At 44.2% G+C, this 57,671-nt stretch carries 51 protein-coding genes, 1 pseudogene and 1 other annotated feature (1 of these 53 running past the window's edge); of the genes and pseudogenes, 40 read left to right on the forward strand and 12 right to left on the reverse strand.

Translation table 11 applies throughout. The features are described 5' to 3' along the window. The 11 genes from NSQ57_RS10170 to NSQ57_RS10220 form a co-directional block, all read left to right on the forward strand. Positions 1–713, forward strand: partial view of a TIGR00282 family metallophosphoesterase gene (locus tag NSQ57_RS10170; RefSeq protein ID WP_013309959.1) — the 3' portion only. 82 nt of this gene lie to the left of the window's left edge; 713 of the gene's 795 nt are visible here — the last part of the coding sequence; its start codon lies beyond the left edge, outside the window; the stop codon is at positions 711–713. Between the two features lie 129 nt (positions 714–842). Further along, complete coding sequence (locus NSQ57_RS10175; RefSeq protein ID WP_007430104.1) at positions 843–1,103, forward strand: stage V sporulation protein S; 261 nt, start codon at positions 843–845, stop codon at positions 1,101–1,103. 122 nt (positions 1,104–1,225) lie between these two features. Next, positions 1,226–2,293 (forward strand): membrane dipeptidase, encoded by a 1,068-nt coding sequence (locus NSQ57_RS10180; RefSeq protein ID WP_029517043.1) that lies wholly within the window; start codon positions 1,226–1,228, stop codon positions 2,291–2,293. A 177-nt stretch (positions 2,294–2,470) separates the two neighbouring features. Beyond that, positions 2,471–3,559: a low temperature requirement protein A gene (locus NSQ57_RS10185; RefSeq protein ID WP_029517044.1), complete on the forward strand. Its 1,089-nt coding sequence runs from the start codon at positions 2,471–2,473 to the stop codon at positions 3,557–3,559. A 142-nt stretch (positions 3,560–3,701) separates the two neighbouring features. Continuing rightward, on the forward strand, positions 3,702–4,274 hold the full coding sequence (locus NSQ57_RS10190) for a phosphate propanoyltransferase (RefSeq protein WP_013309962.1): 573 nt from the start codon (positions 3,702–3,704) through the stop codon (positions 4,272–4,274). A 299-nt stretch (positions 4,275–4,573) separates the two neighbouring features. Then, complete coding sequence (miaB, locus tag NSQ57_RS10195) at positions 4,574–6,127, forward strand: tRNA (N6-isopentenyl adenosine(37)-C2)-methylthiotransferase MiaB (protein WP_029517045.1); 1,554 nt, start codon at positions 4,574–4,576, stop codon at positions 6,125–6,127. A gap of 80 nt (positions 6,128–6,207) precedes the next feature. Then, the gene (locus NSQ57_RS10200; protein WP_023988245.1) at positions 6,208–6,660 is read left to right on the forward strand and encodes a YlbF family regulator; all 453 of its coding nucleotides are present in this window, start codon (positions 6,208–6,210) and stop codon (positions 6,658–6,660) included. A 122-nt stretch (positions 6,661–6,782) separates the two neighbouring features. Beyond that, entirely contained in the window at positions 6,783–7,205 is a 423-nt protein-coding gene (locus NSQ57_RS10205) for a PaaI family thioesterase (protein WP_029517046.1), read from the forward strand. A 65-nt stretch (positions 7,206–7,270) separates the two neighbouring features. Continuing rightward, entirely contained in the window at positions 7,271–8,059 is a 789-nt protein-coding gene (locus NSQ57_RS10210; protein ID WP_023988247.1) for an NUDIX hydrolase, read from the forward strand. Positions 8,060–8,126: 67 nt separating this feature from the next. Beyond that, positions 8,127–8,693: an isochorismatase family cysteine hydrolase gene (locus tag NSQ57_RS10215; RefSeq protein WP_029517047.1), complete on the forward strand. Its 567-nt coding sequence runs from the start codon at positions 8,127–8,129 to the stop codon at positions 8,691–8,693. A 118-nt stretch (positions 8,694–8,811) separates the two neighbouring features. Continuing rightward, positions 8,812–10,275, forward strand: a complete 1,464-nt coding sequence (locus NSQ57_RS10220; RefSeq protein ID WP_023988249.1) for a nicotinate phosphoribosyltransferase — start codon at positions 8,812–8,814, stop codon at positions 10,273–10,275. A 66-nt stretch (positions 10,276–10,341) separates the two neighbouring features. On the opposite strand, the gene NSQ57_RS10225 is transcribed toward NSQ57_RS10220, so the two are convergent. Continuing rightward, complete coding sequence (locus tag NSQ57_RS10225) at positions 10,342–10,857, reverse strand: MogA/MoaB family molybdenum cofactor biosynthesis protein (protein ID WP_029517048.1); 516 nt, start codon at positions 10,855–10,857, stop codon at positions 10,342–10,344. A 264-nt stretch (positions 10,858–11,121) separates the two neighbouring features. Between NSQ57_RS10225 and NSQ57_RS10230 the strand changes: the two genes are divergently transcribed. From NSQ57_RS10230 to NSQ57_RS10240, 3 genes are all read left to right on the forward strand, one after another. Then, positions 11,122–11,451, forward strand: coding sequence for a four-helix bundle copper-binding protein (locus NSQ57_RS10230; RefSeq protein WP_023988251.1), 330 nt, complete (start codon positions 11,122–11,124; stop codon positions 11,449–11,451). A 77-nt stretch (positions 11,452–11,528) separates the two neighbouring features. Continuing rightward, positions 11,529–11,785 (forward strand) — a binding site (T-box leader). Between the two features lie 62 nt (positions 11,786–11,847). Then, on the forward strand, positions 11,848–13,578 hold the full coding sequence (gene argS / locus NSQ57_RS10235) for an arginine--tRNA ligase (protein WP_340931993.1): 1,731 nt from the start codon (positions 11,848–11,850) through the stop codon (positions 13,576–13,578). A 262-nt stretch (positions 13,579–13,840) separates the two neighbouring features. Continuing rightward, positions 13,841–14,809, forward strand: a complete 969-nt coding sequence (locus tag NSQ57_RS10240; RefSeq protein WP_318626638.1) for an S-layer homology domain-containing protein — start codon at positions 13,841–13,843, stop codon at positions 14,807–14,809. 124 nt (positions 14,810–14,933) lie between these two features. Here NSQ57_RS10240 and NSQ57_RS10245 read toward each other — a convergent pair whose 3' ends face one another. Together NSQ57_RS10245 and NSQ57_RS10250 are read right to left on the reverse strand one after the other, a co-directional pair. Then, the gene (locus NSQ57_RS10245; protein WP_342425967.1) at positions 14,934–17,021 is read right to left on the reverse strand and encodes an ABC transporter ATP-binding protein; all 2,088 of its coding nucleotides are present in this window, start codon (positions 17,019–17,021) and stop codon (positions 14,934–14,936) included. Continuing rightward, positions 17,021–18,778 (reverse strand): ABC transporter transmembrane domain-containing protein, encoded by a 1,758-nt coding sequence (locus NSQ57_RS10250; protein ID WP_342425968.1) that lies wholly within the window; start codon positions 18,776–18,778, stop codon positions 17,021–17,023. The genes NSQ57_RS10245 and NSQ57_RS10250 overlap by 1 nt, the downstream gene beginning before the upstream one ends. A 582-nt stretch (positions 18,779–19,360) precedes the next feature. Here NSQ57_RS10250 and NSQ57_RS10255 point away from each other — a divergent pair. Further along, entirely contained in the window at positions 19,361–19,663 is a 303-nt protein-coding gene (locus NSQ57_RS10255; protein ID WP_039273555.1) for a HesB/YadR/YfhF family protein, read from the forward strand. A gap of 133 nt (positions 19,664–19,796) precedes the next feature. On the opposite strand, the gene NSQ57_RS10260 is transcribed toward NSQ57_RS10255, so the two are convergent. From NSQ57_RS10260 to NSQ57_RS10270, 3 genes are all read right to left on the reverse strand, one after another. Continuing rightward, the gene (locus tag NSQ57_RS10260) at positions 19,797–20,309 is read right to left on the reverse strand and encodes an ADP-heptose synthase (RefSeq protein WP_342425969.1); all 513 of its coding nucleotides are present in this window, start codon (positions 20,307–20,309) and stop codon (positions 19,797–19,799) included. A gap of 115 nt (positions 20,310–20,424) precedes the next feature. After that, positions 20,425–20,868: a DUF441 domain-containing protein gene (locus NSQ57_RS10265; protein ID WP_039273550.1), complete on the reverse strand. Its 444-nt coding sequence runs from the start codon at positions 20,866–20,868 to the stop codon at positions 20,425–20,427. Positions 20,869–20,890: 22 nt separating this feature from the next. Continuing rightward, entirely contained in the window at positions 20,891–21,862 is a 972-nt protein-coding gene (locus NSQ57_RS10270; RefSeq protein ID WP_029517056.1) for a YpdA family putative bacillithiol disulfide reductase, read from the reverse strand. A 294-nt stretch (positions 21,863–22,156) separates the two neighbouring features. Between NSQ57_RS10270 and NSQ57_RS10275 the strand changes: the two genes are divergently transcribed. The 3 genes from NSQ57_RS10275 (at position 22,157) to NSQ57_RS10285 (ending at position 24,749) form a co-directional block, all read left to right on the forward strand. Then, on the forward strand, positions 22,157–22,753 hold the full coding sequence (locus NSQ57_RS10275) for a metalloregulator ArsR/SmtB family transcription factor (RefSeq protein ID WP_029517057.1): 597 nt from the start codon (positions 22,157–22,159) through the stop codon (positions 22,751–22,753). Positions 22,754–23,230: 477 nt separating this feature from the next. Beyond that, a complete protein-coding gene (rsgA, locus tag NSQ57_RS10280; protein WP_342425970.1) occupies positions 23,231–24,328 on the forward strand; it encodes a ribosome small subunit-dependent GTPase A in 1,098 nt (365 codons plus the stop codon). 82 nt (positions 24,329–24,410) lie between these two features. After that, positions 24,411–24,749 (forward strand): L,D-transpeptidase, encoded by a 339-nt coding sequence (locus tag NSQ57_RS10285; RefSeq protein ID WP_029517059.1) that lies wholly within the window; start codon positions 24,411–24,413, stop codon positions 24,747–24,749. A 118-nt stretch (positions 24,750–24,867) separates the two neighbouring features. Here the strand turns inward: NSQ57_RS10285 and NSQ57_RS10290 are convergent, their stop codons facing one another. Beyond that, positions 24,868–25,887 carry a flagellar motor protein MotB gene (locus NSQ57_RS10290; RefSeq protein ID WP_342425971.1) on the reverse strand — a complete coding sequence of 340 codons (1,020 nt, stop codon included), beginning with the start codon at positions 25,885–25,887 and terminating at the stop codon, positions 24,868–24,870. A gap of 216 nt (positions 25,888–26,103) precedes the next feature. On the opposite strand from NSQ57_RS10290, the gene NSQ57_RS10295 reads away from it, so the two are divergent. Further along, positions 26,104–26,253 carry a hypothetical protein gene (locus tag NSQ57_RS10295; RefSeq protein ID WP_023988262.1) on the forward strand — a complete coding sequence of 50 codons (150 nt, stop codon included), beginning with the start codon at positions 26,104–26,106 and terminating at the stop codon, positions 26,251–26,253. Between the two features lie 129 nt (positions 26,254–26,382). On the opposite strand, the gene NSQ57_RS10300 is transcribed toward NSQ57_RS10295, so the two are convergent. After that, positions 26,383–26,622, reverse strand: a complete 240-nt coding sequence (locus tag NSQ57_RS10300; RefSeq protein WP_013370782.1) for a hypothetical protein — start codon at positions 26,620–26,622, stop codon at positions 26,383–26,385. Positions 26,623–27,011: 389 nt separating this feature from the next. On the opposite strand from NSQ57_RS10300, the gene NSQ57_RS10305 reads away from it, so the two are divergent. The 9 genes from NSQ57_RS10305 to NSQ57_RS10345 all read left to right on the forward strand — a co-directional run bounded on the left by NSQ57_RS10305 (position 27,012) and on the right by NSQ57_RS10345 (position 38,320). After that, the gene (locus NSQ57_RS10305; protein WP_029517061.1) at positions 27,012–27,332 is read left to right on the forward strand and encodes a hypothetical protein; all 321 of its coding nucleotides are present in this window, start codon (positions 27,012–27,014) and stop codon (positions 27,330–27,332) included. A gap of 67 nt (positions 27,333–27,399) precedes the next feature. Further along, the gene (essC, locus tag NSQ57_RS10310; protein WP_029517062.1) at positions 27,400–31,395 is read left to right on the forward strand and encodes a type VII secretion protein EssC; all 3,996 of its coding nucleotides are present in this window, start codon (positions 27,400–27,402) and stop codon (positions 31,393–31,395) included. Between the two features lie 16 nt (positions 31,396–31,411). Further along, positions 31,412–32,254, forward strand: a complete 843-nt coding sequence (locus NSQ57_RS10315; protein ID WP_029517063.1) for a hypothetical protein — start codon at positions 31,412–31,414, stop codon at positions 32,252–32,254. A gap of 5 nt (positions 32,255–32,259) precedes the next feature. Beyond that, the gene (locus tag NSQ57_RS10320) at positions 32,260–32,796 is read left to right on the forward strand and encodes a WXG100 family type VII secretion target (RefSeq protein WP_342425972.1); all 537 of its coding nucleotides are present in this window, start codon (positions 32,260–32,262) and stop codon (positions 32,794–32,796) included. Between the two features lie 248 nt (positions 32,797–33,044). Continuing rightward, positions 33,045–33,320 (forward strand): WXG100 family type VII secretion target, encoded by a 276-nt coding sequence (locus NSQ57_RS10325; RefSeq protein ID WP_013309990.1) that lies wholly within the window; start codon positions 33,045–33,047, stop codon positions 33,318–33,320. Between the two features lie 201 nt (positions 33,321–33,521). Next, positions 33,522–35,567, forward strand: a complete 2,046-nt coding sequence (locus tag NSQ57_RS10330; protein WP_342425973.1) for a hypothetical protein — start codon at positions 33,522–33,524, stop codon at positions 35,565–35,567. An 84-nt stretch (positions 35,568–35,651) separates the two neighbouring features. Further along, positions 35,652–36,404 (forward strand): vWA domain-containing protein, encoded by a 753-nt coding sequence (locus NSQ57_RS10335; RefSeq protein ID WP_013309992.1) that lies wholly within the window; start codon positions 35,652–35,654, stop codon positions 36,402–36,404. 12 nt (positions 36,405–36,416) lie between these two features. After that, the gene (locus tag NSQ57_RS10340; RefSeq protein ID WP_342425974.1) at positions 36,417–37,253 is read left to right on the forward strand and encodes a hypothetical protein; all 837 of its coding nucleotides are present in this window, start codon (positions 36,417–36,419) and stop codon (positions 37,251–37,253) included. A gap of 257 nt (positions 37,254–37,510) precedes the next feature. Next, positions 37,511–38,320: an SDR family NAD(P)-dependent oxidoreductase gene (locus NSQ57_RS10345; RefSeq protein ID WP_023988269.1), complete on the forward strand. Its 810-nt coding sequence runs from the start codon at positions 37,511–37,513 to the stop codon at positions 38,318–38,320. A gap of 680 nt (positions 38,321–39,000) precedes the next feature. On the opposite strand, the gene NSQ57_RS10350 is transcribed toward NSQ57_RS10345, so the two are convergent. Further along, entirely contained in the window at positions 39,001–39,837 is an 837-nt protein-coding gene (locus tag NSQ57_RS10350) for a copper amine oxidase N-terminal domain-containing protein (protein WP_342425975.1), read from the reverse strand. Positions 39,838–41,132: 1,295 nt separating this feature from the next. Beyond that, positions 41,133–42,107, reverse strand: a complete 975-nt coding sequence (locus tag NSQ57_RS10355) for a stalk domain-containing protein (RefSeq protein WP_342425976.1) — start codon at positions 42,105–42,107, stop codon at positions 41,133–41,135. Positions 42,108–42,985: 878 nt separating this feature from the next. On the opposite strand from NSQ57_RS10355, the gene NSQ57_RS10360 reads away from it, so the two are divergent. Next, on the forward strand, positions 42,986–43,756 hold the full coding sequence (locus NSQ57_RS10360; RefSeq protein WP_069011427.1) for an SDR family oxidoreductase: 771 nt from the start codon (positions 42,986–42,988) through the stop codon (positions 43,754–43,756). 136 nt (positions 43,757–43,892) lie between these two features. On the opposite strand, the gene NSQ57_RS10365 is transcribed toward NSQ57_RS10360, so the two are convergent. Continuing rightward, complete coding sequence (locus tag NSQ57_RS10365) at positions 43,893–45,101, reverse strand: helix-turn-helix domain-containing protein (protein ID WP_342425977.1); 1,209 nt, start codon at positions 45,099–45,101, stop codon at positions 43,893–43,895. Positions 45,102–45,711: 610 nt separating this feature from the next. Here NSQ57_RS10365 and NSQ57_RS10370 point away from each other — a divergent pair. From NSQ57_RS10370 to NSQ57_RS10420, 11 genes and pseudogenes are all read left to right on the forward strand, one after another. Then, positions 45,712–46,287, forward strand: coding sequence for a sigma-70 family RNA polymerase sigma factor (locus NSQ57_RS10370; protein ID WP_039273518.1), 576 nt, complete (start codon positions 45,712–45,714; stop codon positions 46,285–46,287). Continuing rightward, the gene (locus NSQ57_RS10375; RefSeq protein ID WP_340955257.1) at positions 46,277–47,347 is read left to right on the forward strand and encodes a hypothetical protein; all 1,071 of its coding nucleotides are present in this window, start codon (positions 46,277–46,279) and stop codon (positions 47,345–47,347) included. The genes NSQ57_RS10370 and NSQ57_RS10375 overlap by 11 nt, the downstream gene beginning before the upstream one ends. 2,085 nt (positions 47,348–49,432) lie before the next feature. Next, positions 49,433–49,717: a hypothetical protein gene (locus NSQ57_RS10380; RefSeq protein WP_029517074.1), complete on the forward strand. Its 285-nt coding sequence runs from the start codon at positions 49,433–49,435 to the stop codon at positions 49,715–49,717. 470 nt (positions 49,718–50,187) lie between these two features. Beyond that, complete coding sequence (locus NSQ57_RS10385; protein ID WP_342425978.1) at positions 50,188–51,078, forward strand: copper amine oxidase N-terminal domain-containing protein; 891 nt, start codon at positions 50,188–50,190, stop codon at positions 51,076–51,078. A gap of 86 nt (positions 51,079–51,164) precedes the next feature. Further along, positions 51,165–52,070 (forward strand): copper amine oxidase N-terminal domain-containing protein, encoded by a 906-nt coding sequence (locus NSQ57_RS10390; RefSeq protein ID WP_342425979.1) that lies wholly within the window; start codon positions 51,165–51,167, stop codon positions 52,068–52,070. Between the two features lie 46 nt (positions 52,071–52,116). Beyond that, positions 52,117–53,001: a PD40 domain-containing protein gene (locus NSQ57_RS10395; protein WP_069010249.1), complete on the forward strand. Its 885-nt coding sequence runs from the start codon at positions 52,117–52,119 to the stop codon at positions 52,999–53,001. Between the two features lie 338 nt (positions 53,002–53,339). Next, positions 53,340–53,522 carry a hypothetical protein gene (locus NSQ57_RS10400; RefSeq protein ID WP_342425980.1) on the forward strand — a complete coding sequence of 61 codons (183 nt, stop codon included), beginning with the start codon at positions 53,340–53,342 and terminating at the stop codon, positions 53,520–53,522. A gap of 332 nt (positions 53,523–53,854) precedes the next feature. Further along, positions 53,855–55,252 (forward strand): annotated as a pseudogene (locus NSQ57_RS10405) (helix-turn-helix transcriptional regulator). Between the two features lie 220 nt (positions 55,253–55,472). Next, a complete protein-coding gene (locus NSQ57_RS10410; RefSeq protein WP_342425981.1) occupies positions 55,473–55,640 on the forward strand; it encodes an aspartyl-phosphate phosphatase Spo0E family protein in 168 nt (55 codons plus the stop codon). A 112-nt stretch (positions 55,641–55,752) separates the two neighbouring features. Continuing rightward, positions 55,753–55,947 (forward strand): XRE family transcriptional regulator, encoded by a 195-nt coding sequence (locus tag NSQ57_RS10415; RefSeq protein WP_342425982.1) that lies wholly within the window; start codon positions 55,753–55,755, stop codon positions 55,945–55,947. A gap of 123 nt (positions 55,948–56,070) precedes the next feature. Continuing rightward, complete coding sequence (locus NSQ57_RS10420) at positions 56,071–56,445, forward strand: DnaJ family domain-containing protein (protein ID WP_029517082.1); 375 nt, start codon at positions 56,071–56,073, stop codon at positions 56,443–56,445. A gap of 64 nt (positions 56,446–56,509) precedes the next feature. Here NSQ57_RS10420 and gluQRS read toward each other — a convergent pair whose 3' ends face one another. Then, positions 56,510–57,505: a tRNA glutamyl-Q(34) synthetase GluQRS gene (gluQRS, locus tag NSQ57_RS10425; protein ID WP_029517083.1), complete on the reverse strand. Its 996-nt coding sequence runs from the start codon at positions 57,503–57,505 to the stop codon at positions 56,510–56,512. Positions 57,506–57,671 lie beyond the last annotated feature (166 nt).

Below are 57,671 nucleotides of genomic sequence, written 5' to 3' on the forward strand. Positions count from 1 at the left end.
AATACAATCCGCATGTTATTATCGTGAACGGAGAAAATGCAGCTTCGGGAAGAGGCATAACTCCTGCTATCGCCAGAGAGTTTTTTGATTGGGGCGTCCATGGGATTACGATGGGAAATCATACTTGGGACAATAAGGAAATATTTGATTTTATAGATGATGAGCCACGGATCATTCGCCCGGCTAACTTTCCACCAGGAACACCGGGCCGGGGTTATACCGTTGTAAAGGGTGGAGGTAAGGAGCTGGCTATTGTTAATCTGCAAGGTAGAACCTTTTTGCCAGCTATTGACGATCCATTCCGTGCAGCAGATGAAATTGTCGATGAGTTGCGCAAAAAACATAAACATATCCTAGTTGATTTTCACGCCGAAGCAACCTCGGAAAAAATCGCTATGGGTTGGCATTTGGATGGACGTGCTTCAATCGTGGTAGGTACGCACACACATGTACAGAGCAATGACGATACAATTTTGCCACAAGGAACTGCGTATCAGACAGATGCGGGAATGGTAGGTCCTTATGAGGGAGTGCTTGGAATGCAGAAAGAGGCTGTGTTACAGAAATTCCAGACCCAGCTTCCGGTGCGTTTTCAAGTGGACATGGGCAAATGGCATTTCCATGCCATCAGCGTAGAGCTGAATGATAACGATGGAAAAGCCCGCAAAATTCAGAAAATCAGACTCAAAGAAGATGAATGGCGGATGGATTAACTTTTTTGTAAGCTGCTTAAGGAAAGAATAAGGAAAACTGTCACCAAAAAGCAGGAATTTTTTGCTGACCCTCGAATAACATCTAATAGTGGAATCAAACCATCATCATTCCCAGGGGAGGTACTTACTATGGATGTATTAAAAGTATCAGCAAAATCCAATCCTAATTCAGTTGCAGGCGCACTCGCAGGAGTACTGCGTGAACGCGGAAATGCAGAATTACAGGCGATTGGAGCGGGTGCACTAAACCAAGCCATTAAAGCGGTAGCCATTGCCCGGGGATTTGTCGCACCAAGCGGAGTGGATTTGATTTGTATTCCTGCTTTTACAGACATTGTTATTGATGGAGAAGATCGGACTGCGATCAAATTGATTGTAGAGCCAAGATAATAAATGTAAGTTGCCTGAGCCTGTTTACGATTTGTAAACGGGCTTTTTTGCATTGTGAGTCTGTTACTATGATTTTTAAAATAAATTTGTGGTGCTTCAATCTATAAATGGAGGTAAGATGCATGAATGATAAGCTAAAAGTGAATTGGCCAGTTGTTGACTTTCATTGTGATGTGTTATGTAAAATGCAGCTCGATGCGCAGATCGATTTCAGTCATCCATCGCTTGATGTCACAAAAGAACGTTTGCTAGAAGGTAACGTGCAGTTGCAAACGTTTGCTATATATATTTCACAGGTATTAGGCACACCAAGATTTGAGCATGTGGTACGTCAAATTGAGCTGTTCAGGCAGCATGTTACCTCTATCTCCGGTGGGTTGAGACCATTGCTGTGGAAGGAAGACTTGGCAATGTGGAAAAATGCGTCCGCAGTGCATCAGGAAGAGCAAGTAAAGCAGGCAGGAGAAGAGAAGCGCACGGAAAAGATAACGTATTTGGATGGTAATGGGACGGATCATATATGGGCACCTTGGGCTTTGCTCTCACTGGAGGGGGTAGATGCGCTGGAAGGGAACCCTTTTTATGCAGAATTATGCTATGCCATGGGAATACGATTGATTGGGCTGACATGGAATTATGCGAACTGGGCAGCTGACGGCATTATGGAACATAGAGGTGGCGGGCTGACTAGCAAGGGGCGCGATTTGGTCAATCGCTGTAATGACCTGGGACTGCTGTTAGATGTGTCGCATCTGTCCGTACAGGGCTTCTGGGAGGTGCTGGAGGAAGCTACTCTACCGCCCATCGCCTCGCATTCGAATGTCTTTGCGAGATGTGCTCATCCTCGTAATCTGCGGGATGAACAGATTCGTGCACTGATCGCCCGTAACGGACGGATTGGTTTGACCTTCGTCACCATGTTTCTCAAAGAGCAGGATACAGTAACTGCTGAGGATCTGCTACCGCATATTGAGCATATTTGTTCATTAGGGGGCGAAAGGCATTTGATGTTTGGCTCTGATTTTGACGGTATCGAGCACCATGTGCAAGGCTTGGAACACTCGGGGAAATATCCGGCTTTTGCAGAACTGCTGCTGAAGCATTACCCTGAGGAGCTAGTCAAAGGATGGCTGGGAGGTCATGCCCTGGAATACCTGCAAACGAATCTGCCTTCTAAAATGTCTTCTTAAATAGCTATTTAAGGGGATGTTTTGGCTGCGAACACTCTTGACAAAGCGAGAACGATTACGAAATAATGAGAAGTATCTTAGATTTTAAATAATATTTGCAGAAATACGGCAGACAATGGAGCGAGACTGATGGTGCACCATGCTGCACCGCTATACCAGAGGGGGCTCCATTACACAATGTTAATAAAAAAGGTTACCTGGCTTGAACTCTTTTATGACTTACTATTCGTAGCTGCTGTCTCTAAGGCCACTCATGTTTTACTACATGTTGAGCATGGTAGTATCTCGTGGGAACATATGGAGAAGTTCATTATGATTTTTATCCCGATATGGTGGGCTTGGGTGGGGCAAACTGTCTACAACAACCGTTTTGGTCAAGACAGTATAACGCATCGAATCTTTATGATCCTGCAATTGTTTTTCGTGTTAATCATGACTGCCAGTTTGAATATAGATTTTGATGCGTATTATGTATCTTTTTTTGTTGGCTATATTGGGTTAAGAGGTTTAACTGTCGTTCAATATTTACTTTCGGCGCCCAAAGAAACGGCTCATAAACAGGAAACAGCTCGTTTTTTCGGAACCTATTTTTGGATTGGAATAGTCATCTCTAGTTTCTCCCTTTTCTTTGACTCTTGGGTTCGATATTTGATTTTATATACCGGTATAGCTGTTGATATCCTCGTTCCTTTGATTGGTCGTAAAAAGTTGGTGATCACACCAATCCATACGGAGCATCTTTTAGAACGATTTGCACAGTTCACCTTAATTCTGCTTGGCGAATCTGTGATAAGTATGCTTTCTGTTTTACAATCCGATCATTTTACGGTTTCTTCCGTTGTATTTGCCGCTTTGGCTTTTATATTAGTCATCGCAATCTGGTGGCAATATTTTGAGAATATGGAGAAGCGCGTAGATAAATCAAAACAATCAGCAGGACAGACTATTATTTATGGTCATTTGTTTATTTATCTTTCCCTTAGCATGCTAGCTGCTTCGATTCAGCTCTTGTTTTTGGGACAAGTAGACTATATCTTTGTGCTTTGCTTTACCTTTGCTTCTGTTTTTATTTACTTTTTGTCGGTTTTACTGGTATTTCATCAGTACAGATTAAGTCATCTTAAACCCCGTCTCAGAGTCATTTTTTTCTTAACTGGAATACTCTGTGTCCTGTTTATCCTTAATATATTTATTGTCGTCCCCCCTCATCTCATTGTAGCTGAAATCATGCTTTTCTTTCTCCTGTTCGCTAAAACGACGATTTGATCTGATTTATAGGGATGATATTTAACGATGATTGGGGCGAAAAAGGGAACTTTATACGCTCTTCTTTTCTTTCTTGGCAAAATAGGAGTATAATAGCATGGATGTGTAAAGTATTGTATAGAGAAAAAGGAGTGACCACACGATGAGTAAAATCGTACCTGTCGGCGTTTCCGCCCGTCATATTCACCTGACTCAAGAGCATATTGAAATTTTGTTCGGAGCAGGCTATCAATTAACCGAATTTAAACCTTTGTCCCAACCAGGACAATTTGCCGCAAATGAAACGGTAGCTGTAATTGGTTCTAAGGGCCAATTTGATAAGGTTCGCATTTTGGGACCTGCTCGTCCCGCTTCCCAGTTGGAAATTTCTCGCACTGATTCCTTTGCTATTGGTGTAAAAGCACCTGTACGCGAATCGGGTAGCATTGATGGTACACCAGGAATCACAGTAAAAGGACCAGCTGGTGAAGTGGAACTGCAAGAAGGCGTGATTGTAGCAGCCCGCCATATTCATTTCCATACATCTGATGCAGCTAAATGGGACATTAAGGACAAGCAGTTGCTGAAAGTACGTGTTGGCGGCGAACGTGGTCTTGTATTTGAAAATGTTCTTGCACGTGTGTCCGATTCTTTTGCTTTGGATATGCACATTGATACAGATGAAGCGAACGGTGCCGGTGTGAAAAACGGTGACAACGCTGAAATCGTAGACTAATATACACGATTTAAATGCCGGAAGGCTTAAAGAGTCCGATTCTTGCAAAAGAATCGGGCTTTTTACATACTATATAATTCACAAATACTTCACTTATGTACAAAAAGAACATGAGTTCACTTTGCACTCAATGGTATCTGCGGTTGATCTATGGCGATGGCCTATAAATCATGCTATAATTTAGTGTAATGCCTTTTTTAAAGGTTTTTTAGAACTTAAAATAAATTTACCCATGCCTAAAGATACAGTAAAATCACAAATTAGCTCGTGAAATAGATGGTGTAAGGAGTGACTAAGGAATGGAGAAGAAAACAAAAGATTACTCCAAATATTTTGATTTCTCGGATGCGAAGATTATTTCTGAAGATGAGCATAGCAAAAAGATCCGTATTCGCGGACGTGAAATCAACATTATGGCGGAGCCGAACCATAGAAAAGAAAAGCAACGCGGTAAAGAGGATGTACAGGTATTATATGATAACGCAGTCCCGGATGAGCTAAAGCATATCGGTGAGGGAAAGCATTACATCGTATACACATTTGGTTGCCAAATGAACGAGCATGATTCCGAAACCATAAAAGGTTTGCTGGAGCAAATGGGCTACCAATCAACCGAGGATCGGAAGGAAGCAGACATCATTTTACTAAACACTTGTGCTATCCGTGAAAATGCGGAGGATAAAGTGTTTGGCGAGCTGGGTCACCTCAAGCATCTCAAAACAGAAAAGCCAGGACTGCTGCTCGGCGTGTGTGGCTGCATGTCACAGGAAGAGAACGTCGTTAACCGGATTATGCAAAAACACGGTTTTGTCGATATGATTTTTGGTACCCATAATATTCATCGTCTGCCTCAGCTCGTCAAGGAAGCACTCTTTAGCAAAGAAATGGTGGTCGAAGTGTGGTCTAAGGAAGGCGACATTATCGAAAACTTGCCGAAGAAGCGCGAGGGTATGCGGGCTTGGGTGAACATTATGTACGGCTGTGATAAATTTTGCACCTATTGCATTGTTCCCTTTACACGTGGTAAGGAAAGAAGCCGTCGTCCAGAGGATGTTATCGCTGAAGTACGGGATTTGGCACGTCAAGGTTTTAAAGAAATCACCTTACTGGGGCAGAATGTTAACGCTTATGGTAAGGATTTGAAAGATTTGAATTACAGATTCGGGGATCTGATGGATGATATGCGCAAAATCAATATCCCGCGTGTACGTTTTACAACATCACATCCACGTGATTTTGATGACCATTTGGTAGAAGTGCTCGGTAAGGGTGGTAATTTGGTGGAGCATATCCATCTGCCTGTTCAATCCGGTAATACGGATATATTGAAGAAAATGAACCGAAAATATACCCGTGAGCGTGTTCTGGAACTGGCAGCGAAGATTAAAGCAGCTGTTCCGCATGTTTCTCTGACAACGGATATCATTGTAGGTTTCCCGGGCGAAACAGACGAGCAGTTTGAAGATACTCTATCTTTGGTGCGCGAGGTCGGCTATGACTTTGCCTACACATTCATTTATTCACCACGTGAAGGTACGCCAGCTGCTTCGATGGAAGATAATGTGCCTATGTCGGTCAAAAAAGAGCGTCTCCGGCGTCTGAACATTGCGGTGAACCAAAACAGCCTTCGCTTTAATAGTCGATTGCGTGGCGAAGTGGTTGAAGTGTTGGTGGAAGGCGAGAGCAAAAATGACAGCAAAGTGCTTGCCGGTCGGACCCGTTCCAATAAGCTTGTACATTTTGAGGGTTCTCAGGACCTGATTGGTTCCTTTGTTCAAGTGAAAATTACGGAACCTATGACCTTTTACATCAAAGGTGATCTGGTTGAAACGGCTGTAGCAGTTAACGGATAAAAGAATATTCTAGCGGGTTGCATGCGGTCTGAGTAAGGTTGTGTGCAGGGCCGTCTAAGTGAGAAAAGGAGCGATGGACAATGACAGAGGAGCGGTTGCAACAAACAGAACTTCAATCGGCGGCGCGCCAGCATGATCATTTGGTCAATCGCGAAATGATATTGGCAAAAGCCAAAGAATTAGCAGGTATTTTGGGTAGCAGTGAGGAAGTACAGGTATTCCGGAAAGCAGAAGAAAAGATTCAGGATCATGGGCGCATTCAGCAACTGATTGCAACGATGAAAAAGAAGCAAAAGGAAATTGTTGCATTTGAATCCTTAAAAAATCAAAAAATGATTGCCAAAATAGAGGCCGAGCTACAGGAGCTACAGGAAGAACTTGATGGTATTCCAATTGTAACGGAGTTTCAGCAGAGTCAGGTGGAAATTAATGAGCTACTGCAAATGGTGATCATGGCGATTCGTGATACCGTTGCTGAGAAGGTGAACGTTGAAGAGGGAAAAAGTACTTCCTCGTCGAATTGCAGTGATTAGAATGAAATTTATGGTGTGGAGGCGTAGCTTCCACGCCTTTTTTTCGAAAGCAATTTGCCATCGTATATATTTATAAGACATCAAGAGAAATGGGACAACATAGAAGGGATGGAAGCAAGGGAATGGATAAGTTCGGTAAGATGCTAGAGGGCGAAAATAATACTTTTTGGGAGTATTTAGGGTGTGAGCTGATTGCAGCTGATGCAAACGAGGTACAGATCGCTTTGGAAGCCAAACAAGAGCATACCAATGTGATGGGTATTGTCCATGGGGGTGTGCTTACTTCATTGATGGATCAGGCGATGGGGATGGTCAGTATGGCTTCACGAAATATGGATCCATGTGTAACGACGAACCTGAATGTTCATTTCTTGTCAGCCATGAGGCAAGGCCGACTGGAGGTTAGGGCGCGGATTCTTCATCAGGGAGGTCGGACTATAACCACTGAGGCGGAAGTAAGGGATAGTGAAGGCACACTTGGGTCTACATCTACAGCAACCTTCCGAGTATTACGTACACAAGCAAGTGATTCAGGTAAGGCCTGACGCTTGACAAAAATTTTTATTATGTCATAATGAATTTATCAAAACGATATAATATGGTGATGCCAATGGATAGCAATCGTATAAACGAAGAGGCGCAAAAGGCGTCGTATAACATTAAGAAATACCGCACTCCAGATGGAGCTCCGGCGGATATCGTTATGTTTACCTTAACGAAGCGGGAGCGCAAGACGGTAACAAAGACATTGCCGATTCGGGAGCTGAAAGTGATGCTCATCAAGCGCCGCAGTTGGCCGTTTGCAGGACGCTGGGCGTTGCCTGGAGGGTTTTGTCAGGAAGATGAATCCATGTATGGAGCTGCCAAGCGGGAACTGTTAGAGGAAACGGGTGTGGACGGCGGGCATCTGGAGTATTTGGGTGTATATAGTGGACCGGGACGTGATCCGCGCGGCTGGATCATATCGCATGCATTTTTTGCGCTGGTAGAAGAATGGATGTTGGAACAGCGTCAGGCGGCCGATGATGCTTCCGAGGTGGGGCTATTCACAATCCGCGAAGCGTTGGAGGAATTGGAGCTGGCATTCGATCACCGGGATATCATAGTAGATGCTTATCGCAAAATTCAGTTGCAGATGCTTCAGACGACGATCGCCAAACAGTTTTTACCGCTACATTTTACACTGGGTGAATTATATCAGGTGATACAGAGTGTCGTACCGGACTTCGAAGAGCCAAACTTTATTCGCAAAATAACATCGACTCGTAGCAGACAGGGAATTCTGGAAGAGGTGCGTGATGAGAACGGCAAACCGCTCAGTTCCAACCAGTATTCACAAAGACCGGCACAGTTGTACCGTTTTAGTGACAGAGTACCGCGTTTATCTATCTACACGTAACGTCTAATGTAATAGGTCACGCATAGAACGTACAATTTCACTTTGAGGATAAGGAGCTGACCGTACGATGCAAGCACTAATTGTGATTGATTACACGAAAGATTTTGTGGACGGTAGTTTGCCTGTAGGACAACCTGCGATTGAGTTGGATGAACGGATCGCAGCAATTACGCAGGCATATGTAGATCAAGGGGACTTTGTCGTCATGGCTGTGGATTTGCATGAGGAGAACGACCTTTATCACCCGGAGAGCAAGCTGTTTCCTCCACATAATATACGTGGAACCAACGGACGACATTTGTATGGCAAGCTCCATAGCCTCTATGAGCAACAAAGTGATCTTATCTACTGGTTGGATAAAACACGGTACAGTGCTTTTGCGGGCACAGATCTGGAACTCAGGCTGCGTGAACGTGGTATTGTGGAAGTTCATCTGATTGGTGTGTGTACGGATATATGTGTACTGCATACGGCTGTAGATGCTTATAACAAAGGTTTTGCTATTACTGTATACAAGGACGCTGTGGCGAGCTTTAATCAAGCTGGACATGATTGGGCTTTGGGTCATTTTGAGGGAAGTCTTGGAGCCGCGGTACGATCGGCTGAGGATACGGTTTTACGCCAGAAGAAGTAAAATAACTTAACGATTGTGTACCAATGTCCGATAACAAAATGGAGCCGGATATTGCTGAATCTGGGCAGATGAGGCGGTAGCGCCACAAACCTGGAGACAGTCAGAGAGGATGATTACAATGCAGTCAACGAGCCTCGCATTACATACAGATAAATATCAGATTAATATGATGTACGCCCACTGGGTGAACGGAAGTCACCAGCGTAAAGCTGTGTTCGAGGCGTATTTTCGTAAACTCCCTTTTGGTAATGGATATGCCGTGTTCGCGGGTCTGGAACGCATTGTGAATTATATTGCAAATTTGCGGTTTACAGAAGAGGACATTCGCTACCTGTCTGAACAGGAGGAGAAGTACGATCCCATGTTCATGGAGGCGCTTCGCCAGTTTAAGTTTGGTGGAACGGTCCATTCGATGAAAGAAGGGGCCCTTGTTTTTCCCAACGAGCCTCTGGTCCGTGTTGAAGGAACGATTATGGAAACGCAGCTTGTCGAAACGGCATTGCTGAATTTTATGAACTATCAGACACTTATTGCGACAAAGGCATCGCGCATCAAGCAGGTGGCAAGTGATGATACACTGCTCGAATTTGGAACACGGCGTGCGCAGGAAGCAGATGCAGCGATTTGGGGAGCACGAGCAGCTTATGTGGCTGGTTTTGACGCGACTTCTAATATGCTGGCAGGCGAACATTTTGGAATCCCGACGAAGGGGACACATGCACATTCATGGGTGCAGACCTTTATGACGGAGCAGGAGGCGTTTGACGTGTATGCGAAGGTATTGCCAGATCAGGTTACACTGCTGGTAGACACCTTTGACACGCTGGAAAGCGGGGTTCCTCATGCGATTCGGACAGCAAAAATGCTGGAGAGTCAGGGCAAGCGTATGAATGCAATCCGTCTGGATAGCGGTGACTTGGCTTATCTATCCATTCAGGCACGAGAAATGCTCGATGCTGAAGGATTAGATTACGTACAAATTGTAGCTTCCAATGATTTGGATGAAAATACGATTTTTAACCTGAAAGCCCAAGGGGCACGTATTGATGTATGGGGTGTAGGAACACAGCTTATTACGGCTTCAGATCAACCATCGCTCGGCGGGGTATACAAGCTGGTTGAACGTGAAGTGGATGGCGAAATGTTGCCGACGATCAAGATCTCGGGGAATCCAGAAAAAGTATCCACACCAGGCAAAAAGGATGTATATCGCATTGTGGATAAGAAGAAAGGGAGAGCTGTAGCCGATTATATTTCTTTTCCGGATGAAGAGCGTCCGCGTAATGGTAAGCGCCTGAAGCTGTTTAACCCTTTGCATCCGTATATGAAGAAGTATGTAGAAAATTACGAAGCCGTGCCGATGCTTGAGCCTATTTTTATAAATGGACAGAAGGTATATGAGCTTCCCGAGCTGGATGAAATTCGTGCCTACCATACTTCACAGTTGAAACTGTTCTGGCCAGAATATTTGCGGAAGCTGAACCCTGAAATTTATCGTGTAAATCTGAGCGAGAAGGTATGGGAGCTAAAGCAAAAGCTGATCGACAGCTATATGCAGCCCGAAGTTGAAGAAAAAGAATAGTTGGAAGAGGCACCTCATGAATGCATGGGGTGCCTCTTTGTGTTGGAGCATGTAGGAAATAGGAGCTTATTTATAAATTTCTCTCATCACATGTCGTAGCTCAGGGACAATAATGCGTTCCATTGCCAAACGAACGGCTCCGCGTGAGCCAGGCATAGAAAATACAGCTGTCTGGCCCACAGTGCCAGCTACAGCCCGGCTTAAGATAGCTGCTGAACCAATGTCCTCAGCAAAGCTTAAATAACGGAAGATTTCCCCAAAGCCAGGTAGTTCCTTATCCAGTAGAGAAGAGACAGCTTCATATGTAGTATCACGTGGAGAAATACCGGTACCACCTGTCAAAAGAACAGCCTCGATGTCATCCTGTGCCGCTGCTTCGGATACTAACTGCTGAATACCTTCGTAGTCATCCTTGACGATGACATATCGAACAACTGTATATCCATTGGTTTCTAGTAGATCCATGAGCAGTCGTCCCCCAGTATCTGTTTCCACGGTGCGTGTGTCCGAGACAGTCACGACCATGCAATTCACTTGTTGGGGGGATTCCTGACGGTGTTCCTCTACAGAAGACATATTCATTAAAATGTTCACTCCTTGATCGGTGGTTAGACATACACTTTTTACAATAGAGCAATGACTGAGCGTATGCAAGTCAGAAACAGGGGCTAAAAATCTATGTGATTAATATCCTTGCATTTGCACACTGGAATATAGTACACTTCCTTACATAAGTCGGGATTATATTGTTTTGTTTTATTATTGAAAGCGCGCACATCAAATGATTAACCTCAAAGGACAGCGGGTAATAGTACAGCAGGGTCAACAACTGGGAGGTAATGTAATATGAATCATTCATACCAACAATGCGTGGATGCTTGCCTGGAATGTATGAACGCTTGCAATGTATGTTATGTAGCGAGTTTGAAGGAATATGATTTAGCTATGCTGCGTGAATGTATTCGAGTGAGTAGGGAATGTGCAGAAATATGCGGATTTGCTGCCCAAATGCTGCAGCGTGGAACGGATTTTGCCGAGCAAATCTGTGAGCTGTGCGCCAAGGCCTGTGAGGTATGTGCTGCTGAATGCAGCAAGCATTCCCATGATCATTGCAAACATTGTGCAGAAGCCTGCCGTCGTTGCGTTCAGGCCTGCCGCCAATTGGTGGCAGTGTAATTACATATATGGAACTAGTGCCTGAAGAGGAAATAAAAGGTTGCTTTCTACTGAATAGGTTTGTATAATGATTGGAATTAACGTCATGGAACGGGAGAGTAGCAGCGAAGCCATATCATTACAGCGAGCCGGAAGAGGTGGAAGCCGGTATGAGATCCGATGTGAAGCGCACCCGGGAGACGGTTGATCCAACGAGCAGAACTTCTAGTAGATCAGCCCGGCAGACACCGTTATTAGTCATTGGAGTGAAATCGCGATTTGTGTAGTTAGCTTTAGCTGCACAACCGATTTACGAAGAGTGGTACCGCGGGATATTGAAGTTCTCGTCTCTTGAATGATTTCAAGAGGCGGGGGCTTTTTTTGTTAGATTCTATAAAAAGAAGGAGAGAGATCATCATGTTAATGAGGATTGCTGCTCAAGCGATATTAGCCCATACGGGCTTGGAGGAGAAAGAAATTTTATCTTTATTTGAGGTGCCTCCGCAGCCTGAATGGGGAGATATGGCGTTTCCGTGTTTTGTGCTGGCTAAAAAGTTTCGAAAGTCTCCGCAGCACATTGCACTGGAATTGGCGGAACTAGTAGGCCATAAAGAAGGTTTAACCGCTTCAGCATCGGGTGCCTATGTAAACATAACCTTGGATCGATCGGTTCATATTCCGCTTATGCTTGCTGAATTGAGCAAGGCTGATTTCCTCAGGCCTAATATCGGGAACGGGCAGCGGGTAGTTATTGATATGTCCTCGCCTAATATTGCCAAACCGTTTGGTATCGGTCATCTTCGCTCTACGGTTATCGGTGCTACCTTGTATCGCATACTTGGTGAAACAGGCTATGTACCTATTAGTGTGAATCATCTTGGGGATTGGGGAACACAGTTTGGTAAGCAAATTGCGGCCTATAAAAGATGGGGAAATGAGGAGCAGTTACAACATGATCCGATTGGTGAATCGCTAAAGCTATATGTGCGTTTTCATCAGGAAGCCGAGCATGATCCGACTTTGGAGGATGAAGGGCGCGAGTGGTTCCGACGTTTGGAACATGGGGATGCTGAGGCTCAACAACTATGGGAGTTTTTTGTTGAAATCAGTCTGGGTGAATTTGATCGTATGTACCAGCGTCTAAACATTACATTTGACCATGTGCTGGGAGAAAGTTTTTACAATGATAAGATGCAGGCAGTTATTGATCAATTAAGAGCAAAAGGATTGTTGGAGGAAAGTGATGGGGCGCTCGTAGTTCGCCTGGAAGACGAGGAACTGCCTCCGTGTCTTATTCTGAAAAAGGATGGAACCACCATTTATCCGACACGTGATCTGGCAACAGCGATTTATCGTCATGAAGTGATGAAGGCTGATCGGTTGCTGTACGTCGTTGGTGGAGAACAGAAGTTGCATTTCCAGCAGGTGTTTGCGGTGCTGAAGCATGCAGGGGAGGCATGGGCGGAGCAATGTGAGCATGTGCCGTTTGGATTAATGCGGTTTGCGGGTAAGAAAATGTCCACAAGACGTGGCAAGGTTGTGAAGCTGGAGGAGGTGCTGGATGAAGCTGTAGCGCGTGCTCAAGGCATCATTACTCAGAAGAACCCTGGTTTACAGGAACAACAGGCAATAGCGGAGAACGTTGGAATTGGGGCGATTATTTTTGGTGATTTAAAAAACAACCGGCTGAATGAAGTGGACTTTTCGTTGGAGGAGGCGCTGACCTTTGAAGGCGAGACCGGGCCTTATGTGCAGTATACTCATGCGCGCATACGCAGCCTTCTGGAGAAAGCTCACGCTCGCGCCGATGTTGATGTTAACACTAACCCTAGCTACAATGACCTTGTCCAAGATAGCCATTCTCGTGATTTAAATGACGTATCGGATGAAATATTGGGTGACGCAGGTTGGGCGCTGCTTAAGCAATTGGGTCGCTATCACGGGCAACTGATACGTGCGGCTCGCCAACTAGAGCCTTCGGTAATTGCGAGATTTGCATTGGATACGGCCCAGGCGTTTAACCGGTTTTACGCCAAGGAAAGGATTGTCGATGGTGGACAATGGCGTATTCAGTTGGCGGAACAAACTGCGGATATTCTGGCATGCGCGCTGCAACTTCTTGGTCTGAAAGCACCGAATCGGATGTAAGCAAAGCGAACGAAGGGAGCGAGTTTTTGCTGGCGGGATGACTGCTACCCATACTTGGCTCTTCTAAAGGAATACTGTAAAAGATTAATCTGTTGCAGCCACTTTTGGGTATGCATAAATGTTGTGAGCAGAAAAGAGTTAGACGGGTACACTAATCGCAGGAATTCCACCGTTTTGCAACCAATTTGTGTATATTTGAAACATTTGATGATTCTATTGCGTCGGTAAGTGTAGAAGCAAAGTAAACATGGAGGTGTATCTCATGAAAAAGAACAAAAGTGTGACAGCTGCCCTGCTTGTCGTCTGCTCATTGGCAGTGGCTACGTCGGCTTCTGCTTTTCTGGATATAAAGGGAGCTGAACAGGAGAAGATCGTAAACTCACTTCAGGACAAAGGAATTATTCAAGGAATAACCAAGGATAAATTTGCACCGGATCAAACGCTCACGTATGCACAAGGAGTACACTTGGTTGTTCGTGCAATGGATCTTCAGGTGATGCCTGATTTCACAACGGGTTCCTTTGCAAACATTCCGGCTTCCGCATGGTATGCTCAGTCCTATCGGATTGCAGCCCAACACCAAATCCCTTTGTCACCAGATATTGATCCAAGCACTCGTATGACAAGAGAACAATTTGCTAATATTCTGTATAAAGCAGTGAGTGCAACGGGTGAATATCCAACTGTCCGTATGTACATTAATGTAGCGGATGGCAAAAAACTAGATCAGGAATCAAACGCAGCAATTCAATTCCTACTGTTGACCAAAATTGCAAAATTGGACGAACAGAGCAACTTTAACCCGGATCGTAAAGTAACCCGGATGGAGGCAGCAGAAATGGTCTATAACGCATCCGAATTTGTGCAAAATCATAAACCAGTTGAATCCACTCCTGAAAATCCGGTTGAGCCTGCAGATCCGGGTCAACAAAATAACATTAGTATGAGTATAGAGAAGGCGAATGACCAGCAGAACAAAGTGACAATTACTCGTTTGCAGGCACCTAATCCAGGTTACGGCATTGAAGTGGATCACATCGACTACGTAGATGATACAAATGCAGTAATTTACTACAAGTTGACTAGTCCAAAGCCAGGGGAAATGAATATTCAGGTCATTACGGATACCCACACAAGTACAATGGTAGACAGTAAGTATAAGGTTACGCTTAAAGCAGTAGATGGAACAGTGCTTCCGCCCACAGGAACGGGCACGTCTGTAGCTAAATAAAATTACAAGCCATACGTTATAGATATAAATAAAACCAGCGAGCCTCCAATTTGTGGGGGAGACTTGCTGGTTTTTTCATGCCAAATGTTCATCGTTAGCCCTAAGCAATAGGGCTATTCTAGCTTTAAATGCTGACTTTGCCAGTAAGTAAGTCATTTTGCGCAGGAGGCGTAGCAGAGATTGAATCGGATTCTGTTGCAACTGTTCCCGACTGGAGCTGATACATTTGGAAGTAACGCCCGCCTTGGGCCATAAGCTCGTCATGGCTACCCCGTTCAACAATTTCACCCCGATGCAGCACCAAAATTTGGTCCGCACTGCGAATGGTGGACAAACGGTGAGCAATGATAAAGGTCGTACGTCCCTTCTTAAGTACCTCAAGAGCGGATTGGATGAGCGCTTCTGTTTCGGTGTCAATATTGGCAGTAGCTTCATCCAGAATTAAAATTGCGGGATCAAAGGCTAGTGCACGAGCGAAGGAAATAAGCTGGCGTTGTCCGGCTGATAAGGTGCTACCTTTCTCAATAACGGGCTCATCGAATCCTTGCGGCAAATGGGCCAGCAATTTGTCAGCTCCAACATCATGCAGCGCTTTATTCACCTGTTCTCTCGTGATTCGGCTGTCTCCGAGACTCACATTGGAGGCTACCGTACCTGTGAACAAATATGGATCTTGAAGAACAATACCCATATGATGGCGAAGCCATTGCTTAGGGATGTCTTTGACAGACGTTCCGTCAATGGTGATCGTTCCTTTTTGCGGATCATAGAACCGGAATAGCAGGTTGATAATCGAACTTTTGCCTGATCCGGTATGTCCGACAAGGGCAACTGTTTGGCCGGGCTGTGCTGTAAAGGAGATATGCTTAAGTACATCATCCTTTTTGTAGGCAAAGGAAACGTCGTTAAACTCCACCTGACCTTTGTAGCGCGGCATCGTGCCATCCGTCACTGGCTCTCCAGTTTCGTCCATCAACTCAAATACGCGTCCTGAGGATACGATGGAAGTATCCAGTACGGCGAGTTGGTTGACCATACCCGTCATAGGTTGGAACAGTCGTCCCAGCACATCGACGAAGGCATACAATACGCCTAGTGAAACAGCACTACCTGTCGTTCCGAGCGCCTCAGATCCGAAATACCACAACACGACGGCAAAGGCGAGATTTCTCAACACGTTGACTAAATTGTGCGAAGTGAAGGCGTTCAAATTCAACATTTTATTCTGATGCTTCATGTAGTCATCATTCAATTCTTCAAACTCTTGCTGCGTTTGTTTCTGGTGCCGGAATACGCGAATAATGGACATCCCTTGAATCGATTCATTGATAATCGCATTAATCTCACTGAGTCTGGACCGAATGATCGTATTATAGCGGGTGGCGACCTTGCGGTACAATACAATCCACAAGATCAGTAACGGTACAATAAACAGTGAGATAAGACCCAGTCTGAAGTCCAGCAGAAAGAGTGCAACATATACCCCTGCCATCGTTACAATCCCTGAAGTGAAATTTGACAGCACAGCCACAAACAAATCTTTGACTGCCTCAGTGTCATTCGTAACACGGGATACGACCTTGCCTGCAGGCAAGTTATCAAAAAAGTAAACTGGCAACCGCTGGATGTGCGCGTAGAGATCAAGCCGAAGCTTTTGAATGACCTTGTTCGCCGAGGATTGCAGCCAGTATGTTTTGCCGAATTCAGCAAAAATGGAAATAACCAGGAAGAAGCAATACCAACCAATCAGTTGAAAGATACCGGGCATTTCCGGTTTGTAAAAGCTATACAGTTCATCAGCTGTCAGAGCCTTGGCTTCATAGCGAAAGGTGTCGGAGCCACGTGTCACAGTCAGCGTTCCGTTCGTAAAGGAGCGATTACCGTCAGCCACTTGAACCGAGCCATCCACAAATACGAAAGATTTTCCAACTTGTAAAATTCTCGCTTCGCGACCTTTAGTCTCCCCGGACTCAAAGCGATCTTCACGCTTAAAGTGGGTTCCCGCATAGCTTACAGTGCCGTCGTCCACACGAGTTGTTTCATAAAATGGTTTTTCAATAGCGAGCATATGGTCGTCGATCATCGTTTTGGCGATGAAGGGACCAGCCAGCTCGGCGGCTACTCCGATAGCCAAAGCGATGAGAGCGGCGATAAAGCCTGCTTTGCTCGTCAGTGCGTACTGGAATAGCCTTTTGCCGATATTGGGTTTCATTAGGATACCTCCCCTGAGGTCAGATCAGATTCCACTTGTTGCCGTTCATACTGTTGTCGGTACCATCCGTCAGTCTGAAGCAGCTCGTTGTGGGTTCCTTCCTCAATAATGCGTCCTTGCTCCAACACGACGATCCGGTCTGCATGTTCTACAGCGGAGAGGCGGTGGGTGGAGATCAGAGTCGTTTTACCTGAGCGCTTGCGTCGGATATTGTCAATAATTCTAGCTTCCGTCCGGGCATCTACTGCAGACAGTGCATCGTCGAGCAATAGAATATCCGGGTCACCGATAAAGGCGCGTGCCAGCGAAACGCGCTGCTTCTGGCCGCCAGACAGGGCGATACCTTTTTCTCCGACCAGTGTATCCAGCCCGTCAGACAGGGTACCTAAATCCTGATCGAAGGCAGCAGTACGGATTGCTTCCATAATGTCGTCATCATCTGCATGAGGTTTCCCGAATTGAATGTTCTCGCGCACTGATTTGGAAAACAAAATTTGCTCTTGCGGCACGTAGCCGATCCAGCTGTGTAGTTGTTCTACTGCAATGTCCTCCAAACGTATGCCGGAGATTAAAATATCACCGCTACCCGTCGGATATTCATGCAGTAACTGTTTGAGCAGAGTGGATTTTCCGCTGCCAGTTCTACCGACGACGCCTAGCGTTTCTCCGCGTTTGAGATCCAGACTCACATGTGACAGATTGTCAATAGTGGAGGTAGGGTAACGGAAGGTAACGTCTTTCATCCTGATGGATTCGAGGCGGTCCACTGGAACAGGTTGAGCGGCATCCTGAACGTCTGGCTGGACATCGAGAGTTTCATTGACCCGGTCCAGTGAAGCGCTACCGCGCTGCATAATGTTAATCAGCTCTCCAATGGCAAACATCGGCCAAATCATCATTCCTAGATACATATTAAAGGAGACCAATTCGCCTAGCGTGATATCGTTATGAAATACCAGATAAATACCATACCCGAGTCCAATGACGTAGCTAAGTCCTACACATAAACGGATTGTTGGTTCAAAGAGGGCATCCATCCGGGCGACAGCCAGATTTTTACGAAATACATCGTCAGTAATATCAGCGAAACGCCTTTCGTCCATTCGCTCTTGCACATAGGCGCGAATGACCCGGATACCAGCCACGGATTCCAACACCTGATCGTTCATATCACCAAATGCATCTTGTGCCAGTGTGTAACGCTCATGAACGGCTTTACCGTAAATGCTCATAGCCAGTGCAATAAAAGGTAGGGGCAGGATAGCTGCCAGTGTCAGCTTCCAACTGATTAGGGTGCCCATGGCAACTAATACCACGCTCAGATAGACCGTAGAGTCTGTCAGTGTCAGCATGCCGAAGCCCGCTGTACTTGCTACGGAGCGAAGGTCGTTCGTAGCACGAGCCATCAGATCGCCAGTGCGATTACGTTCAAAAAATGGAGGGGTCATCCGCAGCAGATGATTCATAAAGCGTGTGCGCAGTAAGCGCTCCACCAGATTGGCACCACCAAACAGCTTGTGCATCCATATGTACGTAATGTAGTAAATGACGGCTAGAATGCCTATGATGTACAAAATATAATGCCAAAGTGAGGACCAGGAAATCGAACCGCGCACAATTTCATCAATGGCACTACCTAGCAGCCGAGGTGGAGCAAGCTCCAGTACCCCAACAGCTATCAGCAAAAACAGTCCAATGGAGTATCGGCTTCGTTCTCTTTTAAAAAACCAGCTTAAATTTTTAAGTACTGAAAACAAGAGGAATCCCATCCTTTCATGACAAGTTCATTCGAGAGTTGTGTACCATTTTGAAGAAACAACAGGGCTTGCTGCCACAAGTATGATCCGACAACAGGCGCAAAAAAGGCATACCGTCCGCAGACGATATGCCTTAAATCTCAATATCATATGGCGCGCAGGTATTTTCAGCACACTCACCACTGAAAAACTGCTCAAACGCAGGCAGCCACTCGTATTAAACCATACAACATGAATGGCCCAATTCTGAAGGATGCGACAGGGGAGATGCTCCGGTATGAAGTTGTTGTGTTTGTAGATGTGGGTAAAATGCAATAGGAAATTTTAGCACCGGTAACACTCCTTTCTTCCTCAAAATGGATTCATTCTAACATGAGTAATCGTTCAAATTGGTAATAAATTTCAAAATGGTTCTCGTATGGTTGAATCTTAACACCCTTTTTTGCGAATTGTCAAACCTTTTTCAAAAAAATGTATATGGCTTTCCAAGAAGCTGGCTGGGTTAGGACGGTTGGTGGTCATTCTAAAAAATGCTATGATATAGTTAGCAGACGTCATTGTATAAGGAGATGAGAATAGCGTATGAGCATACAGGTAACTGAACCTGCGGCACAGTGGTACATTAAGGAGCTTGGTTTGAAACGTGGAGATTCGATCCGTTTTTTTGTTCGCTATAGCTCTGGCGGTGGGTTGCATCCAGGCTTTTCTCTGGGAATTGCCGTAGAGCCTCCGCAGCACCCCGTATTACAGCATGAAGCGGCTGGCATTACGTTTTATATGGAGGACCAGGATTACTGGTATCTCAAGGGCCATCATCTGGAAGTTAAGTATTTGGAGGAACATGATGACATTATTTATACCTATGTTGAGGATGGACAAGCTTAGTACTCCACTGTCAATCATAGCGTGCAAATAATTGTTCTTGGACATGAAAAGCGGCGGAGTATCGTGTTACAGGAGATGAACCTGTACATGATGCTCCGCCGCTTTTTTGTGGTTAAGGCGGGTATGTCGTATGTTAAGGGTTGTTAAGTATCGGGCCATCGAGTGCAAAATCAAAATCATCAATGTCGTACACATGTACAGGTACGGAAGCTTCGATAATGCGGTGGATCCAGTCCAATTGATCCGTCAGAATGGGTAATGATTCACGCTGAGCTGTTAACACCAGTTCAGTCTCAATTGGATCAAAAAATTCTCCGTAATGTGCTGTATCAACAGCATTAATGATAATGAGTGATGTATTGGCATCGAATAGAATAGGCAAGCTCTTGGCCCAAGGCATCTGAAGCGCACGCCGAATTTTTTTCTGATTCAACGGTTCCTCAAAATAACTGATCAACTCGCTTACCTTCCGCTTCACATGTTGATCGTCCATAGGATTATCCATGAGCGGCTCTGTGCTATCCTGGAATTCGTATAGCTCTAGCAGTGATGTGTAAGGCACCATATATTCCACAGGGGCGGGAGATGTAAGAAGTTGGCCGTATATAGCCACCATTACAGCTTCCGTTACAAATTGTCGAGACATCGGTCAAGCCTCCTGCATTTACCAAATTATGCGATATGAGTATACCACAAAGCGGGACTGAATTCAGCCCGACATGCAGATTGCTATCATTTATTCCTATATTTGTTGTACGAATTTAGCTGCGGCCAATTAACAAGGAAAGCAATCCGGCAGCAATTAGAGGTCCAACAGGAACTCCTTTAAAGAAGGCAACGCCAATGACGGTCCCAATCAGTAGACCTGTCACAATAATGGGCTGTCCAGACATCAAAGTTACTCCGCGGCCGCCAAGGTAGGCTACCAGAATTCCGATACCAATCGCGAGCAGTGATTTCCAGTGCAGGAAGGACTCCATCACCTGATTGATGCTGATTTTACCGCTGGCTAGCGGGGTCATGACCCCAATCGTCAAAATAATAATTCCGATCGTCAGGCCATACTTTTCGAGCCAGGGGAAAGCAGAATGAAAGCTGGTTACCCGCAGCAGCAGTAATACAACCATGGCAATAGTCACGGTAGAGTTGCCACTAACAATCCCAAGACCAGCCAATACCAGTAAGATAAGTGAGCTGTAATCCATACAGATGTTCTCCTTCGTTTATTTAGCTTTGGATATGCTCCGCGATTTGACGCCCGTGCCAGCGGCCTGTTTCAATAAACACTTCATTGGCATTGCTGCCTGAAGCGATGACCCCCGCGACATATATACCTGGGATGTTCGTTTCCATCGTGGCAGGATTAAATTCTGGTTTGTCCAGATCTTCAGCCATATGAACGCCGACAGACTCCAGTAGTTTTCGTTCCGGGTGAAATCCAGTCAGTGCCAGTACAAAATCATTTTCGAGTCGGAATGCTTCAGTGTCCAGCGGAGTGACTACGACATGGTCTGGATGAATTTCGGTAATGCGTGCGCCTAAATGCAGCGTGATCTTCCCTTTTTGTACCATACTGTCAAACAGTGGACGAACCCACGGCTTGATGTATTGGGACAACTCGCTTCGACGATATACCATATCAATCGTAGCTCCGACCCGCACTAATTCCATCGCAGCATCTACCGCAGAGTTACTGCCACCGATAACTGCAACCCGGGTTCCTGTGTAGGGATGGGCTTCGCTGAAATAGTGAGTGACTTTATCCAATTGTTCCCCGGGAATGCCCAAATAGTTTGGATGATCAAAATATCCTGTAGCCACAACGACATAGCGTGACGAATACGTTTTGGTTATTTCTCCTTTGCTCAGGGTGTGTACCGTAAATGTACCGTCGTCCTGGCGATGAATGGACTGGGCCTCCTCATAATGCTGAATGTTCAAGTTATAATGAGTGGCTACCTTACGATAGTACGCCAGTGCTTCATGACGAAAAGGTTTGTCATTAGGGGTACTGAATGGAATATCACCGATTTCAAGTAGTTCAGCGGTGCTAAAAAACTGCATGTTCGTCGGATACAGAAAAATGGAGTGAACGATGTTGCTTTTTTCAATAATGACAGTTTGCAAACCTCTGCGGCTGCATTCGATTGCAGCAGATAGTCCGCAGGGTCCGCCACCGATAATGATTACGTCGTGCATTTGGTTGAACCTCCAGTTGTATTGGTTTATTACGCCAGTTTTGTAGGGTTAACATTATTTTGACGATTAAAAACGGATCTCAGGATTGAAGCAAATCGCTCAGTATGTGAGAAGTTTTCAAATAATAATCCTACCGCAATGCGAACACAATATCCAGCCGTTTTCAGAAAAGATGACAGACGGTGAAGATTGACAGCCACTTTTAGCAAACATATAATTAGATATATATCTAATTTATGTGATTGAATTCGTTTGCATAGCAAGTATGTACTAGTGAAAAGAGGTGCAATAACGATGCAACTGGATAAAATGGTCAATTATCATAAAGCACTTGCTGATCCAACGCGAATGCGGATACTACTTCTTTTGTCCTGTGGGGAGATGCATGGCCAAGCTTTGGCGAAAAAGCTGAATTTGTCCCAACCGACTGTTACGCATCATGCTTCCAAACTTCGTGAGACTGGGTTGATTAAGGAACGACGTGATAAAAACACGGTGTATTTTACACTGAATCCAGAATTGATCCGGCAGCATGCCGAGGCGACGGTGCGATTTATTTTCGAAAAAGGAGAGGGGGAGGAAGAGATGTCAGAGTTGAATGAAACGCTGGAGGCATCGGTCTTACGCAATTTTTTTTCCAAGGACGGCAAGTTGCGCCAAATCCCTGCGCAGTATAAGAAAAAATTGATCGTACTTCAGATGCTGGCAGAAAAGCTGGAGCCAGGCCGCATGTATCCTGAACGTGAATTAAACGAGTGGATCAAGCAATACCATGAGGATTTTGCAACGATTCGGCGTGAGCTGATTATGCATCAGTTTATGTACAGGGAACGGGAAATGTACGAATTGAACCCGCGTGAGATGTGGACGCGCTGGGATCAGGTACGCTAAACGAAACTTGACCAAGATTTCAAAAAAGTTTCGTAGCCGCCTTGACAGACAATTGATGGACTTGTATGATAAAGGAAATTTTAGGAGGAGGCGATGTTATATGCGTACGAACATGAATGGATGGGTTCAGCAGCAGAATGACTTGTCTCCCGCACGGACAATGCACGGTTAAAGACTGTATAGATCTATGGTCTTGGCTTAGCAGTTGGTTGGACAGTAGAACCAACGAAATCCGCAGGGAGTGATTCCCTGCGGATTTTTTATGGTTAGGCGTCTTGTTATCCAGTTGTTGGTTCTGGGGAGTGGTCTGTGAGACTGCTTGCTTAAGTGAACGAACGGATCGCATCGACCTGAATCGTATACCCTCCGCAGGGAAACCCCTGCGGATTTTTCGCGTTGTTCGCATGCGGGGAGAAAATGTACACCTATCAAATAACATTACGATCAAAAATGAACAATGAATTCAGGAGGAAAACAATGAGTATACATGAATACGGTTGGTCTGATTACTGGAACGTTTTTTGGGACCAATGGAAGCAAGGCTTTGAGGAACGCACAGGAAATACACAGGTACGTCCTGCTCGCTTGATTGCCGATTATGGACAAAAGGTGAAGCTTATCACAATGGATGGAGAACGCTGGGGAGTGTCTTCAGGTAAGCTACGACATGCTGTTGTCGATCCGGCGGAAATGCCTGCTGTAGGGGACTGGCTAGCAATCACTACGCCAGATGAAGTGTCGGATGCAGTAATTCATGCCGTCTTGCCGCGGAAAAGTCGAATATCTAGACAGGCAGCGGGCTTTGAGACGAGGGAGCAGCTGATCGCTACCAATGTGGATACGCTGTTCCTTGTTAATGCGCTGAATCATGATTTTAATATGCGCAGACTGGAACGGTATTTAATTATGGCTTGGAACAGCGGGGTAAACCCGGTTGTCGTTTTGAGTAAGAGTGACCTTTGTGAAGATGTCGAACAACGGGTTGCTGAAGCGGAGGGAGTTGCCCCTGGTGTACCTGTTATCGTTATTTCTGCTTTGCAGAATGAAGGCAGAGAGCAACTGGAGACGTTTCTTCAGCCTGGCTCTACAGTTGCTTTGACAGGCTCTTCCGGTAGTGGGAAATCCACGATAGTAAACTGGCTTTCCGGGTCTGAGGTTCAACTGACACAGGATGTGAGGGAGGAAGACAGTCGGGGCAGGCACACAACCACTCACCGACAGCTTTTTCCTATCGCAAAGCAAGCCGTTTTGCTGGATACACCTGGTATGCGCGAGCTTAATCTGTGGGATGATTCCATGGGTGTCGCTCATACCTTCACGGATATTATGGAAACGGCGCAGCAGTGCCGTTTTGCAGATTGCAAGCATAAGGGCGAAGTTGGGTGTGCAGTGGAGGAAGCTATAGAGAGAGGGGAGTTGTCGGAATCGAGAGTGAACAATTATCGCAAAATGCAGCGGGAACTGGAATACCAGGCGCGTAAGGAAGCAGACCGGCGCAGGAAAGATAGCCGTTCAAGCACAACCCCGGGGCGTAGGGATCAGCGAAGTGGCTGGCGACGTGATGTGGAGTGGTGAGCCGAACTGCAGTGAAGTATCAAATGTAAAAATATACGAAAATCTATGTTGTAGTCGGCATATGGTATAAAGGGGTGAATATATGCCGAACTACAGCATTGTGGTGGATTTATCGGATCGTCGTTTATATTTGAAGGATGGAGATCAGATTGTTCTTAATTATCCAGTCGGTATTGGCAAGCTGGCTACACAGACACCGCATGGGCAATTTACGATTATTAACAAACAACCTAATCCGGGCGGACCTTTCGGAGCGTTCTGGATGGGGCTGTCCAAGCCGCATTATGGCATTCACGGCACCAATGAGCCATGGTCCATTGGCAAGATGGTGTCACATGGCTGCATTCGAATGCAGAATAAGGATGTGCTTGAGCTTCAGGAGAGGGTAAGTATAGGCACGCCAGTCACGATACAGCCGTAGCGGCTAGACGACATGAGACTCTGTATCTACTCATACGTGGAAACCGCGTCATAGACTGTATCTGTGAAGCGTATTTCATGGCGAACGGCCGTAACTTTAAGTTAGATGCTGCGTTTAGTTACGATTTGGGTTGGATAGGGATACGGGCTTCAATCTGTTTGGAGCCCTCTTTTTCGTCTGCAGATTTGACTAACGGTCCCGAAAGACGTTCTCCTTGTGTACCATACGCCTGTTTGGCGTTGGTCCACATATCTTCGTTTGGTTCGAAACTTATGACTATGATGTAGCGGTTGGCAAGGCTCGGCTTTTTGACCCTCATGCTGAAGGAGCCGTCAGGCATAACTTTGGTTTGATCATCGTAGCCAAACTGCCATCGTCCCGGAAAATCAATCTTGAGTTTGACATCCGACCCTTCCAGCAAATTGCTGCGCGCATATACATGATAATAGTTACCCTCTTGCTTCACATCAGGCTTAATCCACACTTGAGGGCTGCCGTAGTCCTTAGGTTTGTTCCAGACGGGCTTAACTAAAGGGGTATTGCGTTCTTGTTCAGGATCAAATTCAGCCCCAATCCGAACTTCATGCAGAAGCTGTTTGTTTTCTTCGTATTGATATACATAAGGACCTTCCAATTTGTTGCCACCGCTGCCATACAGATTTCGTATTTCATTGTCTTGGTCATCTGGACGGAACAGAACAGTCAGATCCATACTGCCCTGTATTCCGGGGCGTTGTACCTGGAGTACAAAACTTCCGTCCTTTTGAACGGTTGTCTCATCCGTGTACCCAGTTAACAGGGAGTTTTTGACCGCAAGATTCCCTTTGATCCGTGCTCCGGCCGGGAGGTTGGAATGTCCTGTAACCTTCACGGTATTTTTATCAATGCTGACGCCACCTGATATTTCGACATAGCTGCTGCCTTGCTGATGGACAGGTGTATGATTGGCAGCTCGTTCATCAAGGGATGATGCACCTTGGTTGGGATTACCCGTTACGGTGTAGGCACGTGCTTCAGCTTCATGTTGGGCTATACTCCGGGTTGAAGCTTTTTCCCTGCTGCATGCAGCCAGCATCGTTAGAATTAAGAATGCGAATAAAAGGTTGCAGACTATTTTGGTAATCATGTGTTTACTCATGGTTTTTGTTCGCTCCTTGTCCATAGCTTCCAGGCTTAACGTGATAAAATTATCGAAACTTTATGTATTTACCCTTATTAAAGGGTATGTAATCCCGCCTGCTTTATCCTATAAGGAACGTACCTGTTTAAACAACAGGCAGAATGGTTAAAAATGGATAGCCTGATCATCCCCTTGAAAAGCAGGGGCAGCTTGCTGTAAAGGAGCCTGAGTCATATGTCCATTGACCGTTTTATCTTAAAAAAGCTGGACAACTGCCGGGAAGAGCATACACGCGCTAATTTACTAGAACTGTTTAGAATACGGATTGAGAAGGCGCAGAATAAGGAACGAGGCGGTAAAAAAGGTTATCGCAGAATACTTTAAATAAAGTCTGATCAATCCATAAGCTGCGGTAAGTCACATGTATCATGTTTTAAAGCTGCTGATATGGAGAGGGTGCTGAAATGTCCCTCTCTTTTTTGTGTGTCTAAAGTGGACAAAAAAAAGTCCCTCTTAATAGAGGGACAATGCCAATGAATCATTTTCACTAACACTATGCAGGATGGCTTCACAACCGACAATCTCTATACTGATCAAAGAGTTAAGGCATTTTTGAAGGGCACGCTTGCCGCTGGAGATTTTATTCTCCAAAGTGTTACTTAGAAGTTTTAATGTTTTTTGTACTGGTTGCTTATTTTCTTGATTGAAGTATACGGGAATACGTTTGTTTTGAAATGTAATTAATGTTCTCACAAAAATCACCTCGCCTGAGTTATTTCATGGCTTAATTGTAGTGCCCGTTTCTTAAAATTACCTTAAAAACACCTTATAAAAACATAAAGGTCTGAAAAATTTACAAAGTGTTCACAACAATCTAGGTAACAATCGAATTTAGTTCTAACTAATCGACAAAATGACGTATATACCCATATTAGAACCGATCCCATACATATTATTGATACCAATGACTCTACTAATATGAGAATCTATGACCAAAGTCACTGTTTTATTTTTGGAGTGGGTATTTTGTAACAAATTGACAGTCTAATAGTCGGATGCTACAGTTACGATAGCCATATTTCCGTGGAAATAGGCTTTTTGCGTGAACTTTGCTATATATTAAGGATCGGGAGGGATGACAGATGATCCTGACCGTGCTTTCAGGACGACAGGAAACAGAGTGGTTTGACATCGAGGTAGCTGATGAATACTCGGTGGAACATTTAAAGCTGATGCTGGGTGTGCGCATTTTCGGCGAGCCTCCGGCGGAAGGCATGCAATATATTATGGAAGCAAAGTTCCCGGAAGGGCTCTGGTTCAGGGTGGGAGATAACCAGCTACTTACAGGATCCGGCTTGCGGGAAGGCTGTACTGTGCGTATTCAGCGCGCTTTTTCGACAACTCAGGACGAAGCGCCTGTGTATGGAAGGCGTTCTCTGTTTCAAAATGAAAAAAATGGGTAAATACACACATGAAATTATATGAAACCTTGGTAAAATGAAATAGTAAGCGAAAAGGGGGACTTTTGTCTTGAATGCATTATACCAGCGATCCCCGAGATTAAGGCCGGCGCTCCGAGAGGAGAAGCTGGAGATTTTACGGCCTCCGGCTGAGCCGAGCAAGCCGTCTTTTTCTATTATATCTATACTTATTCCGTTAATGATGACGTTGGTGACTATAGGCTTTTACGTATATATGAGCAAAACAGGCAAGATGGGCAACAGTAACTATTTGATGTTCCAAATGGTCACTGTGGTCATGATGCTTACATCTTATACGATTCCTTTTTTTGTCTATCTAAATAATAAGAAGGAATACAAGCGCAAGCTAGAGGAACGGGACCGCATGTACCGGGAACAGCTCCAAAAGCATCGTGAAGAACTTGAAATGAAACGCGAGGAGCAAATTCGCACACTATATGAAATTCACGGTGACCCGCAAATATGCACTCAAATTGTCAAAAACCGCAACAGTTCACTTTGGGAACGATCACCGGAGGATGAGGACTTTTTGCAGGTGCGTATTGGAACTGGACAAGTTCCCTTTCATATAAAATTGCAAATTCCACGCCCAGACGGTTATGACCGAGATCCTTTGTTGGGAGCTGCGGATGAACTGGAAGAAGAATTTCGTCTGGTAGACGCTGCTTCCATTGCATTACCGCTGTTTCAATCCAAAGTGGTTGGATTGGTCGGCGATCGGGAACATACCCTTGCTGCGTTAAGAGTCATTTTGGCACAAGTGACGGTTCGTCACTCGCCAGATGAAGTGAAAATTGCTTCCTTCTATGACGAGCGAGAGGAAAGTGAATGGACCTGGATGCGCTGGCTTCCACATGTGTGGGATGATGACCGAATCCAGAGAATGATGTCAGACCGCAGTAGTAGTGCACATCAATTAGCAGATTTTCTGTTTGCCAGACTGAACCGCCGTAAAAATAATCGTAATGAGCGTCAAGGCAAAGGGATGGAAGTCCCTTGTTATGTCGTTGTTTTATCTGACACCCAGCTGATTGAGGAAGAACCGTTACTGCCGTTGTTATTGGAAGACGGCCGAACCATTGATGCGTGTACGATTGTGCTGGCTTCTCGTAAAGAGGCTTTGCCGATGCAGTGTCAGCTGATTGTGGAGGCTTCCAAAGAGCAGGGCGTATATGCCCGTAAATCAGAGTCGGCGGAGGTTGAACAGCAAAGTTTTAAACCGGATCGTTTGTCAAAAGAGGAAGCCGATGCATTAGCGCGGTACATGGCTCCTATTCGCTTGAAGCGTTCCTCTGCTTCTGATATTCCCGCTGTGCTGCCTCTGTTTGATATGATGAGCGTAGCAAGTGTGGAAGAACTGGATGTGGCAGATCGGTGGCGACGTAACCGCCATCCTGATACCTTACCTGTGCCAATGGGCGTGCGAGCAGGCGGCAAGAAGATTATGATTAACCTGCATGATAAGATAGAGCGTCAAGGGCATGGTCCCCATGGCTTGATCGCCGGTACAACGGGTTCAGGAAAGAGTGAGGTTATCCAGTCCATTGTAGCCTCGCTTGCTGCCGAGTTTCATCCGCATGATCTTGCTTTTATGCTGATCGATTACAAGGGTGGAGGCATGTCCAACACGTTCGTTAACTTGCCGCATGTTGTGGGTACGATCACGAACTTGGACAATAATTTGATTGAACGTGCCAAAATATCTCTTAAAGCAGAACTGGTTCGTCGGCAGAAGATATTGAACGATGCAGGCAATTTACAGCATATTGATGAATATTACAGACTACTCCGGCAGCGGCAGGAACAACCGCTGCCTCATCTGGTTATTATTATTGATGAATTTGCACAATTAAAGCGGGATCAGCCAGAGTTTATGGACGAGCTAATCAGTATTGCTGCGATTGGGCGGACACTAGGTGTCCATTTGATTTTGGCGACGCAAAAGCCCGCAGGTGTCGTGGATGACAAGATTTGGAGTAACTCCAGATTCCGCATCTGCTTACGGGTGCAAAGCGAAGGCGATAGCCGTGACATGTTGAAAATACCGAATGCCGCGTGGATTACGAAGCCGGGACGAGGATATTTCCAAGTGGGTAGTGACGAAGTATTTGAAGAGATGCAGTTTGCTTGGAGCGGTGCGCCGTATATAGGCAACAGCGATATTTCTTCTGCACTACCTGTACATGAAGTGAGACTGAACGGAAAACGTGAAGCGCTACTGACGGGCGGCGAACGGGCAAGCTCGGGCTTAAAAGGAGAAGAAGCCCCTAAACAGCTTCAAGTATTTATTGATTATATTGCGAATGAGGCTGCTAAGGCAGGGATCGAACGGCTTCAGGGACCGTGGCTTCCGCCGCTGCCTGAATTGCTGGATTTAACAAATTTGCCGGCATGCACCGAAATAGATAGTACATCATCACCTTTGGAGCTGAAGGCTCTTATTGGTCTAGTGGATGATTTGCCGAATCAGCGACAGGAGCCAATTTATGCATCGCTAGATCATGGTCATTGGGCTGTGTATGGCATGCCCGGCATGGGGAAAACAACCTTTTTGCATACGTTGCTGATGTCCACGGCTCAGCGATTTGCTGCGAATCATTGGAACGGTTATATCATTGACATGGGTCGAACGATGCGCGACTTTGGGGAACTTCCCCAAATCGGGGCTGTTATGATGGCTGAGGAGGATGACCGGATCAAGCGATTGTTCCGTTATCTGTTCAAGATGGTGGCCGTACGCAAGGAAATGCTTTCCGAGGCTGGAGTCAAAACAATAAGCTCTTATCGACGTTCTGCTGTCGAGGATATTCCGCAAATTGTCGTAGTTATTGATGGATATCTTAATTTCCGTAATGCTTATCCAGATGAAAATGAACTGCTGGAATCTCTTTTGCGAGAAGGGGGTAGTCTAGGCATCACGTTTATCATTACAGCGAACCGGATTACCGATGTGTTTGAGAAATTCCGCAGTAACATACCGAATGCTGTTTCTTTTGAAATGTCCGACCCGAGTGACTATTACTATGCGGTAGGGCGACCAGCCAAAACGCCAGGACCGTTAATTCCAGGTCGCGCTCTGGTTAAAGGGCATGTTCCTCCGCTGGAGTTCCAGACGGCACTGCCTTCACCAGGAGAAGATGAGGCGGAGCGATCAGCACGGCTACGCCGCAATATTGCTGGCATTGTGCAGGAATGGAAAGGCAAGCACGCACCAGCTATCCTACCATTACCTGAGCGGATTCCACTATCGGAGCTGCTTCAGCAGTGGGATCGGACGAGTGGACCATCGGGCGCACTACCTTACGAAGTACCTGTAGGCCTACAGAGTGACGATCTTGAGCCTTTTCTCCTGAATCTGAAAGAAGGGCCCAATTTTATTGTGGGTAGTCCAATGGAGGGTGGAAAAACCTCCTTTCTAATGAGCTGGATTATATCGCTGGCTTATTACACATCACCCGATCAATTGGAAGTCTATACGATCGATACACGCTATGGAGGCGGGGGACTATCTAGATTACGACATCTTCCTCATGTTAAGGCTGCTGCTGAAAGTGAGGAAGAAATGGGACCTCTGGTACAGCAAGTGTATGATATTGTTCAACAACGGAACAAGGAGGGGAATGATCCCGAATTGCTCCTGGTCATTGATGATGCGGATATGTTAAGCAAGCAACTGAATGATTTTATGATAAAGGATCAGCTCTCCGCCATTGTACGGTTGGGACGTGATCGCAATGTGCATGTCGTGCTCTCGGGTGTGCCATCTGATTTTCCTACCTTTGGTGTGGACTGGTTTAATGATGTCAAGGCAAGCCAAAGCGGTATGCTATTTGGAACACTAGATTCGAATGATCTATCGTTCTTTCGTATCCCTTATTCGGAGGCGAACGCCGCTACTGGTGGACTAAAAGTCCTGCCACCTGGGCAGGGGTACTACGTACGGCGCAAATTTACCAGGATAAAAGCGGCAATTCCCTTCTCAGAGCAAGTGAGCTGTGAGGATTGGATAACGAAAATTCGTGACCGATGGCATGTTGTAGTTTGAAGGGAGGTGGCTCATAATGTTAACGTTTCAAGCTTCCAAGCAGAAGTTAATAACCCTCAAGGCGAAGGAACTGTTTTTTCTGGCAGGCGTATTGGGTTCTGACCGACTGCTTGGGGTGGAAGATCCGTTTAAGGGCTATCTAGCAGAGGAGTTGGCGGAAGAGTGGGAGCAAGTAAAAGCTACTCTTTTGGAAAAGGGTTATCTAAAGCGGGTAGATAAGGGCAAAGAGCTAGCAATGCCTCCTACTGTTTTTTCAAGAGTCGCTATCGCGGGATTATCCAACAGGGCTTGCCGTATACGCTATGTGCGGGGAGGTAAGCAATTTGAAGGCTATCTCCATTGCACGAACGAGCGTGTAGTGGAACTCGTGAAATCCGCTGATGAACCCGATGAGTATCGATTGTACGATCTGGGTAATGTGGAAAAGGCTTGCGAGACATTGATTGATAAAATGGGTTGGGTAGATCGACTTGTGCCTGAATCCCCCGCACTAATGTTCTCCAAGCAGGCGTTTAATAAAATTTACGAGCAATCGGCAGGGGAAAGTGTGTCTTTGATCAGCAGTAAACTGACCGAGGCTAGCGGAGATGCAGAGGGGTCTGCAAGACTGGCTCAGTCTTTGAGTTCCCGTGTAGCTGAGGGAGAACTGCAATTGCTGGTTTGGAACGGCAGGGAGTGGGAATCACAACGGGCAGCCTTTGTCCTGTGTCCTGCAATGAACTGGATATTTCGGATGAGCTCTAGTGGTAACGGGGACTGGCTGATTGCAGCTATGGCTTCAAGAGATCAGTTTGTGGATTTATTATTAAATTGGTTGAAACAGTCGGCAGTGAATGAAGAAGTGACAGAAGAAGGGTGATGGATATGCGCATTCGAGTTGAACCGGATGTGCTTCGGGGGCTTAGCGGGCAGCTACAGCATGCGGCGGAGCAAATTCAACAGTTAACAGCAGGTTTGGAGCAGGTGTTACAATCGCTGGATTGGGATGTATCTGCACGCGAGGCGATCTTGAATCATTGGATGCAGGCCAAGCGGATGTCAGAACAGATCCATGCTTACCTCCATACATCAGGTACACAACTGAACCGAAAGGCAGAGCAGTTTCAGTCTGTTGACCACAACTATCAAACGATACTGTCATTTGCCAGCCAACCATTGGGACGACCCGTCACGATGCTCGATTGGTCGAATCAGCAATCACCGTCTATTCTGCCTGGGCAAGCTTCGGAAGGAAGCAGCCTGATTTCTAACCCGCAGTCTGTCGTACATGCCATTTCTGGTGTACAGTCTTCGGATGTAGAAACGTTGCATCAGGATATTCTGATGCAGGCGTCTTCTAGCAGTCCGCAGGATTGGTATTTTACTGATCCGTCTACAGTAAGAGATCAGCCTGTCGCTTAGTTGGGATCGCGTTCCGGGACAATCTGGATCGATTGCAAAATTACTTGAGCTCGTTCCACAATTCCCGGCTTTATGGGACTTATTAGGTGTTTTTTTTGTTAATATTATACTGTTAGGTGCTGTTTTATAGTTAAAAAGTGGGATTGTTACAATTAGGTCCTTTGCCTTTTGTAGGGAATTAAATAGCCATAGTACAATTTGAACCAGATAAACAAAAACATTATTTATCATCAAGGAGGACTCAAAAAATGGCAGGACGCATTTTAATTACCCCAGAACAGGTTGATCAGGTGGCTAACCAATTTAAACAAAGTGGTGAGCAAAGCCAGCAGATCGTTTCCAGTTTGACACAGTCCATCTCAGGTATGGAAGGTCAATGGGAAGGTATGACTAAACAACGCTTCTTCCAAGAGTTTCAGGAAGCTAGCAAACAAATGCAAGCTTTCGTAACGACTTTGAACAGCATCAGTCAAGAATTGACAGCTATCGCTAACAAATTCCGCACGGTTGACCAAACGAAATAAGTTGTCTTGCCTGATAGGCATTAACTTATCATATACCACTCTATTAAGAAGCAATATGTGAGCCATTCCTCACGGTTTGGCACAGGATGTTCAGGAAAAACCGGGCGATCTTCGGATACCCGGTTTTCTTGCCATCCATAGATGTATATAATAAGGTGAGGAAAACTAGCATACTGAATGATGTAAGGAGAGGGATGTTTCATGTCTTTTCAACCGAATCCGGGAGACGAATTGATCATAAACGGCACAGCTTATGTGGTTGGACGACATCCCGCTGCACCCGGTTTAGCCTATGCTCAAGCAGGGCGTCAGGGAATTGTATACCAGCTAAATGCCAAAAACGGAGCGCCACATGAGGCAAAAGCCCTTAAGGTGTTTTTTCCGAAGTTCCGCATCCCGGCTATGGTTTATCAATCTGAGCATATGGAAGCATACGGGGATATTCCCGGTTTGCAGGTATGCAAGCGTGATGTGCTCACTCCAGAAAGAAACGGAAGTCTGATTGCCGAGCAGCCTGATTTGCTGTATGCGGTACTGATGCCATGGGTTCACGGTATGACATGGTTCGATTGTCTCACAGATCAGCGTCAGCTTGAGGCTTCCGATAGTCTGGCTTTAGCCAGAGCATTGGCAGGGATCGGTTCAGCTATGGAGCAAAAAGGATTGGCGCACTGTGATTTATCGGCGCCGAATGTGATGCTTCCGTTTTTTTCTGAAGTGGAACTGCCTGAAGGCACGTCAGCTGTGGAATTGGTGGACGTGGAACAAATGTATAGTACTAAAATGGATCGTCCAGACGCTCTATTGGCAGGTTCGCCAGGGTATGCCGCCCATCGTACCGTCCACAGCGGGTTGTGGAGTGCGTATGCAGACCGTTTTGCAGGGGCAATCATTATAGGAGAAATGTTAGGCTGGTCTGACCGTGTAGTAGTCGACAAAGCGTGGGGCGAAAGTTATTTTGATCAGCATGAAATGCAGACGCCTTGCGAACGTTATTTTATTTTACGAAAATCGCTGGAATCTCGTTGGGGCAGCAAGGTGGTAGAATTGTTCAGCCGTGCTTGGGATAGTCAGGATTTAAGCAGTTGCCCTACTTTTGGCGAATGGCTGGTTGTACTTAATGCGGTTACTGAGCAGGAAATTTCAGTTGAGGCTATAGAACCGGAACCTGCTGCGACAGAAACAATAGAATCGGCAGCGGTGGGTGGCCTTTCCAGTGAAGCTGCATCCTCTTTGTCAGCGCCTGCACCGCTCAAGACTGAACAGGCTGCACTGCTAAATCAGGCCGCCCTGGAGCAAGGAGAGCGTGGGGTAACGGACAAGCTGTTCCGACAGGCACGTGATTTGGAGCAGCAAAACAAACCTGCTGCAGCGCTGGAAGTATACCGGTCGTTGTATCATTTTGTAGAAGACGGCAGTCCTTTGCATGTGGAGGTGTCAGCTGCGATCACAGGACTAGAGGAGCAGTTGAATCCCATGACGCCAGAGCAACCTGAAAAAACAAAAGCCTGGTATCGCTCCAAAGCGTTTATCGTGACAACTGCGGCCGCAGTCGTTCTATTGGCAGCTGGAATCCCAGCCGTGAATATTCTTGCAGATCAGTCCAATCAGCGGCAAATCGAGGCAGCCAAGCAGGAAGAGGCAGCGAAGGCTGCAAAGGCGGCCGAGGAAAAGCTGGCAGCCGAGCAGAAAGCGGCTCAAAAATTGCTGACGGAGAAACAACGACAGGAAGCGGAACAGCAGACCAAACAACAGGCACTTGCTGCTCAAAAGCAACAGGAAGAGCAGAAGAAACAGCAAGCCCTTATCGCTCAACAGGTTAAATATGAAGCTTATCTCGCTCAAAAGGAACAAAATAAGCAGGCGGCTGCCAAGTTGGCGAAGCAAAAAGCGTATGATCAACAGGCAAAGTATGAAAAATACTTGGCTTTGAAAAAAGAGCAGGAAGCTCGTGCCGCCCAGGAAGAGGCAGCTCGTAAGGCAGCAGCCGAGGCGGAACAAAAGCAAAAAGAGTCCATGCATGCACGAAACAAGGAGAACGTTCTTCAGCTTATTTCCCTGTACAACAAGGCGTATGTCTCTCAGGAAGGTGGCAGCGCTGCGAAGGCAAAGAGCTTTGCGAAGCGTTTTAGAACACTATATGATAGTAATCCTTCTTATTATCGTTCGGTAGGTGAAGTGGGATATCGAGCCTCCTCTATTTATAACTTTTTAGGAGACACGAATTTTAGACTGCCTAAAATTTAATATTTCATATGTCTATATATGGACGGAATGATAGATACGAAACAGATGGAGATAGAAGGTAACTGAGGGGAGCATGTACAAATCATGAATTATACAATACAGGCTTCACAACGCACTCCCGCCCTGATCATTTACCTGATTGACATCAGCGCGTCGATGAACATGCTGATGGAGGGGCGGCGGCGTATTGACGTTGTATATGAAGCTATATCGTTGGCGATCCGGCAGATGGTTTTTCGGTCAACCAAAGGAAATCGGCTGACAGCGCGCTATCGGATTGCGATTTTGGCTTATAGTGACGATGTGTATGACCTACTGAATGGTGTCAAGGGAATTGATGAAATCGCGGCCATTGGTTCGTTGCCCGATTTGACACCCAAACGGTTTTCAGATTCAGCAAAGGCCTTCTTGCAAGCTGAGCGTATTTTGCAAGCGGAATTACCAGGGATGCAGGACTGTCCTGCACCTTTGGTCTGTCATATGACAGATGGAGTTTCCACAGGTGATGATCCGGAACCGATTGCGAAGCGTATTATGAGCATGAGCGTACCGGACGGTAATGTACTGGTGGAAAATATATTTTTATCCGACAGGTTGCTGGAAACGCCTATTCAGGACCCCCGTCGCTGGAAAGGTCTAACACATAATACGCCGTTGCAGGATGAACATGCTGTGAAATTGCGTGATATGTCTTCTGTGCTGCCTGAAAGCTATCGGGAAATGCTATTTGAGGCAGATTATCAGTTAGGTGAAGGAGCCATTATGATGCTACCCGGAACCTGTGCGGAACTGGTGTCCATTGGGTTCCAAATGTCGGCCGCAACGCCTGTACGGTAAGGAGGTAAAAGCATGAATCCACTGCTGTCCCTGCTCCCCGTGAGCAAAAAAAAGGGAATGAATGCAAGGCTGACTCAGCAATTTGCTTACATAAGCTCTCAGACAGGCGATCAGCCTTTATCATCTCATCACAGTCGTTTTATGTGTCGTTATGGCTATGGAAGGTCTGCCGAATCTGCCAGTATGGGAGAAAGCGGACAGGATTTCGCCGCAGTACGTATTCATAAATCCGTCTGTTGTTTTGTCTTGTGTGATGGTGTCGGGCTCAGTTACCGAGGAGATTTTGCGGCCCGCTATCTGGGTTCTTCTTTACTGGATTGGATGGAACGGGGACAAGATCTGTCTGCTGATCAATTGAGAGTGTACCTTGAACGTTTGGCAGGTACAGCGGCAGAAGAACTGGATCGGCAGCCTTTGGATCACGAATCAGGCCTAATGCGTTCGGTATTGGAAGATAAACGTCGTCAGGGTAGCCAGTCCATGTATATTTGCGGTAAAATCGAACTGCCGAAGCGTGGCAGCCGTGGCCGTCTCCGACTTGCCTGGCAAGGGGATTCACGTTTGCGACTATGGAATGGTGCCGAGGAAATCAGCGAGCTATTCGATCATACCTTCTCTACAGCGGAGCGCTGGTCCACAAGTCGTGGGCCGATTGGAGGGAAGCCTCATTGGTATGAAAGAAGCATTCCCGCAGATATGCCGATGAGATTACAGGTATATACGGACGGTTTATCCGATTTGGACCCCATTCGCGAGCCTGTCCCTGATGAGCAGATACAGGTACTGCTGGATGCATCCCATACCGGGGGACTTGATGATGATGCTGCATTTATTGAGCTGCAGTGGTAAATAAAAGGACGTTATACAACCATGGATATGGATGTATACGTCCTTTTTTTGATGAATACATAGAACATTAAGATTCGTTAAGATATTTATAGAATGTAACGAGGAGGAGAAGGAAAGACGCGCTAATGCGCGTAATACTCGTACTTTTCTTAAATATCGCAAAGGAATAGCAAAAAATGCGCAAATATGGTGATTATAAAGTATATCCTTTTGGGTAATCTTGTGATTATACAGATTACTGAAAGGGAGCGATACATATGAGCTACACATATGCAGGAGGCGCACGCTTTGAAGGCAAAACGGCTCTGATCACGGGGGCTGGTTCTGGCATTGGCAAGGCAACGGCCATTCAAATGGCTAGAGAAGGAGCGAATGTCGCTCTTTTTGACGTAAGTAATGAGCGTATTTTGGAGACAGAAAGAGAAATTAATGCTATACGTGAAGGGTCAGCGCGGGCATTTGACGTGGACATTGCCGATCCGGTGCGTGTGGAAAAAGCAGTTCTGGAAGCGGTTGAATTATTTGGCGGTCTGCATATCATTTTTGCTAATGCGGGGATTAACGGGGTCGTCGGACCGATCGAGGATCTGAGCATTGAGGATTGGCGGCAAACATTGTCCACGAATCTGGACGGTACCTTCCTGACGGTGAAGTATACAATTCCACATTTGAAAAAGAACGGTGGCGGCAGCATTATTATTACCAGTTCCATTAATGGAAATCAGCGCTTTACCAGCTTTGGGATGTCAGCCTACAGCACATCGAAGGCGGGTCAAACTGGTTTTGCTAAAATGGCTGCGCTGGAGCTGGCTAAGTTTCGTATTCGTGTCAATGTCATCTATCCGGGTGCCATTTCGACGAATATTGATGAAACCACGGAGAAGTCGGAAGGGTTAAAGCAAATTACCATCCCCGTCAAGTTTCCCGAAGGAGGACAACCGTTGGCTGATGGACCAGGTCAACCCGAGCAGGTAGCTGATTTGGTAACATTTTTGGCCTCAGATCATTCGCGTCATATTACTGGCGCACAAATTGTCATTGATGGGGCAGAGTCGTTATTGTTTTAGAAATAGAGCATTGTCTGGGACAGAGAAATGTTTTGTGGTATCCTGAGTGTATTGTCTTGGTTACGGTGCGAATGTGAAGCTCACATAAAAAACCTGGATCCTTCGCACCTCGAAATTTGTCGAAATGGTTTTAAATTAGCTTTCTTCGTTAGAAGTCAATAGTCGATTCAAGCTTTTTTGGCATCGTTTTTTTCGGAAATGCATGGAATTGATATCATTAGGGTATTAATTCCTTCATTTTCGCTGTCGTCGCACTCTATATGAGTGCGTGGATTGCGAATTTGTTGGCTGGTAAAAGGTTTGGTTTAGAACAAGTCGTGGTTCAGTACAGTCAGCATTTTTATTTTATAAACGAAGATTTGCACGAGGAGGATTATATGAATAAAAATGATGATCGTCATGATAACACCCCAGAATAAAGAAGGCAGTCGAAAATATAGACATACTCTTGATAGACTTTCTAATACATAAATAATCAGTCAAGTAAAACGCCGTTCGGAACGGAGAAAGCAATCACTATTTATCAAGTTTGTCCCTAATTGACAATGGAGTAGGTTGGGGTATTTTTATGAACGTAAGGAATTTGAAACTCACAAATCTAATATTTAATAGTAAAGCTGATCCTTTCTAGGATCAGCTTTACTATTGACCCATTCCACTCTACAAGTAAAAGTACTTTTTTACTTGTGAGTCTTTAGCGTTCTGCCCTTAAAGAGAATATACGACAGCTCATGTTTGATAATTTTATTATTCTCTATTGTTTTCACATAATCTATGTCATCTTCGCGAGTTACAATTTCATCCTTATCTATACTGGGTCTTTTACGATTTCTATTTTCCCCGGCCGTGCTATTGTCAGAAAAAATAAAAGTAACATTTAAATCTTCAATGCCCTCACTAATCTTTTTCCCTGTCATATTCTTAGCTGTAATGGCCAGATGAATTTTTTCTCCCATGGTCAATTTGTACGATAACAACTGGAATGCATTTTCATTATCCACTTGTTCTCTAAAATGATCCAAATCTTCTACATTCTCCATCATAGGTGTCTTCATTAATTCTTTCCCAGAGAGAGAATACAGTTTATTTTGCTGATCCCATTCCTGGTGTATGTCTAAGTACTTAGTAAGAACCCCCAAAGGGACAAACATCGCATTTTTATAAAGCACAGGAACGGTATCCATTATGGACGTGTTCGAGTCGGTAATAATCTCGTTGGAGTTCATTTTAAACTCAACCTTGTGTGTTCCAAACTTAATTGTGGCCGTATTAGAAGTTGGGTTAAACGTAGTCTGTCCTCCCAATAAATCATTAATGGACCTCAAAGGCACCATATAGCGATTATTCTGATCAATATAAGGTGCCTTAGGAGCTGTGAACAAGACATAGTAATTGTTAATCTTCAAAAATGGAGAACTTGGAGCTATACTCTGAGCTGACATTTTTCCTGTATAGGGTTGAGAAAAGCAAAGAAACAATGCGCCTATAAGAATGACTCTGAACAACATCTTTCCCATAAAATATCCTCCTTAAAAGAGAGAGGCTACCACAGCCCCTCACGGAATTTCAATCTAAAAATATACTGTCTATTTCCTCTCCTCCATGCACGTAATCCACTTCAACTTTACTCCGTGGCATAGAATAATAATCATAGGTTTGACTGTTTCGCCAAGGGTTATGATCTTCAGAATCTTTACCAATATAGGATGTAGCTCAACGAACTCTTCTGATGTAAGAACCAACGTTATAGTCTTGTCGATCTTGTAGTCAGAAGGGACATAAAATTTCATTTGTACTTCTTGATCAGGCTCAAAGCGTGGCTTAAAAGTATAAGGCTCTTTTACACCTTCAATGAGCATGAAAGGAGCCCAGTCATTATATTCTGTACTATGCTGTAAACCAACATCAACCGCCAGCCTGGAAGAAATAAGGGACGTTATTGATCTCTATTTCATTGACCCTAGTGGAGTACAACCTAAGCAGAAAGTCATCTCTATCCTGCGGTAGCATCTCGCAGAGGCTGACCAGAAGATCGGTGGGTTACAGCAATTCCGCGCTGATTTACAGGCCAACATCGAACGCTTCGAGCGCTGGTTCGAGGAAAGAGAGTAGCATTAATTTTTTCCTAGTTGCTCAGGGCGCACAGCTGGCGTCCCGGCCGGTTGAGACAGTAATGAGCAGGGGAATTGTTGCAACCATTTTATGAGATGATGCATCTGTCGAAAGCGTCGTCATGAACGAAGGCTTCTTAGAGAAGCTTGGAACAGGTGGTGTTCACATCTCGATGACAAGTGGACTCGCCCGTTCCTATGTCAAGTCTATTGTCGACCTTTTGAGCATTGAGCAGAGACAAGACTAACATCAAAATCCGGTGCGCGTTCATGAGATGATACCCGCTTTTATTAAGCAATTCCAGTCTACAGATGTTAAGAAATTCATAGTACGGGGACAACCTGTTCGAAACCTGAGAAAAGACTAAGCTAACGGAGAACGTTAGTTTAACTTCGAAGAGGCTGCGCCACACGGTAGCCCCAACTTATTTTTTATCCGAAAAAATCATGCTAAACGCCAAGACTCACTGGTCTATTCAGTTAATTCTCCGATGCTCCTGACGGATGTGTCGGAGGATAAGAACATATTACGTATCGGGTTCGCGGATTTCGCGGATTTTTGTTTTTTTCGTGATACATGTTCTTTCCCAAGACATGTATCGGTATCCGAAAAGGACAAGAACTTATAATCTTATCCCATCCCTTTTTGCCTACCGGCGCCTCCTGATAGAAGCAATAGACTTGAACATCCGTTGAGGCTGTTAATTTTGCGGGATGGGAACGACCTCCTTGCGCACCTCGTCCGGCTGCGTCACGGTTAGCTTTCCAGACGAGTCGGTCACGGAACCGCCGACTGTATGCTCGAAGCCGATCCGGGTGACCTTCCCGTCCAGTCCGATCAGGCCGCTTTCCTCCGTGCTGGAATCTCCGGCAATGCCTCTGCTGTAGAATACCAGCGGCTTGTCGATTTTCGGCGTCCGACCCGTACGGTCCTTCAGCTTTTCCTCCAGCAGCAGTTGAAAGCTATCTCCAATGCTTCCGTCAAAATGGGCCTGCCATGTCGCGACAAGGAAATCGTCCTTGTATTCGTAATAGGTCGCCGTCTCGTTGCCCTCGATGGTGAAGAAGCGGAGTGCCTCTCCTTCGGGAAAGAGGAAGGCGGTGCTGTAGTCCTCGGATTCGTGGAGCGTCCGCAGTGGCGTATGCTCGTAATGGGTTCCAGAGAACATCGCTTCCATGGCCAGATTCCTGCTTGCGGCCAGATCGCCGGTATAGAGCGCGTCCCGCTGCTTATCGGAGAGTGGCGACTCGATGGCGACAGTGTTGTTTTTCCATTCCACCTTGTAGCCGTACTGCTCGGAGACGAAGCGCAGAGGCACATAGACGCGATTATGGACGGCCTTCGCTGGCACGTCGAGCGAAATCGGACCCGACGAGGACGAGTTATTCCCAAACGTCTCGGTCGCGGCCGTCTTCTTCCCGACGGTCAGCTTAATCGTCTGCGACCATTTTCGGACGACCACGGTGTCCGTTTTCGCATCCCAATCGACGGCGGCGCCCAGTGCTTCGGAGACAGCTCGGATCGGCACGAGCACCCGTCCCTGATCGTAGATGGGGGGACTGTCGGTCGCGATCGGCTTGCTCCTCACCGTAATGCCAATATCCACGGTGGCGAACGCGGTTGTACCGACGGATAATGCACCGATGACGGCGAATGTGCATAGAAGCTTTTTCATAGTATCCACTCCTGTTCTCATGATGGCAACGTTCTTTCCGAATGCATACCAGCAATCTCTATTTGTATGTTAGACGCGGGTGGACTTGAAAAAGTTTCCATCCATAGATTGGCTGACCACAGACTCATGGATCAGCTGCCTTGTTGCGCTAAACATTCCTGTAGAGCTTAAGATTCTTCTCTATACAAAAAAGACCACTTCAAGGTTGAAGTGGTCTGGTGTTCTGATCCCATTTACTCTGCAAGTGACTCAATCAATTTTGGAAAAGAGCCTCCAGCTCCTTTAGTAATTTTTCAGTTCTAAAATTGGTTGCGGCCATGTCCATTACACTCCAACAGATTTATATACAAAATTATAGCCAACTTAATATTTGGTGCTGATAGTGTGTACATACAATAAAGTTGTGTACTAACGAGTAAAATGCAACTTTTCCCACCAGTACGATATACAATAAAGTTGTGTACTAAATTCCATAATTTTAAATTTATTCATTAGAAAAAATAGTACTCATCCTGCGTTACTCCACAAATGCGCCCGATTGTGGTATAAGGGATGACTCTAGGTATTGCATTTACATCGTTAAGCACAAAAATAAGATTTTAAAAACAGGAGTATTATTGATTGTTTCCAAACTGGGTTTTACTTTTCCATTACGAATTGCACTTTCAATTGTCTTACGTAACCCTGATAAAATAAATTAAATATTTTGAAATAACAAAAAGTAAACACCCTATAAATCCTTATAAAAATCTTTAAAAATGCATATTTTACACTAAAAAATTTGCTTAAAATGAAACCGTACTACAAATCTTTGTTATTGACTAACAGGCTACTTCATCGATTTTAAAGCAATTGTTAGCAAAGAAGGAGAAGACATTATGAACAAAATAGTTGGAAAAGTTGCTGTTATTACTGGGGCAGGTGGCGGATTAGGTAAATATATTGCACTTCGTTTTGCAGAAGAAGGTGCTAAATTGGCATTATGTGATATCAATGCAGAAGGGCTTAACGAAACTACTGAATTATGTAAAAGCAAAGGTGCAGATGTATTTGCAAAAGCATTTGATGCTACTGATCTTAAAGAGTCAACAGCATTTATTTCGGATACGGTTGCACAATATCAAACTGTAGATATTTTAGTAAATTTAGCGATGGCGATTGAGCCACCTCATTCGTTCTTAGATCATACGCGGGAGACTCTAGAACGAAGCTACCAGACGGGTCTTGTTACAACATGGGACTTTATGAAACTTTGCTATCCATACCTGAAAGAAAATGGTGGTAAAATCATTAACTTTGGCTCTGGAAGTGGGAATGAAGGACAAGAAGGCTATGCAGCATATGCAGCGATTAAAGAAGCAATTCGTGGTCTTTCGAGAGTAGCTGCGCGTGAATGGGGACCTGACAATATTAATGTAAATGTCGTAAACCCAGGTGCCATTACAGATGCGATTCAAGCATATTTAGACCAAATGCCTGAAGGTCAACGAGATCCACTTTATTTAGGTTTCTCACAAACTGCTATAAGAAGATTTGGCACGCCTTACGAGGATATTGCACCTGTCGTACTGTTTTTAGCGAGTGAAGACTCTAGACACATTACGGGACAAACAATCAATGTAGATGGCGGTGTCATTATTAACGCTTAATACCTTAAATGAAATAGATGGTGCATATTGCGATCTATGCTATTAATAGGTATGGGTTAATGGAGAGATAGACGCATCTAATAAGAAAAAACTGCTAATCTGCAATGGATTAGCAGTTTTTTTCGTGAACAATCAATTAATGATTGAGTGTATTTTTTCGGTACTGATTTGGTGTTACACCCGTAAATTTTTTAAATAGGCTTGAAAAGTGGCTTTGGTTATTGAAATGAAGCAACATACAAATGTCGGCTACAGAATAGTCCGTTTGGATCAATAATTTTTGTGCTTCTTTTATTTTTTCTTCTTGGATATATTTTCCGATAGGTTTGTTTGTTTCTTTTTTAAAGAGCTGCGATAAATAAACTGGATTTAAATGGACGAGGTCTGCTAAATCCTTTATCGAAATTTGTTCAAATATATGATTGAATATATAGTTTTTACAAGTATTCACAGCCTTAGAATGTGCACTTTCCCTATTTTCATTCATACGGTCAACTAATGAAAATAATAAGTTATCACCAATTAATAAAACTTTTTGTAGGTCAAACGTTTCTTCAACTTTTTGAATGCTAATATCGCTCATTGTATAGGCAATTTCAGGATAAAGACCGCCTTCAATAGCTGCCCTCGTCGCAAGTGCAATATAAATGATGATTTGATTTTTAATGTTACGAAGGTGGCTTTTTTTCGAAAGTTGACTCAATCCCTCCATTTCAATTGATTCTAAATGCTGTAACAGCTTTTCCTTCTTGCCTTCTTTCACATATTGCCATATTTTCTGCTCAGTTTTATGGTCTAAATGAAAAGACGTTTCCAGACGAAGATGCCGTATTGCTTGTTCAATATGAGTGGGTTCAATTTCGTTAAAATTCATTAATTGAGATCTCACTATTTCTTCATCCATAGGCTCTTGGTAGATTAAAAAATACGTGAGTGAACAAAGCGATACAATTTGTTTTTGGTTTAACAGCTCTAATTGACTGTAATAATGGCATAACTCTTGCTGATAACTAGAGGATATTTGATGATCATGCATAATACCATTTACGGTGTTCTCGGTAACCTCAAAGGAAGTGAAAGGTCCGATTATTATCGTTTCTGTGGAAGATGAATGAAATACAATGAGCGTTTCTAGATAGTTTGTTATTCTAATCAAAGGAACGTTTTGTTGATCGCCAGGTTGAATGAGCCTGTTTATAAATGTTTCTATTGAATCAAAAAGAGGATGTCTTAGCTGTTTTCCACTTCTAGTAATACGATGACTTTTATTCTTGAAAATAAAAAGAGGAATATTGTATGTGTCATAGATCAATTGAGAGATATATTCTAAGTTTTGTTTCACCATTATTGCCACTCCTAAATTGATTAAGTAGCCTGTCAGTCAATAACTAAGATTTATAGTATAACCTCATTATTGCTATAGACCATGAGTTTCTATGATTGACGTGGAAGTACCCATAACATCGATCACTTTTTCTTTTGGAGATCCTAGAGTAAAAAAATTGGTGTTTTCTTCTGTAACCCTCTACGGACAATAAAGTAGAGTTCTTGGTCTCACAAAATCATCATTTTCATTCGAGCATATACAATAATATTGAGTTTTGAATTAATTATCAATTACCCTTATTGCTCTAAAAGAGTTCTTATGATGTAACCTACCGTCGGGTCTCTTTAATTTTGAGAACACAACTTTATTGTGTTTTTTTCAGTTAGAACTCAACTTTATTGTTAAGAACTCATCTTTATTGGGTTTGATCAGATAGCTCCTGCAAAGGCCTAATTCCTTGAGCTCACCGTGCAGTCTGACGGAAGAACAACATGTCTTCCACGCTTTCATGCCGCTGCTCGCCTTCTTACAATCCATAGGCTCCCAACCGAAAACATAAAAAACCGAACCTTTTTTCCATCGAGCGACAATATAGGGTGTAAGCTGCTTACTCAGGAGGGCCCTCTGAATGCAAAGTGAATCTATGTACCACGTGCTCACAAAAATGATCGAAGGAGATCAGCAGGCGTTTCATACGTTGTATGATGCCACCTATAAGGATGTCTACCGGACCGTCTCTTTTCTGGTGGATCATCCGCAGGATCGCGAAGATATTATGAATGAGATCTACATGCAAATGTGGACCTCGCTTCCCAACTACGATCCGAATCGTCCTTTCCACTTCTGGCTGCACGGCTTGGTCATCCGACAAGTGCAAAGATTCCGGGTGAAAAGCTGGAGGAGATTCCGAATTTTCGAACGCATCCGTGTCTTTTCTCGGGAAGAGTATCATTGGGATCAGCCCACGTTGAGGACGGATGGGACAGACCCCGAGATATCGAGGGCCATGCACAAGCTGACCGATAAACAGCGAACGGTGATCATCCTCCGCTTTTATCACGATTATACGCTGGAGGAGATTGCGACATTACTCGATATTCCGCTGGGTACAGTCAAGTCCAGATATCATGCCGGCCTGCAGTCGCTTCGAAAACAATTGGGAAATCTCCCGTTGGAAAGGATGGAAAAGAACAATGCCTATTGAAAGTCAAGTCAGCGAGTACCTGCACCAAGAGGCAGAGACCATGGAATGTCCCCCGGCTGTTTCCAAACGAATCGAACAATCCTATTCTCAATACGTACAACGGCAAAGGAGCAAAAAAACGATGAAAAAACGATTGATCGGCGGCATTGTTGCTGCAGTAATTATGATTCCAACCGCGGCATTCGCGGCCCCTCCCCTGATTGAAATGATTACGAGGACACCGATGACAGCCCAACAAGTCAAGATGGATGCGGTTGGCCAAGCAGCGCTTGAAAAGTTGTATCGCTCTTATCCGGAAACCAAGTCGTTTGAAATTATCGACGCCAGCCAGATTGGAGGAGACCCCGCGAATACAAGTCAGGGGAAAGCCATTCAAACAAGCATCGTGCTGCAGGAAAAGGGAGCTCACGGCAAAAAGGTCCGACTTGATTTGAACGGTATCACGGGTGAAATCGAACAAGTGAACCAAGAGAATTGGGAGCCTCAGGAGAAGCCGGTCATCTCCTTAACCGATCAAGAAATCAAATCGAAAGTAGATGACCTCATTAACAAACTGTACGGCAGCTCCAGTAAGTACGAATGTAACATGGAGCCGATGCAGAACCCGGACCAAAAAACATTTATATTGAACTACACCGAAAAGGGATCAACAACGCCGTTTTATCAGGCATTCGTTCAAGGGAATACGATCAGCGTTTCTCTGATCGGAGGCGGCCCTGCTCCATCCGTGGAAGGCTTTTTCATGACTAACGGCAAGCCTGACTATACTGCGGATGCCTTTTTAAACGATGAAGAGCTCTTTTCTTTACTTCACATGAGTCCAGCAGACTTGAAACAAGAATTGGCAAAGGGGGCATCTGTCGTCGAGATCGCAGCATCTAAAAAGATTTCCAAACAACAAGTCATGGACGTAATCGCAAGTACGCAGGCAAAAAAACAAATCCAAGCCGATCCGCATGGTGGAGCTACTGATGACGATCGTACGCTGGAACTATTGAAACGGATTCTGGAACCCAAAGTATTGAAAGTGATTGAACACAAAACGGAAACGCCTTGGTAGGAAGACAATACAGGCGCCAGAAATGGCGCCTGTATTTTATTTTTTAGATATTCTTACATTGCATTCGAAATGCAATAATGGCTTCTTTACAGTCAAAAAATAGGGCATGGGTTGGTTGTTTATGGTCATCATTGATACAGAAGGGAAAGTTCATTTTGAGTCAATTTGAAGACGAAGAAATGCCGGCAGAATAGGCAAAAATCCGACTGCCGAGTGATTGGGACAACGTGCTGAAGCTTTTGGAGAAGTAAACGTCCATGAGCCGCCGAAGGATAAGGCCGAAAACGGCCGTTTTTGCGATCGTGGGAGGGGCAGACATGTGCACAAAATGTTGGGTTTTATACATATGCCAGCTAAAACAATATGCGATAACGCTGTAGTGTGTGAATGAAAATAAGTCCATGAGATCCGGACTCATACAGTAGCAACGCCAAATGAAGTACAAGGAGAATTCGCAATATCCGGAGGAACTTTTACCGGTATTTTTTCGTTTTTGGGTATACCAGGTTGGGGAGTAAGCACTGTAAAAGGTGCTACCATTGTTTATGCGGATAATAGCAGAGGGGGTTACTTTGATGTATTTTGGGCTGTGGACCCTGCTAGCCAGGCAGTAAACTTCGTCACAGCTAAAGTGTATGGGGGCTTGATACTGTTAAGTAAAACGCGATAAACGAAACATGGGTGCGAAATATCCCCTCATTATCACATAATCAGTTAAAAACGTTGATATACCAAGGGAAGCTGGTACATAACTTTTCTGATGAGATCAGGGAGCGACGGACAGGATAATCAACTGAATACATATAAATGAATGTTAAAGAACGATAAAAATCGCTCTTTTTTACGTGATTATGTATTCTACTATGTTACTGATTGATTATCTTCTTTTGAAAAATCTATCGTATATCACTAAAGCGACGACTATGGTAAACACCTGGATTAGAAACTGTGGTACGAAGATCAAAAATCCCATGTAAATTCCTCCCTGAAAAAAATATACGAGATTATAATTGTTGAAAAATCAAGTTGTCATGGGGAAGGTGAAACTTCCTAAATTACGCATCTAACAAAAAAAAGTACTATATACTCAATTCCGGAATATTCGCTATTGATTAATTGAATACGTTGGAAAAACTATCAAGTTACCTGTATAATTAACATGAATATTCCAAAAAACATAAAAAATTAGTTGTAAATTACAAAAAAAGATTAGTAACTATTTGCATACAAAGATTATACATCAATAGAATAAAAATTAAAGGATGGAGGGAATTGCAAATGAAGAAAACATGGTTTACTATGCTTGCTACACTTACAATGGTTGCTGCTTTAGGTGCTTCTGTATCCGCCGCTAGCAAATAACTAAAGATCAAGCGACTCCTTCTGTCGAAGTTCTGCCAGTAGGAACTGGAAGTAACGAAAAAGCGGCAGATAAAATTGGTATTGTAGATAATATGAATAAACCAGTTATAGAAACAACGAGTGATGCTAAAGTCGAAATATTAGATCCAGCAACAGATTAGACGTCTGCTCTTGATCCTAAGAAAATAAGCACTTCAAGCAGCTTAGGGTTATTCAGCATTACGTACCCAACCTCGTTCTGGAACATTAACAGCCTAGGTACTTATATTGCTGAATTTTCAGGTGTAAGAGACACTATTTATACTCACTACTATTTCCCTACAAACAGCTCAGGAGAAATGAAAATTAGAGGAGCTGTGAATGAGGATTACCCACATTCGATGCTATACCATTACTGCATATGAATTAGGCAGTAATAACGCTGTGTCCAGTTCCACTTTTAAAACAGGTGAGCGCATTTTTGTACGCATTTACAATTTAAATAAAAATAAAAATTATTTCTTTGGTGTTCATATAACAGTGCTAATACCATAAGCGGGGCCTTATCCATTGACCACAGCTAATTGTATAAACGATAAAACACGGGTCCAACAAAAAGGAACCTGTGTTTTTCTTTATGTTACGCAGGCAATGTGTAAGGTTGGATAATAGAAAACTTCGGAAAATGGTGCTGTACATTTTCCAAATCTTTTCTACATAAATGAATTATTATGGAGGTGCTAAATGGCTTTTCTAGAAGATAGTTCTAAAAAAGAAGAAATTCAAGAACGCTATGAGCAATTATGGAGTGAACTTTTAGTTAGAGATGAGGAAGAAGCAGAACATGTTATAAAGAAATTAGAATATGAGTTGTTGCCTACCCGTCAGAGAATCCTAAGACGATGCGGGGAAATCCTGTCTCCATTAAAAAAACGTTTTATCTGGATTATCCTTTTTAGTGTGATTGGGTTCTTCCTTTTAGCTTACGTATTATTTATATATGTATCTTTGTGGGTTGAAGATTATTAAGGACGTTTCTGTGAAACCGGAAGAGTCTTTTTTTATGAGCCTGTTGAAACCCTAAATGCTGGTTTTAACCAGCCGGGATATCTGTAAAAAATAGACTCGCTGATCGGCAAGTAAGGGAGCGAGCAGGACAAGAGTGGGGGAAACAGGCTCATGCTACTGGCTCTAAGGGGGCAAGAGCGGCCACCTAAGAGCCAGTACGCACCGCTGGGCCGCTACTCACGCCGATAACTAGAGCGCCTACGCCGGGAGAAAGCGTCCGGCCAAGGCGCTCTACTTTCCTGGCGCTCGCTTAACGCAACCCACGGAGCGAAGGACCTTGAAAAGGGATTAGGGAGGGCAAAAAACACCATGAACGCTACATTTCGCTCATCATCTCAAAACATATGAATTTTTTGGTATAGATTAGAAACTTTCGAATTATTTCATACGTCTTATGTAAGGGTGCTTATTGAAAAAGGAGGTAATTTATCTTGAAAAAGGTTATTGTGTTTGTGTTTTTCTTCGTACTTATGTTTCAATCCTGGGCGATTGCTGATGCTGCCAATCCGATATCCGTTAACGCGGTGAATGTGAATGGGAAGTTTATAGCAACCGATGTTTCACCTATTATTAAGGACGGGCGTGTTTTGGTCCCTATACGCACGCTTGCTTCACTGGGGGTAACCTATCACTGGGATAGTAAAAGTCAATCTGCTTTCATCACAAAAGGCACAGATCAAATTAAGTTGACGGCCAACAAAAAAGAAGCATTTAAAAATAACAAAACGGTTCAGGTAGATGTTCCTGTCCAAGTAACTCAGGGAAGGATATTAGTTCCTATTCGTTTTGTGTCGGAGAATTTTGGCTATAAGGCAAGCTATGAGAAGCTTCGGTCTATTCTATTTATTCAAGACGGTAATTATAAGGTAGACCAAGAGAACTTACAGGCAGAAGATTTACAAACCGCTCGTCAGGCTGCTATATCGTTGCCGGTTCAATTTTCTTTCAAATCGCTTTCTTCTTTAGAAAAACCTGGGGCTAATAAAGAATACAATTACATTTTCCCAAGAGGGGATTCTTCCAGATACATGTATGGAAACAATGTTGGTAATACGGTAGTTGAAGTTAAAGATGGAGTGGCCAAGGCAGTCTGGCAGTTTACTGTATCCAGGGGTCTGGAAGATATTGCATCAAGTGCTGGAAAGAGACCTAGCTATAATTACGTTCAATGGGTGACTGATATCTTGATGTTTAATGATGAGCATGGAAATATCAAAGCTGTATACAAAGATGATAAAGGTCAACAAAAAGATCTCACTGCAAAGGCGAAATCCTATACAGATATTATCCAACCTATTCCTAATGAGACGAGAAAACACTAGCTAATACTGAATCGATGTATTAATACTACTAAGCTCAATTTAGTTTGAAATGCTGACAAGAAGACACTATTGAGGTGAATATAATTATGAATACATTTTTCAAAGCGGCTTTTGCATCAACAATATCTTTTAGTATGCTTGCTAGCGGTGTTTCTGGAGCAGCCTCCAAGTCCATTATTGTGCAAGTGAATAACGTACCCATGCCAGGGGATGTAGACCCCTATGTTCAGAATGGTTCCACATTAGTAGCATTGAATATGATAAGATCGATTCCTGGTGTAACGATCAACTGGAACAATACTTCTAAAACGGTAACTGTAGATAATAACGGAACAAAGTCAACACTGGTGGCTGGTAAAAAAGAGACAATGGTAGGTGATAAAAAAGTAACGCTGTCTACCTCTTCTGCAATGAAAAATGGTCGTGTTATGGTACCGCTGCGTTTCATTGCAGATGCGTCCGGTTCTCAAGTGTACTGGGATGCCCCAGATCGTACAGTTTACGTAGCTAAGCCGACAGAAGAGATGCTGAAAGAAATCCAATCTAGCGATATTTCTGTAGCTCGTCATGGTGCATACAGTCTTCCACGTATTGCCAAAGTTAATGTACTGTCAGGTAAAGAAGGGGATAGTATGGCTTATATTCGCTACTTCCAAAAAAACCAATCCAGTGAATTTTTTGAACAACACATGGACAGTGTGAATTACTATCGTATCATTGACACACATGTAGAACTGCTCTGGTCTGCAAGGCTGAACCTGCAACAGGAAGCTAAAAATGCAAGCCTGCCGTTCCTCACCAACAAAATTGTTGAACAAAGCGGCAAAATGCCAACGATCCAAAAGGGCGTAGTTTATTATAATTATAGCGTTCCGGGTGGCACCACGTTCGGGACTATTGATAAAGCTGGCAAAAAAACTCGTCTGGGGGAAGCGACTGAAGATCAGGCGAAGCAAATGTTTTTCTCTATTCCAGAAGAAGAACAACTATAAAAGGGAACGCAGGGATAACGACACATTGTATTGTAAGGAGGAAACTATGAAATTCGTGCAGATTATGTCTGTAGGTGCGATAGTGATGTTAGTGATTTCAGGGTGTAGTGGTAAGGCAAGCTCAAATCATCAACTACCTCAGACCGAAGTGAATAATACCGGGGTAAACAGCACAAAGGAAGGTGTAAAAAAAGTAGACGAAAAAGCAACTGTAGAAACATCTAGAGCAACTGTTAAAAAGGTGAATACCTTAGATTATTCTCAGTATGATAATAACCAAGACAAATCTAAGGTTGTAGTTTCGGGGAAACAGATTGTATGGAAAAATAAAGACGTTACTTTTACAGCAAAATTAACTAACGCTAAAGGGGAAGAAGCCGCCGAAGCCAATGAAGTTGTGAATTCTATGAAAATAAAAGGTAAGCGTGGAGAGCAACTCGTTAAGCTCAACCCACGACCTTTGAGAGTTAACTCACTTTCCTTATCTAAAAGCAACCAGGTAGCTCTTCATGTAAGCGATCACGAGGGGAGTAGACTTATTTTAATTAATTTATCCGATGGGACTCAAACTATTGTAAACATGTTTGAGATGAATAGTGACGGAGCCGGGAGCGAAAAGATTGATGCCTATAACTGGTCGCCTGATGGAAAAAAGATTGCGTTTGGAATCGGTGATCTAGGTTCAAGTTATATCGGACTATACAATGTTGAGCGTAAGAGCTATATGCATGTGTCCGATAAGGACTTTACATTGATTTCATCTATAGTTTGGCATAAAGATGGGAAAAGTTTTGACTTTGTGAGTAAAGGTGACGATTCTCCACAAGCAGTACTCTATACTTACTCAGAAACAAAAAAATCAATTTTAAAGAAGGGTTCTTTAACTAAGAATGATGAGCAGAAGATATCTCAATTAACACCGAAATCTTGATTGACATATACAGAGAGAGTATTTTGAAACCGTATCATCTATATAGTCATAATTTTAAACTCCACTTTTTTCGACTTTAATGCACTCTATCAACATTATAGATTTACTTTTGAATATTTAATGATTGCTTGTGGCCAACAAAGGGCTGAAAGAGAATGTTGCTACGTTATGCTTATATGCGACCTCTTCAACCAAGAAATGATCGTTTTAAAGCGATCCAAGGAAGACGGCGTCGCTCTTGTACAAACCGAACAAAATCTTATGTTGTTCAGTTTGTGTTGATAATTGATACCAGACTTTTACAATGGTTGAAGTATAAATTTAGGTGGGAGTTGCTTATGAGAATTTCCATGAGTAAGTTACTAAAACGCTATGCAGCGATTTTGTTGGGCTACGCAATAGGTATAGGGTTATTTTACGCTTTGGGATATAAGATGAGCGCTATGGGAATCTATGCAATTTTGACAGGAATTGTGACTGGAGAAATAATCAACTTCGTATTATCAAAGCGAGAGAAATGAACCTAGGTATCCCCTGATTGCATCTACATCAGGGGATTTTTCATGTAATTAAAAGGTCCAACAGAGTTTCTGCATGGGATCTCTATATCATTACTGGTGAGAATCCACATGGGGAAATGAATTAGTCATGTCAACTCTGTGAAACCTTTTACTTGGATCAACCCAATCATTTCAGGATGCCACTCGTCCTACATGTCCCAATATGTGTAAGTTATGCTGAATTTTCGCTATAAACATTAGTTGCATAATATATTGACAGATGGTTAATTATGGAGAAGAATAGAGGGTGATTTTTAAAATAATGGAATTTTTATGTGGAGGGTGGTTATGACTTGAAGCATACACCTACGATTTCAGCGGAGTTTGAGGATTATCTAAAACAAAATGATATGACATTGAGTCAATTTGCCGAATATTCAGGGGTTCATCAAAGAACGCTTAGTCATTGGATTACTCAGCATCGTCCTGTTTCCGTACAGCAGCTAGACCGAATTACTGCGGCTATGGATTTGCCAGAAGGCTATTTTTATGACCTATACATAGAAAATTACATCATTGACCTTTCCCCGAATTTTAGGCGAATCGAGCCATTATTGTATCGTTGTGCGGAGCTGGACAAGCTGGATGCAATCCGTCGAATGGTTGGACATATCATGGATAATCCGCTGTATGCGTCCAGGCTATTTGATGTTGCAGAAGCATTATTTGAACAGGGACGACATGCTGCTGCGCTGCCTCTCTATGAGAATGTCGCAGAAGTGGAGAAATATCAGCATTCTGAACGCTTTGCCACCTGCCAATATCGTATATTCACGATTCAAGTTGGAGATGATCAGAGCCGTAATCTCAAGGCAGCCACGCTATTTGAACCCTTTGTGGAACGTCTAGATGAAATAGATCAGCTTGATGCTTTAAAAGATTTGGCGAATGTGTATCGTTCTTTACGCTTATGGGACAGGCTTGATGTGATAGCTCGCAAGATGAGAGATAAAGCGGAAATCCAATATACATTAGAGCATCAGCAGAAAAAACGAAAGCCTGCGGAAATTGAAAAGAGGCTGAGCCGTCCATTGTTTGTGTAGATTACATATTCTGATTTACTGTGTGCCAGTGTATATGAGGCCAAAGGCGATTATGAGCAGGCATTAGAATATACATACGCCTACGCTAATTTAGATTGGGTCAAAGAGACTGACGAGGATACTCTGCATTGGATTAAACAGTTTCAAGATTGGGCAGAAGGTAATATCTACACCTATAAACTATTATCTGGAGATATAAGTGTACTAAACAATTATGTTGAATATATTGCTGCATCGCCAGATGCTTCTGAAAAAGAAATGGTTACAAAACTGTTGAACATTATGATGGCGGCTAACCGATATCAAGTTGATGTAGATGACATACTTCAGCAGTTCGAAACGGAGATTGATTCGATCACCCAACAGCAATTATCTGCTGATATGTACACTCATCAAGTGGTTCCAGAACAATCAACACGTTTTAAATATGAACTGGCTAAATACTACTTAAATAAAGGTAATTACTCATATGGATTTAAATACTTACTAGACGTTTTATCTAAATCATTAATCATTAACAAAGAAGCCTTTTTCATTAGCTGTATAAGATTATTTGAGCAGTTCAAACAATTTGCAGACTTTAGATTGTGTACAAAGTATGAGAGTTTAGTTAGAGAAGGGCGAAAAGAAAGATTATTTTATTATTAGAAGTAATCAATCATTTCTCAGTGTTGATTCCAAGCTGAATAAATAAAATGTATTTGGATTTGAAGTTTAGCTTGTGGGAGTCTGTTGGGATTTTAAATAAACATAAAACGCCAAAAAAGTGCCTCTGGAATGCTCCAGAAGCACTTTTTTTGTCGAGCAAATTATCAAAAAATTCAAAAGTTTACGTTTTATATTAGAATATGACACAGAAGGGGGAATCATGCTGATGAATCCAGGTGTGACTTTACTTCGTGTCGAACGGGCCAGAAAAAGACTGTACCAAGTCCAGAAGAAATACGGATTTTTAACGCATCCCAAAGTGATTGAACAATCCATAAAACCGGATAAACTATTGAATCAATACCAAACCTGCAAAATGAAATCTTAGCTAATATGTATGCTTGACGCGCTTTTAAAGCAAGAAGACGAACTCCAATCTCCAAACCCCAAACCCCGATAAAAATTCTAAATCCTATACTATAGAAGAGGTGGTAACGTTGTTGAACAAACGAAATCCTGTAACCCCTTTCGGCTGGGAAATCAAACAAAAGCTAGTTGAAATTCAAATGGATCAGAGAACATTTTGTGATACCTACCATATTCCTGCTAGCCGCTTGTCTAATCTCATTCATGGAACACGTAAGGCCAAAAAATATAGAGTACAAGTATCTCAATTGCTTGGGATCGAAGAATAACCCTCTTTCTCCTTTATGGATACAGGACATCCTAATGATATGTAAGCTACAGTGGCAAAGGACTCCAGGTTTCTTTAATATAGAGTGTACATAGGAAGCTTAATACAAGAGTGGAAAGGATCGATGGAAATGTTCTCCAGAATGGCAGAGCAGAAGATTGCCGAGGCAATGGCCAAAGGTGAGTTTGATCATCTACCGGGAGCGGGCAAGCCACTGGTCATCGAGGATTTGTCACATGTTCCAGAGGAGCTGCGGATGTCGTACAAGCTGTTGAAGAATGCAGGCATTTTACCGAAAGAGCTTCAGCTGCAAAAGGAATGTGTCCAGTTACGTGATTTGCTTCACGCTTGTCATGAGGCGGGAGAGCAAGAGCGGATCAGTCGCAGGCTGACTGAAAAATCACTTCGTCTCCGTATGCTGCTGGAGGAAAGAGGGCTGGATACGTCGTCTGTATTTTATGAATATGAGTCCGCTATGCGTAAGCGACTGGAGGAATAGAAGCGAGAGGAGCGAAGGGCGGAAGGCCCTTGCCCGTACACTTTAATTTCTACGCTTTACCTCATTACTGTTGCAGTGCAGATAATCTCGTGAGGCATTGCTTCGTCAGGATGACGGATTCTTTGGGCAGTTTGTCTAAATGAAAGTCATCGATTAAATCTACTGCCTTCACAGGCACCGGTGAATCCAGCAGCCCGGAAAAATAGGCGAGCCAGCCAATGACTGCTTCCGGTGTGACCCCTTGTCGGCGCATAGCTCGGAGTGCTACACCACCATGTCGTTTGGCCAGCCTTCGTCCATCAGGGCCTAGGACAAGGGGAACGTGTGCGAAACGTGGCGGCTGCAACCCCAAAGCTTGGTACAGCAATAGCTGACGGGGCGTTGAATCGAGAAGATCATACCCGCGGAGTACGTCGGTCATATGCATATCCGCATCATCGACAACGACAGCCAGCTGATAGGAAAACATGCCGTCGGCTCGTTTGACGATAAAATCGCCCCCCTCTGCCGCACCGAAGGCCACATGACCTGCTACCTGATCATGAAACGAAATAACGGCATCTGGATATTGCGGTACTTTAAAGCGAAGTGAAGGGAGTTTATATTGTGCTTTGGCTACGGCATCTTGAGAGCTAAGGCTACGACATGCCCCCGAATACGCAGGCCCTTCACCAGACAGTCCATGCGGAGCATGAGCGGCAGCCAGAATGTCAGCTCGACTGCAAAAACAAGGATACAGTAAATCTTGCCTCTGTAGTTTCTCCAATGCAGACTGGTAGCGTTCCAGCCGCTGGCTTTGAGTGTAGGGGCCGTAGGGACCGCCTACGTCGGGTCCTTCGTCCCAGTCCAGACCAATCCAGCGCAAATCTTCCATACTCCCTTGCGCCAACTGGCTGCGAGCTCGCGTCATATCAATATCTTCCATGCGCAAAATATAGGTTCCGCCCAGGGAACGAACGTGCAGCCAGGATAATAAGGCGGTACGAGCATTTCCTAAGTGTATCCATCCCGATGGTGTTGGGGCAAATCGCCCTCTGATGGGTTGGGCCTGTAATTCCATACGAAAGTGACCTCGATTCTGTGTTCCGTCCTTCAGCAATCCATATCAAATATATTATAAAACGATCTTGCCGTGAGTGCATCCCGATAGGTATAGAAGCTAAAGACGAAGCATACATAGCCGCGATGATCAGACGGGAAATTTAAATATCTGTATAATAGATTTA

It is taken from the genome of Paenibacillus sp. FSL L8-0502, from assembly GCF_038593055.1.
Taxonomy (GTDB): domain Bacteria; phylum Bacillota; class Bacilli; order Paenibacillales; family Paenibacillaceae; genus Paenibacillus; species Paenibacillus polymyxa_D.

Excerpts from the sequence above, each read along its gene's own strand:
- rsgA (WP_342425970.1), top strand. The coding sequence starts at position 23,231 with ATGAGTATACATGAATACGGTTGGTCTGATTACTGGAACGTTTTTTGG.
- NSQ57_RS10345 (WP_023988269.1), top strand. The coding sequence starts at position 37,511 with ATGAGCTACACATATGCAGGAGGCGCACGCTTTGAAGGCAAAACGGCT.
- NSQ57_RS10295 (WP_023988262.1), top strand. The coding sequence starts at position 26,104 with ATGTCCATTGACCGTTTTATCTTAAAAAAGCTGGACAACTGCCGGGAA.
- NSQ57_RS10255 (WP_039273555.1), top strand. The coding sequence starts at position 19,361 with ATGAGCATACAGGTAACTGAACCTGCGGCACAGTGGTACATTAAGGAG.
- NSQ57_RS10205 (WP_029517046.1), top strand. The coding sequence starts at position 6,783 with ATGGATAAGTTCGGTAAGATGCTAGAGGGCGAAAATAATACTTTTTGG.
- NSQ57_RS10180 (WP_029517043.1), top strand. The coding sequence starts at position 1,226 with ATGAATGATAAGCTAAAAGTGAATTGGCCAGTTGTTGACTTTCATTGT.
- NSQ57_RS10360 (WP_069011427.1), top strand. The coding sequence starts at position 42,986 with ATGAACAAAATAGTTGGAAAAGTTGCTGTTATTACTGGGGCAGGTGGC.
- NSQ57_RS10355 (WP_342425976.1), bottom strand. The coding sequence starts at position 42,107 with ATGAAAAAGCTTCTATGCACATTCGCCGTCATCGGTGCATTATCCGTC.
- NSQ57_RS10220 (WP_023988249.1), top strand. The coding sequence starts at position 8,812 with ATGCAGTCAACGAGCCTCGCATTACATACAGATAAATATCAGATTAAT.
- NSQ57_RS10275 (WP_029517057.1), top strand. The coding sequence starts at position 22,157 with ATGCAACTGGATAAAATGGTCAATTATCATAAAGCACTTGCTGATCCA.
- NSQ57_RS10315 (WP_029517063.1), top strand. The coding sequence starts at position 31,412 with ATGTTAACGTTTCAAGCTTCCAAGCAGAAGTTAATAACCCTCAAGGCG.
- NSQ57_RS10380 (WP_029517074.1), top strand. The coding sequence starts at position 49,433 with ATGGCTTTTCTAGAAGATAGTTCTAAAAAAGAAGAAATTCAAGAACGC.
- NSQ57_RS10225 (WP_029517048.1), bottom strand. The coding sequence starts at position 10,857 with ATGAATATGTCTTCTGTAGAGGAACACCGTCAGGAATCCCCCCAACAA.
- NSQ57_RS10335 (WP_013309992.1), top strand. The coding sequence starts at position 35,652 with ATGAATTATACAATACAGGCTTCACAACGCACTCCCGCCCTGATCATT.
- NSQ57_RS10285 (WP_029517059.1), top strand. The coding sequence starts at position 24,411 with ATGCCGAACTACAGCATTGTGGTGGATTTATCGGATCGTCGTTTATAT.
- NSQ57_RS10175 (WP_007430104.1), top strand. The coding sequence starts at position 843 with ATGGATGTATTAAAAGTATCAGCAAAATCCAATCCTAATTCAGTTGCA.
- NSQ57_RS10350 (WP_342425975.1), bottom strand. The coding sequence starts at position 39,837 with ATGGGAAAGATGTTGTTCAGAGTCATTCTTATAGGCGCATTGTTTCTT.
- NSQ57_RS10330 (WP_342425973.1), top strand. The coding sequence starts at position 33,522 with ATGTCTTTTCAACCGAATCCGGGAGACGAATTGATCATAAACGGCACA.
- NSQ57_RS10390 (WP_342425979.1), top strand. The coding sequence starts at position 51,165 with ATGAATACATTTTTCAAAGCGGCTTTTGCATCAACAATATCTTTTAGT.
- NSQ57_RS10190 (WP_013309962.1), top strand. The coding sequence starts at position 3,702 with ATGAGTAAAATCGTACCTGTCGGCGTTTCCGCCCGTCATATTCACCTG.
- NSQ57_RS10395 (WP_069010249.1), top strand. The coding sequence starts at position 52,117 with ATGAAATTCGTGCAGATTATGTCTGTAGGTGCGATAGTGATGTTAGTG.
- NSQ57_RS10240 (WP_318626638.1), top strand. The coding sequence starts at position 13,841 with ATGAAAAAGAACAAAAGTGTGACAGCTGCCCTGCTTGTCGTCTGCTCA.
- NSQ57_RS10185 (WP_029517044.1), top strand. The coding sequence starts at position 2,471 with ATGTTAATAAAAAAGGTTACCTGGCTTGAACTCTTTTATGACTTACTA.
- miaB (WP_029517045.1), top strand. The coding sequence starts at position 4,574 with ATGGAGAAGAAAACAAAAGATTACTCCAAATATTTTGATTTCTCGGAT.
- NSQ57_RS10210 (WP_023988247.1), top strand. The coding sequence starts at position 7,271 with ATGGATAGCAATCGTATAAACGAAGAGGCGCAAAAGGCGTCGTATAAC.
- NSQ57_RS10215 (WP_029517047.1), top strand. The coding sequence starts at position 8,127 with ATGCAAGCACTAATTGTGATTGATTACACGAAAGATTTTGTGGACGGT.
- NSQ57_RS10200 (WP_023988245.1), top strand. The coding sequence starts at position 6,208 with ATGACAGAGGAGCGGTTGCAACAAACAGAACTTCAATCGGCGGCGCGC.
- NSQ57_RS10365 (WP_342425977.1), bottom strand. The coding sequence starts at position 45,101 with ATGGTGAAACAAAACTTAGAATATATCTCTCAATTGATCTATGACACA.
- NSQ57_RS10265 (WP_039273550.1), bottom strand. The coding sequence starts at position 20,868 with ATGGATTACAGCTCACTTATCTTACTGGTATTGGCTGGTCTTGGGATT.
- NSQ57_RS10320 (WP_342425972.1), top strand. The coding sequence starts at position 32,260 with ATGCGCATTCGAGTTGAACCGGATGTGCTTCGGGGGCTTAGCGGGCAG.
- NSQ57_RS10410 (WP_342425981.1), top strand. The coding sequence starts at position 55,473 with ATGCTGATGAATCCAGGTGTGACTTTACTTCGTGTCGAACGGGCCAGA.
- NSQ57_RS10260 (WP_342425969.1), bottom strand. The coding sequence starts at position 20,309 with ATGTCTCGACAATTTGTAACGGAAGCTGTAATGGTGGCTATATACGGC.
- NSQ57_RS10340 (WP_342425974.1), top strand. The coding sequence starts at position 36,417 with ATGAATCCACTGCTGTCCCTGCTCCCCGTGAGCAAAAAAAAGGGAATG.
- NSQ57_RS10370 (WP_039273518.1), top strand. The coding sequence starts at position 45,712 with ATGCAAAGTGAATCTATGTACCACGTGCTCACAAAAATGATCGAAGGA.
- NSQ57_RS10270 (WP_029517056.1), bottom strand. The coding sequence starts at position 21,862 with ATGCACGACGTAATCATTATCGGTGGCGGACCCTGCGGACTATCTGCT.
- NSQ57_RS10400 (WP_342425980.1), top strand. The coding sequence starts at position 53,340 with ATGAGAATTTCCATGAGTAAGTTACTAAAACGCTATGCAGCGATTTTG.
- NSQ57_RS10290 (WP_342425971.1), bottom strand. The coding sequence starts at position 25,887 with ATGAGTAAACACATGATTACCAAAATAGTCTGCAACCTTTTATTCGCA.
- NSQ57_RS10245 (WP_342425967.1), bottom strand. The coding sequence starts at position 17,021 with ATGAAACCCAATATCGGCAAAAGGCTATTCCAGTACGCACTGACGAGC.
- NSQ57_RS10375 (WP_340955257.1), top strand. The coding sequence starts at position 46,277 with ATGCCTATTGAAAGTCAAGTCAGCGAGTACCTGCACCAAGAGGCAGAG.
- NSQ57_RS10230 (WP_023988251.1), top strand. The coding sequence starts at position 11,122 with ATGAATCATTCATACCAACAATGCGTGGATGCTTGCCTGGAATGTATG.
- gluQRS (WP_029517083.1), bottom strand. The coding sequence starts at position 57,505 with ATGGAATTACAGGCCCAACCCATCAGAGGGCGATTTGCCCCAACACCA.
- NSQ57_RS10305 (WP_029517061.1), top strand. The coding sequence starts at position 27,012 with ATGATCCTGACCGTGCTTTCAGGACGACAGGAAACAGAGTGGTTTGAC.
- NSQ57_RS10420 (WP_029517082.1), top strand. The coding sequence starts at position 56,071 with ATGGAAATGTTCTCCAGAATGGCAGAGCAGAAGATTGCCGAGGCAATG.
- NSQ57_RS10325 (WP_013309990.1), top strand. The coding sequence starts at position 33,045 with ATGGCAGGACGCATTTTAATTACCCCAGAACAGGTTGATCAGGTGGCT.
- argS (WP_340931993.1), top strand. The coding sequence starts at position 11,848 with ATGTTAATGAGGATTGCTGCTCAAGCGATATTAGCCCATACGGGCTTG.